Here is a 44,315-nt window from a genome sequence, read left to right on the forward strand (position 1 = left end):
TAGATAGATGGGTATAGAGGCGGTTCTCGGGATACTTCTCGGTAAACCGTTTAACCCCGGAACGCACATCGTCACGATCACAGTTCATTGGGTTCCATTTCTCCGGGGTATCGGATTGGGAAGCCGTCACGTAGAACCCTCCATCTTTCCATACAACTGCCGAATATCCGAACAATGGGAGCTTGTATTCTTTGTCTGTCTTCACGTAACCGGGCAAGCACAGACGTGTAAAGCCTTGCGGAAGCAGTGCGCCTACGGCCTGTGTGTCACTTGGCAGTGGCAGCATCTCGCCTGTATCCGGGTCCATACCAATCGGCCGGGTACTTGGAAGCCCGACTAATGTTGCGCCTTCTGGCAGAGGAATGAGTTCATCCTCCATAATTTCCACGATCATATCTCCACTGCGGGCGAGTCCGTACAGGGAAGGATGATCAAATACATTACCTTTTTCATCTGCGTATACTAAATACATGATGTTCTCCTCACATCTATTAGGTTAAACCTGACGACAAGTGTACTGAAATGCAGCGTATTTAAACCTGCAGCAAATTATTATATTACTAAACAGTTACGGTCAGCCTGCATAAAATATAAAATCAGACTCGGGAATCTAATGTTAATTCGATGTTCCCGAGGTAGCTGTCTGTCTGGGCGAACGGCGAGTCGTTGTCGTTCCTGAATTGCTGGAAGGACTGTTGCCAGCTGCATCAAACGCAGCCAGGAACTCAGCATTGGTTTTGCTGTTACGCAGTTTTTTCAGGAAGCCTTCCACAAAGTCATGAGAATCATTCATATTTTTGCGAATTGCCCAGATTGTATCCAGCTCTTCCTTACTGAGCAGCACCTCTTCCCGGCGAGTACCGGAACGGCGAATATCAATGGCAGGGAAAATACGGCGTTCAGCCAATTTACGATCCAGATGAAGCTCCATATTTCCTGTACCTTTAAATTCTTCATATATAATGTCATCCATACGTGAACCGGTGTCAATCAGCGCTGTTGCAAGAATGGTCAAGCTACCGCCTTCCTCCACATTACGAGCAGAACCGAAGAAACGCTTTGGACGATGGAACGCCGCCGGATCAATACCACCACTCAGCGTACGTCCTGATGGTGGAATGACCAAGTTATATGCACGAGCAAGTCGTGTAATGCTGTCCAGCAGAATAACAACATCTTTTTTGGCTTCAACAAGCCGCAGCGCACGTTCCAACACCAGTTCCGCTACCTTGATATGATTCTCTGGCAGCTCATCAAACGTAGAAGCCACAACTTCCCCTTTTACCGAACGAGACATATCCGTAACTTCCTCTGGACGTTCATCAATCAACAAGACAAATAGTTCAATTTCAGGATTGTTAGTTGAGATGCTGTTGGCAATTTCTTTGAGGAGAAGCGTTTTACCGGCTTTGGGAGGTGCTACGATCAATCCACGCTGTCCCAACCCTACCGGGGCAAGCACATCCATGATACGTGTGGACAAATGGCTCGGGGATGTTTCAAGAACCAGTTTTTTCTGCGGATACAATGGGGTTAATGCCGGGAAGTGAAGTCTTTCCGCAGCCGCCGATGGATTCTCACCATTCACAGCGTTGACTTGCAATAAACCGAAATATCTTTCATTTTCCTTTGGCGTTCGGCATTTACCTGATACAAGGTCACCCGTTCTCAGATCAAACTTCCGAATCTGTGAAGCAGAGATATAGATGTCTTCTGTACTCGGCAGGTAGTTAATCGGCCTCAAGAAACCGTACCCTTCAGGTAAAATTTCAAGCACGCCCTGCATAAACATCAAACCGCTCTGTTCCGCTTGTGCACGAAGTATAGCAAAGATTAATTCTTTCTTTTTGAGGGTCCCATAATAAGGAATCTGGTATTTTTTCGCCAGCTTATAAAGGTCCGTTAGTTTCATTTCTTCCAAATCGGAAATTTGTAGATCCATATAATAACCACCTATTCAATTAATGAGTCCGTCAAATGGATAGCTTCGTCAGCTCTTTAAGCTGCAGAGGGCGATTCTAACCACATTCTCTTCTGTCCATTGTACGGAATGTAACCGTTATAATGCAAATACTTGTCTTTGTGTGTAAGTTTCCGGGTGGAGTGGCCATATCATGGCATGATCCGCTAATGAGTGAACTCCTAACATGGGGCGATCGATCCGGGAAGACCGGCTATGGAGCGCAGGTTCAAACAAATCCGGGGATTGGGGAAAAGAATGATTTTCAAAAAATCTATAAGGAATGATGTTCATAAAGCCTTATGTTGTTTATTTCAAGAAAAGACCCTCCGGCACAAGAACTGGTCATGTTCATCATATCCGGAAGAGAATTCAAAATCTATTAGAATAGTATACCCCATTCTACTATAGGTTATGCAGCACCGCTATAAACACGCATTAAGCGAAATTCATGCGATGCTGCAGCCTTATTCTGCTATTCGGTTTCTCGCCATACGTCTGCACCGAGCAGCCGCAGATTAGTTACCAAATGATCGTAGCCGCGATCAATAAACTCAACACCCGTCACCTCAGTAACACCCTCACTCACAGTAAGTCCCGCAATGACGAGTGCTGCACCAGCACGAAGATCAGATGCTTTTACTTTAGCTGCATTCAGTGCACTGCCTTCAATAATTGCAGATCGACCTTCAACACGAATTTTGGCACCCATGCGAACAAGCTCAGGCACATGTTTGAACCGATTGCTGTATACAAAGTCACTCAGTACACTTACACCGTTCGCCTGTGTTAAGACACTGGTCATCGGGGACTGCAGATCGGTTGGAAAGCCGGGATATACCAGTGCCTTCACATCGACATGGCTATATTGCGGCTGTCCAATGACACGAATGCTTTCGTCTAGTTCCTCGATACCTACTCCCATCTCCAGCAATTTGGCTGTTAAAGCCTCCAGATGTTTGGGAATGACATTATCAATGAGTACATCTCCGCGCGTTGCCGCTGCGGCAATCATATACGTACCCGCCTGAATCCGGTCCGGAATGATAGAGTGGCGGCAGCCCTTAAGCTCCGAAACTCCTTCGATCCGGATTGTTTCAGTACCCGCACCTTTGATGCTGGCACCCATGGAATTCAGAAGTGTTGCTACATCTATAATCTCAGGCTCTTTAGCCGCATTTTCAATAATTGTAGAGCCTTTGGCACGAGTGGCCGCCAGCATAATGTTAATGGTTGCACCTACACTGCTTACATCAAGATATATTTTAGCTCCGCGCAGCTCTTTGGCATGCAGATGGATGGAGCCATGTTCATTCGTTACAGTTGCGCCAAGCGCTTCAAACCCTTTAATATGCTGATCAATTGGACGAGGCTCAAAATTACAGCCCCCTGGCAAACCTATAGTTGCTTCTTTAAAACGTCCCAGCAGCGCTCCCATCATGTAATACGAAGCACGAAGCTTCTTCACGGGACCGTTTGGCATAGGAATGGATTTAATATCGGAAGGATCAATCCTCATCTGGCTGCCTTCCCAAGTTACACGTGCTCCAAGTTCCTCCAAAATTTCCGCATAAACTGCCACGTCACTTAGCAGCGGCAAGTTATCCAACACGACCTCTGACTCGGCAAGCAATGCTGCAGGAATAAGCGCAATGGCGCTGTTTTTGGCGCCGCTTATAGTCACAGTTCCCTGTAACGGACGTCCGCCGCTGATCATCAATTTTTCCATAAAGCTTAATGTCCCCCTACGTGTTTTGCAGCCGATGAACGGCAATACGTGCTGATGGCTAACGGTATAGAAATAAGGTGTGAAAATGGAAAGACACCGGCTAGGCGGTGTTCTTCCATTTCACAGTATGGAACTTGCAAAGATAAATTACGCTTTGTTGTTGGAACCAAACTCACGGATTTTACCTTTAACGGTTTCTTTGATTGCTTCGCGGCCTGGTACGATGAACGTACGTGGATCGTAAGCGTTTGGTTTTGCTGCAAGCACTTCGCGAACTGCTTTTGTGAAGGAGATTTGGTTCTCTGTGTTCACGTTAATTTTGGAAGTACCCAGGGAGATTGCTTTATCGATATCGTGTTTAGGAATACCTGTACCACCGTGCAATACGAGTGGAACTTGTACTGCGTCACGAACTTCTTCCATTTCTTTGAAGCCCAGGTTTGGCTCGCCTTGGTAAGGACCATGTACGGAACCCAGAGCTGGTGCCAAAGTATCGATACCTGTTTCTTTAACAATGCGGATACATTCGTTCAGGTCAGCGTATTGAATACCACCAATAACGTCGTCTTCTTGTCCGCCTACAGTACCAACTTCAGCTTCTACAGAAACACCTTTAGCGTGTGCATATTCAACGACTTTTTTAGTCATTTCGATGTTCTCATCGATCGGGTGATGGGAACCGTCGATCATAACGGATGTAAAGCCAGCATCGATTGCTTCTTTACATTTGTCGAAGCTTGAACCGTGGTCCAGGTGAATTGCAACTGGTACGGAAATTTTCATGTCAATCAAGAGTCCTTCTACCATTTTAACAACAGTAGTAAAGCCGCCCATGTGACGTGCTGCACCTTCGGATACGCCCAGGATTACTGGGGATTTCTCTTCTTCAGCGGCTGCAAGAATCGCTTGAGTCCACTCAAGGTTGTTGATGTTGTATTGACCAACTGCGTATTTTCCTTCAAGTGCTTTGTTCAACATGTCTGTCATAGATACTAATGGCATGGTTTCAATCCTCCTAGGGGTTTGGGTTGTGTCTATGGTTTTTAGCCGAAATCACATACGGGCCTATTATACCACATCCCATGTCAAATACTAAACAAGCATTTGCAAAAATGCTGTGCTTTGCAGCACAGTTTTCAGAGACACCGCAGGACAGCGCCCCTATTTCCAATATTCCCCGCACAAACAGGTGAAATACCCCATTTTCTCATGATTCGACATGGAGATCATTACACAGAACAGTAAGTGACGCAAAAAAATCCTGTATCTACAGGATTTAGCTGCACTTGTTCGCAGCATTATTGCGAAGCTGCATATTGACGGCCACACGCATCTCATCGATATCAAACGGTTTCGTAAAATGCATGAGCGCTCCCAAATCAGTGGCTTCCTTAATCATGTCCAGTTCTCCGTACGCGGTCATCATGATAACCTTGATATCCGGGTCAATCTCCTTAATATGCTTCAGGATTTCAAGCCCGTCCATACCCGGAATTTTCATATCGAGCAAAACCAGGTCCGGCTTATCATTATTGACAATCTCCAGTGCAATTTTGCCGTTTGGCGCCTGAAATGTGTTGTATCCTTCACTACTGAACACTTCCATTAGTAGAATTCGAATACCGTTTTGGTCATCGACAATCAGAACTTTTTTATCTTCCACGCTGTAACCTCCTAGAATTAGGAAAGCATATACATTATACATCTGGATAACTATCCCATAGTCGTCATGATAAGTATTCTACCTCTGTGGTAAAAATCCTTCTATAATCTCAAACATCTTCCATTTAAATCCTTCTATAAATCCCAGGCTTCTGGCATAAGGATTTTTCCTCTTCTTTCCGATTATACAGCAGGTGTTCCGATCCTTTTTCGCCAAAAAAAAGGATGCCCCAGCTGCCGTCATGGGAGCTGAAACATCCTTGTATACTTAACTTTTTAGTTTAATGGTCCTTTATTTCTCTGCATTCTCCAGGGAAGCTTTCACAAACTCACGGAACAATGGCTGCGGACGGTTCGGACGGGAAGTGAATTCCGGGTGGAACTGTACTGCCAGGAACCATGGGTGTCCTGGAAGCTCGACGATCTCAACCAGACGTCCATCCGGTGAAGTACCGGAAATAACAAGACCCGCTTTTTCAATCGCTTCACGGTATTCATTGTTGAACTCGTACCGGTGACGGTGTCTTTCATATACCAGCTCATCATCATAACAAGACATCGCCAAAGAACCTTCCTGAAGCTTACAAGGGTATAGACCCAGACGCATCGTGCCGCCCAGATTTTCGATATCTTTCTGCTCAGGAAGCAGATCGATCACCGGGAATTCCGTAGCCGGGTTGATCTCGGAACTGTTCGCGCCGTTCAATCCAACGATGGAACGTGCGTATTCAATAACGGAAACCTGCATGCCCAGGCAGATACCGAAGAATGGAATGTTTTTCTCACGAGCATAACGAATTGCCGAAACTTTACCTTCAATACCTCGGTCACCGAAACCGCCAGGAACAAGAATCCCGCCAACGCCGTGCAGCAGGTCACCTACATTCTCATCGGTAATATCTTCGGAATGAATCCAGCGAATTTTCACATCCGCATTGGAGGCAAACCCTGCATGTGACAACGATTCTACCACACTCAGATACGCATCATGCAGTGCCACGTATTTACCAACGATCGCAATTTCAACTGTCCGCTCCAGCTTGCTGATCCGGTTTACCAAACCTTCCCACTCGCTCATATCCGGTGCCGGAGTAGTCAGTTTCAGGTGATTTACCACGATCTCATCCAGACCTTCCTCACGAAGGTTAAGCGGCACTTCGTACAACGTACTTGCATCGCGGCATTCTACTACCGCATTTTCGTCGATATCGCAGAAGAGTGCGATTTTGGCTTTCATATCCTTCGACAACTCATATTCTGTACGGCAAACGATAACGTTCGGCTGAATACCAATGCTGCGCAGTTCCTTCACACTGTGTTGTGTCGGTTTTGTTTTTACTTCACCAGCAGCTTTGATGTATGGAATCAATGTAACGTGAATGTACATCACGTTGTCACGACCTACATCACTCTTGATCTGACGGATGGCTTCCAGGAATGGCAGGCTCTCGATGTCGCCTACTGTACCACCAATCTCGGTAATAACAACATCCGAACCTGCTTCACGTCCAGCGCGGAATACACGCTCTTTGATTTCATTTGTAATATGTGGAATAACTTGAACCGTACCGCCCAAATACTCTCCGCGACGCTCTTTGCTGATAACGGAAGAGTACACTTTACCTGTCGTGACATTGCTGTTTTTGGAGAGGTTGATGTCGATAAAACGCTCATAGTGGCCAAGGTCCAGATCCGTCTCTGCGCCATCATCGGTTACGAATACCTCACCATGCTGATAAGGACTCATGGTTCCCGGGTCAATGTTAATGTATGGATCGAATTTTTGAATCGTTACCTTGAGTCCTCTGTTCTTCAGCAATCTGCCCAGCGAGGCTGCCGTAATCCCTTTGCCCAGGGAGGACACAACTCCGCCCGTCACGAAAATATACTTTGTCACTGTTATTACCCTCCTAATATAAGTACAGAAATTCAGGCGATATATGGTGTTATCGTAACCCGTTTCCCAGGTAATCATCGTTAAAAAGAGCAATGGCAGAAATTAACTGCATCTGCGAACTGCTCTTTCTAGCGAAGACGGCTTAAACTACACATCATTCCTGGCAAATAATAATGCAAACTTTCCGGGAGCCTTCATCCTCGCTTGTCCCCAAACCAAGCACCACCTGCAGATTCCATTTCCTTGTTTGAACATGCAAAAAAACAGGCCGAAAAGATTGGCCGGGAGCAGTCGGAAAAGTAATCGTTTGACATCATTCTGCCTCTAAAAATACAAAAAGAAAGCACTCCCGCAGGACGGGGCACTTTCTCTAAAAAACATAAATATATTGTCGCTCATTCATAAGCCCATGCAATAGTTTACCCGTTACCCCGTCTGCTGTCAAGGCTGACTATCGGGGAAAAAACGGGTAATGGTCAGACACCAAAAAGGACTACCGATTATCGGAATCGTCGTCAAATTCACCCTCGTCTTCGGACTCTTCATCGTCTTCATCGAGGTCTTCATCTTCCAGATCATCATCTTCAACAAGTACTTCTTCTTCGCTGTCGTCTTCATCAAAGATGTCATCTTCATCATCGTCATCTTCATCTTCGTCTTGATCATCATCTGTGCTGTCGAAGTCTTCGTCACTGTTGTAGCTGTCGTCCTCTTCACCGAAGTCTTCGTCTTCCAGATCATCATCTTCATCGTTGATGATACGTGGACGCTTCGCACCTGTCATGGAATCTTCCGATCCAGCAACCGGATACCAGCGTTTCAACCCCCACAGACTCGTACCGACGCAAGCAAAACGGCCATCGATATTAATTTCGGTATACAGCTGCGCAATATACTCGTTGATCTCTTCATCCGTCATTCCGCGCTGCTTCGCTACCTCATTCATCAAATCCCGGTAGTAATACGGCGTATTGGCCGCTTTCAGCACCATAAAGGCAAGGTCCACCAAAGGGATCTCTCTTACCTTTTCTTTATCAATTTTCAAATTGAGCGAGGTACTCACTGAAGACACTTCCTCTCACACATAATTCGCTTTATATCCCCTGCAAACTGGAACGTTACGTATAACATATCCATTAACAAACCTAAGTAAAACCTATTTAGCGTTAAAAAGCAAGTTTTTATGTAAGCATGTACCATATTTACACAATCAACCTTCAGCTATAGATTGCTCTACCCGTTTAAACCGGCAGGAAGAGCAAATTTTATCGCAGCTGCTGTCTTCCGAAAGGAACAAATCAGAACACATATGTAAAAGACGGAGTCCCCTCCGCCTTCTGACTGTATACCCTCGTAGGATTGCTCCTCACCAGGTTCCCCGCAAGAGCCCTCTAGCCCTCCATCCATCATATGTCCCTGCGCCCGTTTTGACACGGAGAGAACGTGTTTTTGCAAAAAAAGGGCAAGTTCCCCATGCGGCGGGGTCAACGCATTCATAGAATACCTCAGCATGTTCATCCCGAAGGGGGCTGCCCATAATGGACTATATCGGTTTACTGCATCAGTTGATTGACGGAATGAGGTGCCCTGAGTCCGAACAAACGGGACGTTATCTGATTCGGTTCGCCAAACCCCAGCAGTACGAGGCCTGTCTCGTTGAATTATCCCGAATGCGAAGTGCATTCATTGTTCCGGGAGGCATTAAGGCTTCCCGATTGGCAAGAACTCTCATAGCCCCTGTACAAAGTCCGGACGTGTTATATCGGTACGCGGACGACATTACCGTTGAGGAAGATATCCCTGTCTCCCTGCATTCTACAGCTCTCCACAACAAACCAAGCACACCTCAAGGTGTACCTTGGGGCGTGAAACAGATCCGAGCCCCCAAGGTATGGTCTGTTTCGACAGGACACCGAATCAAAATCGGGGTTATTGATACCGGGGCAGATTACCACCACCCTGATCTGCGATACTCCCTAGCCCGAGGCATTAATCTATTGAACCGAAGTTTACTTCCCCATGATGACAACGGACACGGTACTCATATTGCAGGCACGATTGCTGCGGCAAATAGCACTGCAGGCATGATCGGGGTTGCTCCACGTGCTTTGATCTACCCGGTCAAAGCCTTTGATCACAATGGCTCTGCTTATGTCTCCGACATCGTACTCGGCATCGACTGGTGTGTACGCAACCAGGTTGATATCATCAATATGAGTTTTGGTATGAAAACACGCAGTAAATCTCTGCTTGACGTCGTGAACCGCGCATATCACGCAGGCATTGTCATCGTAGCTTCGTCAGGCAATGACAGCAAGCGCCGAAGTATCGATTATCCTGCTCGATATCCGCAGACCATCTCCGTCGGAGCAACCGACAAAAACAGACGAATTGCATCATTCAGCAATCGCGGGGCTTATGTGGATGTCTATGCCCCGGGCGACAAAATTGTATCCTCCTGGGTTCAGGGCAAGCACCATGAGATGAGCGGCACATCCATGGCCACCTCCCATGTGAGCGGCGCAATTGCGCTGCTGCTCGCCAAACATCCCGGCTTGTCTCCAGCCGAGATCAAGGCACTTGTCAAGCGCGCGACAGTTCCGCTGCGCGCCCGCAAGAGTACCACCGCGAAGAGTAAAATCCGCGGTGGCGAGATTGACGCCCTCAAGCTGATGCAGGAGGGCGGAGGGTAAGCCGGCGGGCACTGCAGGCCGCTGGCATCTACGCGCTGCGCAGCAATGGATGCCGGCATCTGCCGGGCACGCCTTGCGCAGCAGGCAAGAACAAGAGCAGGCACATATGAGCCTGCTCTTGAAGCATTGCCCTGCGGCTGTGCCGGATGCAGGGCAATGCGCCTGTGCCCGCGGCAGGCGGCAAGCCTGACCTTGCGGTACCTGGGCATCCGCCTTCAGGTACCGCAAGGTCAGGCCGCCCGGCTGGGTCCACCGCCAGCCGCGGGCACAAAAAAGTCTCCATACCCCGCGCGGAGGCCACTGCTCGCACGGGGTATGGAGACGATATGCCTTCGGCCGAGCGGCATAATGCTGCCCGCCGCACGGCCGAAGGGATTACATTTTGTCTGGTGCGGATACGCCCACCAGACGGAGCGCTGTTGCGATGACGGTGCGAACGGCACCGATCAGCGCCAGACGCGCCTGGGTCTGCTGCGCGTCTTCGGTAATGACGCGCTCAGCCCGGTAGTAACTGTGGAACAGGGATGCCAGTTCGTAGACATAACGAATAATGCGGTGCGGTGCATAACCTGCAGCCGCTGCCGCAATCTCTTCAGGCAGCTCGCCCATTTTGCGAAGAAGGTCATACTCATGTTCCGTTGTAAGCTTGGACAGATCAATCTGTGCCAGCGGCAGCAGCTCTATGCCCTGCTCTTCGGCTTGACGATACACGCTGCATACACGTGCATGTGCATACTGCACATAGAACACCGGGTTTTCATTCGATGTCGAAATCGCCAGATCCATGTCAAAGTCCAGATGGGAATCCATGCTGCGCATCGTGAAGAAATAACGAATGGCGTCGATGCCGACTTCATCCATCAGGTCTTCCATCGTTACAGCTTTCCCTGTACGTTTGGACATTTTAACTTTCTCGCCATTCTGGAACAGGCTGACCATCTGTGCAATCAGGACAACCAGCTTGTCCGGGTCATTGCCCAGTGCCTGCATAGCTGCTTTCATCCGAGGAATATATCCATGGTGATCGGCTCCCCAAATGTTGATCATCGTGTCATAGCCACGGGAATACTTATCACGGTGATATGCAATATCCGGTGTCAGATAAGTATACGTACCGTCATTTTTGATCAGTACGCGTTCCTTGTCGTCCCCATACTGCATCGTTTTCAGCCAGGTTGCGCCGTCTTTTTCATAAATCTCGTTGCGGTCACGCAGCTCGTCCAGTACGCGAAGCACTTCGCCATTATCATACAATGATGTTTCGCTGAACCAGATATCGAAATTCACACGGAAGCGGTTCAGGTCTCGTTTGATTTTGTCGAGTTCCTTCTCCAGTCCATAATCACGGAAATATGCTGCGCGATCTCCTGGGTGCATGGACAGCAGGCTGTCCCCTTTTTCAGCAACCAGTTCCTTCGCAAAACCTTTGATATCTTCTCCATGGTAGCCATCTTCCGGCATTTCAGCCTCTTGACCGAGCTCTTGCAAGTAACGCGCTTCAATGGAACGCGCCAGATTAAACACCTGGTTACCCGCATCATTAATATAATATTCACGAGTGACATCGTAACCTGCGTAATCCAGAATATTGCACAGTGCATCCCCTACAGCAGCACCGCGGGCATGACCCAGATGAAGACTTCCTGTCGGATTGGCGCTGACAAATTCCATCTCGACCTTTTTCCCTGCTCCAACGTCGATTCTTCCGAAGTCCTCGCCCTGCTCATGTACCAAGTTAAGAACCGGATAGAGATAACTCTTGTCCAATTTGAAGTTAATAAACCCCGGCCCTGCAATCTCTGCCTTCTCAATGCCTGCATCGGCAAGATCCAGGTTGGCAATAATCTCCTCGGCAATCTGGCGAGGGTTGCGCTTGGCAATTTTGGTCAACTGCATTGCCGCGTTGGTAGCCAGATCCCCATGGGACTTCTCGCGCGGCACTTCAAGCGTAATTGCAGGAAGTTCTTCCTGTGTTACAATACCGGCTGCCACGATGGCACTGCCGATTGCAGAACTTACCCGTTCATTAATGGTATCTAGTGGATTACGTGTCATGAATTTGGTTCCTCCTGTATATGCAAACTAATCGCAAAATGTCCGGCTTCTTCATCAAAGCGGTAAAAGTCGTAGCTCCACGCTGCGCGTGCGCTCAATCCCTGAATGGAAAGTTCCAGCTTCTGTGTATTCGTGGACAGGGCAAACGACATATATGGTGAACGGTAGAAACCCGGAAGCTTTCTGTTCAATTCGAACGTCTGCTCCGATTCCACCTCACCATGACGTATAATCTTGATGGATTGTTCGCCCAGCTTCAATGTTGTACGGGTCATGCCTCCCTCGGGTCCAGCCTGTGGCTCTTCATAGCGAACATACAGATACGCTCCCTTGACCACAGCTTCTCCCTGCATCTCCTGCAGTACATCTTCCCCTTCATAACGGCTGTGCAGCCGGATCTGAACCGGTCGCATCTTCGACATGAATGTTAACCTCCATTATATTCGAGGCGGCGCAAAATCAGGACAGCCGGTGAGAACAGCCCTTCCTGTATCGTTGTGCCGCTATACACGCTCATATTCCGAAAACATACTCTCCTACACTCTACTGTATAACTATATCCAGTTCACTCGCTCAATTCAAATCCAAATTCAGAGTTTTTTTCTGACGGCACCAAAAAGAAGAGCCGCACCCGCTTCGTGCAGCTCTCCTTTACTTCGCATATTTCTCGTGATCCTGCTTTATTAATTTGATATCGCTTGATTAAGCCTGCTCTTTTATCTCATTATAATGAAACATGTTTATCTCAGTTTACATAAACATGATAAATCCGATCATACCCACTGCGATGCATGCGGATAAGGACAGGTAGAGTCCGCTATTTTGGCACGAACCTGCACAAGGCATCCGCAATGCCGGCACGTTGTTCCGTACTGCAGATCAGGACAGGCAGAGCAGATGGCAAGCCTCCGTTCATACTCATCGTTTTCTACCGTGGCACGTGAGCGGGAAGCGATTTCGACCAGACGAGCCATTTTGGCATCACTAATATGAACATCATACTGACTGTCACAGCCCTTACAGGGTGCATTTCTACCCTCGCTTGGACGCTGCTGTTCGTAACCGGAGGACTTCATATCTTAAGCCTTAACAGCGATCACACCAACAGACGCCGGAGGCAGCATAAAACGCAGTGTGTTATTCTCCAATACAAGCCCGTCCCAAGCCGCAGGCTTCACCTGATCAGGCTGTTCAAACGTATTGTATGCTCCAAAGTCAGTGTTATGGAGAAGCTGTCCCGATACGCCTGCCGCTTGACCTGCCTCCAGCTGCACTACTACTTCAAGCTCATCGGTATGACTGAGATTACTTGCTGTCACATGAATGACCCCGTCTTTGTTACGTGATGCCGATAAGCTGAGCTGCGGGATCGTCTCGTCTCCGAACGTATATCCCGGACTCTCATAGCTGAGATCCAGACGCTGCGCATCCATATGAACCTGATACATATCGAATACGTGGTACGTCGGCGTCAAGAGCATTTTATCTCCCTCGGTAAGCACGAGTGATTGCAGTACATTAACGATCTGAGCCAGATTCGCCATATGCACCCGTTTGTTATGCTGATTGAAAATATTCAGGTTCACAGCTGCGAGGACAGCATCACGCATCGTATTCTGCTGGTAAAGGAAACCCGGATTTGTCCCCGGCTCAACGTTGTACCACGTTCCCCACTCGTCTACAATGATACCAACGCGGCCTTCCGGATCATATTTGTCCATGATTTCGGAATGCTTCACGAGCAGTTCATCCATGAACAATGTTTTCTTCAATGTGGTAAACCACTCTGCCTCGCCAAAACCGGTGGCGTTCCCCTTATCTTCCCACACGCCTGTTGGAATCGTATAGTAATGGAGACTGATTCCGTCCATGAAACGCGCCGCTTCCCGCATCAGAACTTCCATCCACTCATAGTTGCTGTCGTTCGGGCCGCATGCAATTTTATAAATTTGATTTCCTGAATAATTACGTACATATGTAGCATAGCGACGATATTCATCGGCATAATACTCTGGGCGCATGTTGCCTCCGCATCCCCAGTTCTCGTTGCCCACACCAAAATACTTCAGCTTCCACGGCTCTTCGCGGCCGTTCTGCTTCCGCCAGTTCGCCATAGGAGACTCACCGTCAAACGTAATGTACTCTACCCATTCCTGCATTTCCTGTACTGTTCCACTGCCGAGGTTGCCGCTGATATACGGCTCAGCACCAAGCAGCTCACACAATCTCATGAATTCATGTGTTCCAAAGTGGTTATTCTCTTCCACGCCGCCCCAGTGCGTATTGATCATGCGTGCACGTTCACTTTTCGGTCCCACTCCATCTTTCCAGTGATACTCATCGGCAAAGCATCCGCCAGGCCAGCGAAGTACAGGAATGTTCAGCTTCTGGAGCGCGCCAAGCACATCGTTACGGATACCTTCTGTATTCGGAATAGAAGAGTCCTCGCCTACCCACAACCCTTCATAAATGCATCGTCCCAAATGCTCGGAAAAGTGACCATATATATTGCGATTTATTAATCCTTGGTCTGAATCAGCCTTTAAAGTAACATTAACCATTACTTCAACCTCCTTGAATACTATTGTTATCGCTTACAATAACGTGTTTCAATACAGGTTTCAACCCTTTTATTTCCGAATTAAAAAGCTCTTTTCCACATAAAAATTCAGGAAAAAGGCTTTTTAATTCTTTGATCGCTTCCATTCATACTAAAACTTATACAGACCAATTTTCTATTAGATTCACAAAAATGTTATTTCATAAATTTGATTGTTAATCCATTTCTGATTAAATGAAACTTTTTTGACCATGTTATGCCCTCCATTTATAAATCTATAGAGACGCAGGTGTATTCCTGCTGGTCACCACAAGCCAGCCCCTTCTATATTTAAGGACAGACATGAAGCCGATGTTAAAATGCTCCTCATCGAAAGAGCTGCATGATAGATTGACAGGAACGTATGTGCTATAATTAAAGGTACGGACTTATGATTGAGTGTGGATGTTTTCGGATCACGGCGCTGCTTTCCGAGAGGGGGTGACGTCGATGGTCAAACTTGTGGCGTGGCTTGATGTAATCCGATGGATTGCTGCAATCCTCAGTATTGTGCTGAGCGGACGAAAGCTGTATCGTTGGTTACGCAAAAAGCTTCGGAACAAGCGAAAACCCACCTCATAAGGTTAGCCGCCTACGGTGGGTTTTGCTTGAATAGCAGTATTTAATTCTTGCACGCCGTGGCAATCCACAGCCTTTCGGGTCCTAAGAGTCATTACCGTTGGCGCGGTAATGGCTCTTTATTTAGTATATGGTCGAACCCGCATACCCTATACTTTCCGACTGTAATATATTGATTAATATATTACTAAACTCTTATGTGTCCAGTATAACATAGCCCGAAACAGAAGTTAAGATCGCCTACTTTACAAACCCAAGCAGCATTTCACGAATCAACTTGGCAGCTACGATCTGTGTCTGCTGTGTCGGATCATAGATTGGCGCTACTTCAACCAAGTCACAGCCTACAACGTTCACATCTGATCCAGCGATCATGTGAACTGCTTCGAGCAGTTCTTTGGATGTAATTCCGCCAGCTTCTGCTGTTCCGGTTCCTGGTGCAGCAGAAGGATCAAGCACATCGATATCGATGGTTACATAGACTGGACGGCTGCCCATTTTTGGCAGAGCTTCTTTCATTGGAGCCGCTACTTCAAACGGGTAGAAGTTAATATTTTCGCGGCCGTACTGGAACTCCTCACGGGAGCCGGAACGGATACCGAATTGATAAATATTTTGACCACCCATCAGTTCAGCGGCTTTACGCACAGGTGTCGAGTGAGACAGGGGCTCTCCTTCATAGTGTTCACGAAGGTCTGCGTGTGCATCAATGTGGATCAAAATGAGATCCGGATATTTCTTGTACATCTGTTGAATCACCGGCCAAGTCACCAGATGCTCGCCACCAAGACCAATCGGGAACTTGTTATCTGCCAGCAGGCTGCCGATGTATTCATGGATAACCTCAAGGCTGCGTCCCGCGTTGCCGAACGGCAGAAGCAGATCTCCAGCATCAAAATAGGTCATATCCACAATGCTTTTATCGAGATACGGGCTGTACTCTTCAAGTCCAACCGATGCCTGACGGATATGAGCCGGGCCGAAACGGGAACCCGGACGGAAGCTGACGGTGTAGTCCATCGGCATGCCGTAGATGACCGCTTTGGAATTTTCATAATCTTCAGAGCTGCAAATAAATACGTTTCCTGAATAAGCTTGATCCAGTTTCATTTTCATTTCCCCTTTATTTCGTTAAATCTTCCACGAATTTTGGAAGTACAAATGCCGCTTTGTGCAGACGCGGAGAGTAATACTTCGTATCCATCTCCGGGATTTGAGTCTCATCCACCGCCAGCGGATCGTGTTTTTTGCTGCCCATGGTGAATGTCCACAGACCGCTTGGGTAGGTTGGAATATTACAGCCGTACACATGTACGATCGGGAAGATTTCTTTGACATCTTTGTTCACCTTTTGGATCAGGTCTGCCTTAAACCAAGGGTTGTCCGTCTGCGCAACGAAGATACCATCTTCTTTGAGTGATTCATAAATCCCCTGATAGAAACCGCGTTCAAAGAGTGGCGCTGCCGGGCCTACAGGTTCTGTCGAGTCGACGATGATGACGTCGTACTCATCTTTATGTTCAATAATATGCATGTAACCATCGTTAACGAGCACTTCAACGTTCGGCTCATCGAGTTTGCCGGCAATTTCAGGTAAGTATGTTTTTGAATATTCAATCACTTTACCGTCAATTTCGACGAGAACTGCCTTTTCCACAGCATCATGTTTGATGACTTCACGGATTACACCGCCGTCACCACCGCCAACCACCAGCACTTTTTTCGGATTAGGGTGAGTGTTCATGGCCGGATGTGCCGCCATCTCATGATATACAAACTCGTCCTTTACCGTTGTCATCACCATGCCATCCAGTACAAGCATATTGCCGAATTCTTCGGTTTCAATTATTGCGAGATCCTGGAAATCCGTTTGCTCCGTGACGTAAGTCTGCTTGATCTTTGCGGTAATCCCGAATACAGGGGTCTGCTTCTCCGTAAACCACAATTCCATGATCGCTACCTTCTTTCCGTAAAAGTAATGAGTGATCACTTTAAAATGCATAATCACTGGTCTGTTCGTCCACACACGCTTTAGTATGTTGTACCGAACCCTACCTTTTCATTACCCTTTTGCATTATACGCGATAGATGTTTCAACTGTAAAACGGTTTTCAGGTCGAAATTAACTATAATTTGCTCACTTCACAGCAAGACTGAATATCCCGGTTGTTCCCGTCCCATACTGGAAAGAAAAGAGAGGAGCCCGTCCCATGAACAAGCCTAATTCCAAGACCCGCAAACGCGGGTTCCGCGTACTCCAATTCTTTAAACATCTATCCATCCTTATGGCACTCGGCCTAATTGCCACGGCTGCTATTTTGGTATATCTATACGCAACCAGTCTGCCCCTCGCTGACTCGGATCGCAATTCCAGACTACTGGATAGTCAGGGTGAAGTCATCGCTACCTTCTCTGCTGGCGGCAAAGATTCGATTCCCGTTCAACTGCAGGATATTACTCCAGATCTGGTGAATGCAACGCTGGCTGTAGAGGATCGCAAATTTAGGCAGCATTTCGGCTTTGACATCCAGGGTATGGGGCGGGCAGTTCTTGTCAATATTCAGCACATGCGAATGTCTCAGGGAGCAAGTACATTAACGCAGCAGCTGGCACGAAACCTCTACCTATCCCATGAGAAAACCTGGACACGTAAAGCCAAGGAAGCAATGTACACCGCGCAGCTTGAGATGAAATACAGCAAAGATGAGATTTTGCAGATGTACCTGAATGAGATTTATTACGGTCACGGTGCTTACGGCATCGAAGCGGCGGCCCAGATGTATTTTGGCAAATCGGCCAAACAGTTGGATCTGGCAGAAAGCGCCATGCTGGCAGGCATACCGAAGGGTCCAACTTATTATTCACCCTACAATCATATGAAGAATGCCAAGGACCGGCAGAAGATTGTACTGAAAGCCATGATCGAAACGGGTAAGATTACCCAAAAACAAGCTGACAATGCCTATGAGGAGATGCTGAAGTTCAAACCGGAGAGTGAGCGCAAGACGGTGGAAAATGCCCCTTATTTCCGCGATTATATCCGCAACCTTGCAGTGAGGGAGCTGGGCATCAGTGAAGCGATGCTGGACCACGGAGGACTGAACATTTACACCACACTGGATTTACGTGTGCAGCAGGCGGCTGAACAGGCTGTCGCCAAGGGGATGGATGCAAAAAGCGAGCTGGAGACGGCTCTCGTATCCATCGACCCTCGCACCGGATACATTAAAGCGATGGTTGGCGGCAAGAATTACCGTACCAATCAGATTAACCACGTGCTGGCAACGACACGTCAACCAGGATCTGCATTTAAACCGATTATGTATCTCGCTGCCCTGGAGTCGAAGCAGCTCACCAGTGCATCTATTTTCAATAGTCAGCCTACTCTGTTTCATTATGATAATGACCGCAAAACCTACAAACCCGGTAATTTTGGTGATAAGTATCTGGGCGAGATTGATCTGCGGCAGGCCATTGCGGCATCGGATAACATCTACGCCGTAAATACCATTATGAAAGTCGGTCCTGAGAAGGTTGTGAGTATGGCTCAAAGTCTTGGTATCACAAGCAAGCTGAGCCCTGTCCCTTCTCTTGCGCTGGGCACTTCACCTGTCAGTCCCTTGGAGATGGCTTCCGCTTTCTCCGTTATTGCAGCCGGGGGCAGCGAACGCCGCCGATTGCCATCCTGCAGATCACGGATGCTGCAGGGCGTGTACTGTATGAGTCACCTCAGACCAAAGCAGAAACCGTGGTTGAACCGGCAGCAGCTTATGTATTAACCCGTCTAATGGAAAGTGTCTTTGAGCACGGGGGAACAGGCAATCGGGTATCTGCTGCGATTAAACGCCCGGTAGCAGGCAAAACAGGAACAACAAACACGGATGCCTGGCTTGTCGGATTTACCCCGGAGCTTTCCACCGCCGTGTGGGTTGGTTATGATCAAGGAAAAGCAATCTCCACGTCGGATGGCCGTCGTGCGGCCCCAATCTTCGCCCAATTTACGGAACAGGCTTTGGCAAGCGTACCGCCCAAAATTTTCAACGTTCCTGATCAGGTCGTCAGTGTCTATATCAACCCGGAAACCGGCAAGCTTGCAGGTAACGGCTGTGAGGAAAAGCGGCTGGAAGTGTTTATTGAGGGTACGGAACCTACAGAGGTATGTCGGGGTAAAATGGAACTACCAGATTCCACACAGGACGAAAAGGCACGTAAGGTTGAAAATCAGAAAGGAATACAGGAACAAAAACATTCCTGGTGGAGTGACTTCAAACGCTGGTGGGTAGAGTGACGCAATTCCGCAATGACTTGATTGCGTCATGGACTTCTCAGCCTGCAGTTTCCAATCGCGGTAATAGAACATTTCATAAATATACAGCCAGATGAATAGGACTGGACTGAATAACAGCAAGCATAGTTACAGCAAGCAAAACAAGCCCCGAGATCAGAAGTTCTGATCCGGGGCCTGTTCTTTTTTTGCACCTTAAGCGAGTGCTTCTTTCAACTCATCCGGTGAAGCATTCCACCACTCTTCATTATGAGAGATCAGAAGTGTCTTCAGCGCTGCTTTCTCTTCCGCTCCCAGTTCATCCAGCATAAACCGACGTTTCAATGCATAATCCATCCGGTTCACGTGATCCGCGAGAAGCTTCCAGCCGCGTTTGGCCTCTGTATCGATCCACATCTCACACGCCGTCGCTCCACCGTACAGCTGCCCTTGCTCCGTACGATCCACAGCTACCCACACCAGCCACACTTGACGTCCGTTGGGAACATCTTCTCGATTCGTCGAAAATTTGATGCCGCGCTCCACCTTACTCTTTGCGTGCATTGCACCGACGTCAATCTTGGCTTCACCCTGGTCAATGATGACCGGAGAAAGGTTGTTCAGATCAATAGAACCTGCGCCGAAGCCTTTGTGTTTACTTTTGGCACTCACGATATTCAAGGCAATCTGTTTCTTGCCGTTTTGCTCATTTTGGTCCATGTTTATAGCCTCCAAGAGTTGATACAAATATTTTAACTAATAATCGGCCCATTGCAAACATATACATGCTGTAGATGCTTGTCAACGGGAGGTATTTATCGATGATTCCACGACGCGCCAAGAGCTGGCTCACCGCATCCCTGGCCCTGTGTTTGCTTGCCGGAGGGATATGGATCATGCTCGGTTACAATCGTTCCACTTCATCTGAACTGCCCATACTCGCTCCGGAATCGGGCAAGCCCCACCTTAAAGCTCCAACCCCTGCCCCCCCGGAGAGCGTGCAGTCTCCTACAGCCGAGGTGTACAGCAATCGGGTAGTGGAATACCACATGGATGTAAAGCTGACCGAGGGGAACACACTGCAGGGCACACAGGCGATCACCTGGATCCATCCGGGGAAGAAAACAGTGAACGAGCTTTATTTTCATATGTACCCTAATGCATTCTCCTCTGCAGATAGCACATTTATGAAGGAATCCGGCGGTAAGCTTCGGGGCGATGTCATGCCGGTAGATGGCTATGGCTCCATGAAGTTTGTTGATATGCAGACAGAGGACGGGCTTTCTCTGCTGCACCGGATGCAGTATGTACAGCCGGATGACGGGAACATCAAAGATAAAACACTGATTAAAGTGCGGCTGCCGAAACCCGTAAAAGGCGGGGAAAGCATTACAATCCGCACAATGTTCGAAGTGGAGCTGCCGAAAATTTTCGCCCGGATGGGCAAAACCAATGATTTTGTTATGGCAGGTCAGTGGTTCCCTAAACTCAGCGCCTACGAACCTGCAGGAAGAAGAGGCCGTACAGCAGAAGGCTGGAACCTGCATCAGTATCATGGCAATTCCGAGTTCTATTCCGACTTTGGCATCTATAGTGTTCGTATTCGGGTACCCGAAACATACAAAGTAGCCGCAACCGGATTCCCAACCCAACAGGCTGTTCTGAAAAATGGGGAGAAGGTGTACCAGTTCTATGCCGATGATGTACATGATTTCGCTTGGGCAGCCTCACCTGATTTTGTATATGCAGAGGAGCCCTTCTCAGCTCCTAACGTGCCGGGTGTGCGCATCAAGCTTTATCTCGACCCGGCACACCAGGATCTGAAGGAACGTTATCTCTTTGCCGCCAAAGCCGCATTATCCAATTACAGCAAGTGGTTCGGACCTTATCCATATGCCACCTTATCTATTGTAGTCCCGCCTAAAGCGGCAAATGGCGCTGGGGGAATGGAGTATCCAACCTTAATTACGGCCTTCGGAGCCGATGATACAACCCCAGGTTACGATCTGGAGCGAACGGTGGTGCATGAAATCGGGCATCAATACTTCTACGGCATGGTTGCGAGCAATGAATTTGAGGAGGCCTGGCTGGATGAGGGATTCACCTCATACGCAGAAGACAAACTGATGGAACAGGAATACGGGCTAATCCCGAACCTGCCTGTACAATCCGGGCTGATCACATCTCCCGCTCCATTAACACAGCCCTCCTGGAAGTTTGACTCACAGCAGCAGTATGCATCCAACGTATATACCCGGGGGAAGCTCGTACTGCTTGGCATCGAGCAGCAGGTCGGAGCCAAACAAATGGAACGCATCCTTTCAACCTATGTTAAGAAATATCGCTTCAAACATCCGGCAACGGCCGATTTTCAAAAGGTAGTCGAACAAGTTACCCGGGCCTCTTGGGCTGATTACTTTGACCAATACGTTTACAACGACGGCATGGCTGACTTTGCCGTGGAGAGGATCAAGGTTATTCCTGCGGAAAAGGATGGGGAAACCTTGTACGAATCCTCAATTACAGTTGTCAAAAAAGGAAGTGACTTTCCGAAGGTTCCTGTTCGGATCGCTTTTGAGGATGGACATACCGTAACCAAGCAATGGGACGGCAAGGAGGATCGCATTACCTATAAACTCACGTATACCTCTCCCGTCTCCTGGGCGATGACCGATCCCTTATATGACATCGTGCTGGAGAACCGCCATATGAACAATTTCCTGAGAACTAAACTGGACGAGCAAGTCCAGTCCCGCTGGAATATGAGTGCTGCGAAACTAATTGAAGCTGTATTCGGAGGTCTGTCATGGTGAGGTGGAGACGGTGAAAGCAAAAATTCGCGAAGGCTGGTTTCTCGTCCGTCAGCATATGTTCATTGCTGCAATTTTATTTCTCTATCAGCTTGTATGGGGCTATTTTATCTACCGGTTGGTTCAGTCGGCAGTTGTTCCTCTCCTGCTTCGTTATCCGACCGAGGATGCTGGAGAGCTGAGCACGCTTTTGTTCAAAATGGAGAGCCAGCTGCGTCTGTCCGGCCCTGAGGTCCAGCGCTATCTCTGGATTCTGGGAGGGATGCTGCTGCTTCGCCTGCTGGTCAGCCCTCTTATTCAGGCAGGCCTGCTCTATTCCCTGCAGCATTTCAATGCCGCAGAAGAACGTATTCCGTTCATTCGCGGCATCCAGAAATTGTGGAAATCGATGTTGCTGCTGCACCTCATTCGCACAATACTTATGCTGCTTCCCGCTTACTGGCTCATACCTAAACTGTATTCAATCTTCATGGACAGTTTCCATTCTATTCATCTACTGCTGCCCGGCATCCCATATGCTGCAGGATGGATCATCTACGGATGGATTGTGCACCATATGATGCTCTATATGCAGTTCGGTATCTCTGCTCCGGGAGAAGAAGGAAGTCTTCACGGAATGCTCAAAGGGCTCTGGATTGCTTTAACCCGCATCTTCACAGTCATTGGCATCATCCTGATACTCGGAATGGTGCACTTATTCATCTTTGGTGTATTCACATCTGCCTCATGGTTCTTGACCGGACTTACCGGACTGATTCTACAGCAGACATATCCGCTTGCCAGAAGCCTGCTCAGCATGTGGAAAGTATGTGCCCATTTCCGCTTATGGCAGTCCACATCGTCCCCTAATACTGACTAGATCATTTAAAAATTGTTACCATCTCATGTTAAACAATTCATCCATTGTGATGTGTAAATACGCAAACCTCGACCTTCCCCCGTCAAAGGTCGAGGTTTTTTTTGCTAATTTTACTGCTAAACGTTGCCAAAGCACCACTCCTCTGGTACAATAATCGCAGTGAGTTTTTAGTAACAACTTTGTAATCTTTAAATCCTTATTTGTAACAACTTTAAATCTAAACTTTAAAATTAAATTTTCTTTTCGTTTTTTTACAGGTGCACAACTAGCAGAGCCAAATTCCTTGCACCTGGGAAGCGGGGGAACCAGTTATGGGTGAATTGATCTTGATACAGAGGGATCATAGGGGACCTTCAACCGAATCCTTAAGCTAACCTCGCAGGCATTGGAAGGGGTATATCACTTGTTTAAGAAGAAATTGACCGCAGCAGTACTTAGCCTCACATTTGCATTATCACTTGGTGCAGGCAGCGCATTTGCAGATTCTAAGATGGATAAAGTCATCGATTCAGCAATGGGAACTACATACAAAAGCGGAGGCACAACGCTTGACGGTTTTGACTGCTCCGGTTTCACACGGTATGTATTCGACAAACTAGGTATTGATTTGGCTCGCCAATCCAGCTCTCAATATGACATGGGTGATTCCGTATCCCGCATGGAGATGAGACCTGGCGATCTGGTATTCTTCAACACAACAGGTAAGGGCGTATCTCATGTAGGTATTTTCGTAGGAGATGGCAAGTTTGCGCACTCTTCTTCTTCCAAAGGTGTAACCATCAGCTCTCTTAGCGAGAACTACTGGGCTAACCGCTACATTGGCGCTAAACGGATTATGAGCACGGACACTTATGAGTCACTGGCCCTTGAGTAGGGACAAGCTGTAATCAACATGATGTTGGAACCATTAACTATACTGTAACGAAGTAGAAGCATAAACAGAACCGCCCGGTACATTCTCCGCAGGAATGTATCCGGCGGTTTTTTTGTACTTCTATCCCCCTGCAGCTGCTGCTCACATCCATCATTACATGTATGCGAACCATCAGGGTTCATTTTACTTCGTTTGTCCGTGCCCTTATGATGTTTTTACCCATCCCGTTATAATATAAACGGAATGAGCCGGACTTTTGTTTCATTTTTTTTCTGAAAATTGAAAACTTGCCAAATGAACAGCTCTTTTGTAGAGTGAACAAAGAACGGGTAACGGAAGAGAGGAGCACACACTGTTATATGAAGAATGAAGCCCCTTTGACGTTTCGTGTTGTACCGATGCAGGAAGAACACGCAGCACTTATATGCAGCTGGCAGTATGATCCGCCATACAATATTTACAGCTGGCTGCCTTGGGATCAGATGAAAGCACTGGAAGTCGAATTTGGAGATGCACGGCTGCGTCATGAGCAGTATGCGATTATCCTGGATCAACAGGATCAGGTCTATGGGTTTGCTCAATATTTTCCGCTTCAGGGTGTGACACGGATTGGCCTCGGAATGCGTCCGGAGAAGTGCGGTCAAGGACAGGGAAAAGCCTTTGTTACAGCTATCGTTCAAGAAGCCATTCGCCGTAATCCTTCTAACGAGATCGATCTTGAAGTACTTACCTGGAACAATCGCGCCATTCAGGTATATCTGAAATGCGGATTTGTCATCCAGGATACATATGAACGTCAAACCCCGACCGGCCTGATGCCCTTCCACTGCATGGTCTACGAGGGTCCGAGAGAGTAAATTGCAGATAAAATGGTCTCATTTTGTCTCTCTTTTGTGATTAGTTCAAAAAATTACCACAAAATGCTATGATGTAACGACAGCTTCCGTTATAATGATAGGGATAGTTTGGGTTAGATGATCTTTCATTCTGGAGGGGACACAAGGGATGCACAAATGGATCATGAGCGGGGTATTTTTTGCAGCATGTGCTTTAGCTATTGTTTTAATGTTTACGCTTCCAGGTAAAGAGGAAGCGGCTCAAGAAGCCAAACCGTCCATGCCTGAAGTAGCTATGGATGCCGGACAGGCTGAGACGCTGGTGAAAGCGAACTGCATCTCTTGTCACGGTGATCAGCTTCAAGGTGGGGTAGGTCCTGCACTTGCCAACATCGGTAGCAAGGATGATGTGGAGAAAATCTACTCTACCATTGTCAAAGGTAAAGGCGGCATGCCTTCTTTCAAAGGCAGACTGCAGGATGAGGAAATTGCTCACATCGCTATGTGGTTGGCAGAGAAAAAGTAAGCATTGCCGTTAAGACACGAAGACATCAAAGAGGCTCTCGTTCTCCCGGCCGGGAGGCAAGAGCCTCTTTTGCTGTTCGTTACCAGTATATCCTGAGATTATTCTGTTCTCATTTTTTCAAAGGCTTCGTTGTACTGCTCTGCTTCTTTAATGTCTACTGACGTAATGCCGCCCTCATCCCAAGATGTAAGACGCAGCGTAACCGTTGTATAATCAATAGTAATAAAAGGGTGATGATTGAATGCCTCCGAAATCGCTGCGACTTCGTCTACAAAGGCAATCCCTTTCATATAGTTAGAAAACACAAATTTGCGGACAATCCACCGTCCCTCTTCCAGTTCCCAGCCCTCAAGCCTTCCCAGATGAGCTTCGACTTCCTCTTGCGTAAAAACCATGCGTTATCTTCCTCCCCATATGATGAGACATCGCGGATCTTCATCCACATGACCATCGACACCTTTGCATGCTGCCCACACAGCCTTAAAGGCAGGCCACCGCCCTGCGGAAGCCTTTTTTCATGAGTATCATCTTACCACGTCAAAGCGCCAAAATCCATAGAATAGACAGCCAAAGCATTGAAGCATAAGGTATTGTCAACGATTCATATTTTTTAAATTAAGGGTACAAACGTCAACTCTTCTTCTCCAATTAAAATATGAATTCGGTGCTGTTCCTTATCATGGATAACAACCCCACTGCCAACCGGAATTACGGATTCCTCCCCAAGCGCATAGAACAAGTCTTCTGCAAGCGCCTCGTCTACCTCAAGCTGTTCCGGTTCTCCCAATCTGCTCCACTCTTCCTCATCCATTTCGAAGAAAACATAGCGATCCGGGATACGTCCGATCGCCGCTGTTAAATCTGTCAATATTCCTTCATAATCACGTCCATGCTTTACGCCCATTGACTTTTCACTCCTACTCACCCCATAAAGGGCGGATTTGATCTTATTATACCTGAAAATAACCCTTAAAAAAAAAGGCCCTCTGGTCGATAAATACTATACATGACCGTTTCAGTCGTTCCGGTGCCCTTGAGGGCTGCCGAACATGCAGCGGATTGCGGCGAAGCGTTCGTCCGGAAGCCCGAATTCAGCCGCTTGAAAGGATTCAATTTTATCTCATGGATGAGGTGTATGATGGAAATTTCAACGATTATTGGACTAGTTTTGGGATTGGTCTCCCTTGTACTCGGTATGTTCCTGAAGGGTGCGCCCCTAATCAACCTGGTTAATAACCCGGCAGCATACGTTATTATCTTTGTTGGTACAGCAGGGACGATTTTTATGGCGTTTCCGATGTCTGAAGTTAAAAAGATTCCGAAACTATTCGGTATCCTTTTCAAAAAGCAGCAGCTGATTGACCGCGTTTCTCTGATTGGCACATTTATGGACTGGGCTTCCACTACCCGTCGTGAAGGTTTGCTCGCACTGGAATCCAAAGTAGAAGAGATCGATGATCAATTTCTTCGTGGTGGCATGCGTATGATTATTGACGGTAATGACCAAGAGTTCGTCAGTGATGTACTGATGGAAGATATTCATGCAACCGAAGAACGACATCGAGGCGGCGCGTTGATCTTCGCTCAGGCGGGGATGTATGCACCAACACTCGGAGTTCTCGGGGCCGTAGTTGGTCTCATCGCGGCACTAGCCGACCTCAGTGACATGGAGAAGCTCTCTCATGCCATTGCGGCTGCATTTATCGCTACACTTCTCGGTATCTTTAGTGGTTACGTGTTATGGCACCCGATGTCTAACAAGCTGAAGCGGATGTCCAAGAAAGAGATGGAGATCAAGCTGATGATGGTTGAAGGATTGTTGTCGATCCAATCAGGTGTATCCACCATTGCCATCAACCAAAAGTTATCTGTATTCCTGACACCTTCCGAACGCAAACAACTGGAAGAGAAGGAGGGATCATCAGGTGAAAAAGGGTAAAAAACATGAACCGCATGAAGAACATATAGACGAAAGCTGGCTGCTTCCGTATTCTGATTTAATGACCTTGCTGCTCGCTTTGTTTATCACCCTGTTCTCCATGAGCTCACTCGATGCAGCCAAATTTGAGCAGATGGCTTCAGCACTAAGCAGCGCACTTAACGGAGGTACCGGTATTCTGGATCATACATCAATGAACCCGACGGACTCCAGCACTGATCTTGGCAAGAACAAGGAAATTCCGAAGGAAATTACGAAGAAAACACCAGCACAGATTACAGATGCCCAGATGGCTCAGAAGGAACAGGAGAATCTGGAGAAACTGAAGAAACAGCTCGACAAGTATATTGCTCAAAATGGACTTTCAGACCAACTGAATACGAAGCTCAATCAGTCTGAACTCAAAATCACTATTAGTGATAAAGCCCTGTTCTCCTCCGGACGAGCAGATGTGAAGCCTGAGTCGCGTTCACTCGCTAAAGCGATCTCCAGCATGCTGCAGGAGTTTCCTGAATACGAAGTTGTGGTATCAGGTCATACAGATAATGTGCCCATTTCCAATAACCAATATAAGGATAACTGGGATTTGAGTGCAGATCGAGCACTGAATTTCCTGAAGATTCTGCTGCTGAACACCCAACTGGACCCTTCGAAATTCACACCAAGTGGATATGGAGAGTACCACCCTGTCGCCAGTAATAATACCGGCTCTGGAAGAGCACAGAATCGACGTGTAGAAGTATCCATTATCCGGAAGTATCAAAGTAACAATACCAATGTAAAGTCTGTTGGCAGCGGCACCTAGCAGCCCTCAGCAGCATGTACGTCAAGACCGTTCTCTTTGAAGTTAAGGAGAACGGTCTTTTTCACTTTTTTTAAGAACACGATACGTCACGTACCCACAACAAAAAGCACTGTCTTCCTTATGGAGACAGTGCTCGATTCATCAAACTTACATGGAAAAGATCATCTCAATTTAACTCGTTTTACTAGAGGGCCACTTCAATTACTCTGGATTCTTTATTCAAGTGTATAATCCAGCAAGCTGCCGAGCTCTGCCTTTTCTGCGGCTGTTAGTTCTCTCCAGGATCCTGTCGCCTGTTCTCCAAGGTGAATGTTCATAATACGAACCCGCTTTAACTTGCGAACTTCGTATCCAAATGCACTGCACATCCGACGAATTTGACGATTTTTTCCCTCAGTCAAAATAATTCGAAAGACACGATCTGTCATTCTGGTAACTGTGCAGGGCAGTGTCATTTCGCCCAGAATCTTGACACCCGTACTCATCCCTCTGAGGAAGCTCGGTGTAATCGTCCGATCTACCGTAACGATATATTCCTTTTCATGGCGGCCTTCTGATCTCAAAATGCGATTAACGATGTCACCATCATTCGTCATCAAAATCAAACCTTCCGAATCCTTATCCAGACGTCCAATCGGGAAGATTCGCTCATGGTGACCTACAAAATCAACGATGTTTCCCTGAATATGCTGCTCAGTTGTACTGGTGATACCAACGGGTTTGTTCAGCGCAATATACACATGTTTTTTCTTCTCGCTGATCGGCTTGCCATTAATCCGTACATCATCGCCATCTTCTGCCTGACTGCCAAGCTCTGCCTTGATACCATTAATGGTTACCTGACCGCTTTCAATCAGCTTGTCGGCCGCTCGACGGGAGCAGTAACCTGTCTCACTAATAAATTTATTAATACGCAAAAGGTCATCTCACCTCATCTAGTTCTCTTCATCTGGTTGTTGTTCCTGCGCTGGTTGATCTGCCTCCTGTAACTGTCTCTGCAGTTCAGAAGCCGGCAGTTCAATAATAACCGTCGTTCCCCTGTTCATCACGCTCTTAATATCCATCATGCCCTTATGAGATTGAATAATTCGCTGACTTACCATGAGACCCAGTCCTGTGCCGGACTCTTTATTGGTGAAGAACGGCTCCCCAAGCTTCGACATCATTTCTTCAGGAATACCGATACCTTCATCCCTAATTTCAATTCTAACCCGTTTGGCTGATTCATCAACCTTCAGTTTGATATGGATGCTTCCTCCGTTTGGCATAGCTTCCATACCATTCTTCAGCACATTGATAAACACCTGCTTCAACTGATTCTCTTCACAGTGTACCATAGCCGACTCTGATGAGGCTTGCAGCACAAACTCCACCCCGTGCAGATGGGCCTGACTATCCAGGAGTGAGATGACATCTCCAAGAATGAACCGGATGTCCCGCTCCTGGAAATGAACCGCCTGAGGCTTTGCCAGAATCAAAAACTCACCGACAATCAGGTTAATCCGATCAAGCTCGGATAACATCAGATCCAGATGACGGTGGTTCAGCTTATTGCTCTGCTGCTGAAGCTGCAGGAAACCACGCAGTGTCGTAAGCGGATTGCGTATTTCATGAGCTACGCCAGCAGCAAGCTGGCCTACTGTCGTCAGCTTCTCTGACCGTCTTAACAGCTCTTCCATCCGATTCCGGCTTGTAATGTCCCTGGATACACTGATCAGCGCTGTAATCTCACCAGCCTCGTCCCGCACAGGCGCCGTGCTTACACTGACTTCTACCCGGGTCCCATCTTTTTTCATCCAGATCGTTTCATTGGACGTAATCGACATCCCTTCAATGAGCTGTGCATGCTGCCGTTTCATTTCTTCTTCTGCCTCAGGCGGAATAATCTTCAGTAAACGCCCTTCCACCTCTCGACTGCGAAACCCATACAGCTGCTCAAATGCGCGGTTAACCCGCAGCACTTTTCCTTCAAGATCTGTTATATGAATCGCATCTGCAGTTTGATTAATGATGGACTCCAAATGCTCCTTAACCGCCCGATTTTCTTCATACATCTGTTTCAGCCGGCTTGTATAGTGCCCCAGATTGCGGATCATTGCATTAATCCGGTTAGCGAGCTGCCCCAGTTCATCCTTGCGTTTAATTTTCAAACGGAAATCAAAATGCCCATCTGCCACATCATTCACTTTGCCCAAAATAGACTGGATTGGCCGTGTAATGTAACCAGCGAGCAGGTAACTTCCGAAGATCACTATCTCCAGCAGCACTAGGGATATTGAAGCATGGCTGACTAACTGCTCGGATACCATTGAGGATATTTGTTTGTAGTCCATGACAATACTGATCACGTAAGAAGACTCATTAGGTGTGAAAATCGGAATGAAGCTCTTCAAAACTTTCTGATCATGTGTTTCGCTCACAAAAGACACATTCTGCCCTGTGCGGACTGCACGCACTACAGCACGATGATCTTCATCCACCGAACCGTACTGATACGTACCGAATCGGATCGGTCTGTTGTTCAGCTTACTAAAATTTATATCTCTTCCGTCGTCACGCATATCCGGGTTACCAAAAGTTAACGGATTGATGCCTGTAATCTCCAGTATGGAAGGATTGACTTCACGGATTTTCGTTAATATTTCATCCGGGCTCGAGATTTTCACATAGTCATCAACTTCAGTATTATTATAGAAGGGATTGATTATGTAGTTTCTCTTTCCATCATGATAATACCCCCAGATATCAATATCTGTAGGACTGGACGTTGAATATTCAAATCCGTCAGACCAGAAGTGATCCAGTTTCTGTCCTTGGGGAATTGTCACCTGCTGCTTCTCAAATAACTGCTTGAATGCCTGATACCAATATGTCATTGATTTCGTAGACAGACCAATCTCTCTTGGATCAGATGAACGGCTGACAACGATATCATCATCGGTCTGCTCCATGAGTGAAATATGAGATACACCTACTTTTTTACTTAAACGCACAAGCTCTTCATTGGTAATATTGCGGATGTCTGGATCCAATTCCTCAGCCGCCATAATGGAAGCAAGCCATAGATTGCTTCCAATCTGCCTTTTGACATAATCTGAACTATATTGATTTTGTTCGACAGAGATAGCAATTTGCTTCGCCGTAAGCACCATCTTGTTCTCGCTATCCTGCCTGAGATTCTCTTCTGTAGTATAATAACTCAGTGCGATATTTAATACCAAAATAACGAGCACCGAGCACGACATAATCATGGATAATTTCGTTTTAATAGACAAATTTTTTGTTCACCTCTCGGCTTATACCCTCTGGCGATATATGGCAAAACCTATACCCATCATAACGCTTGTATCACTATTTGAAAAGGATTATCGCCCTTTGTCCAAAAGTTACCGCCCAAGCTGAAATGAATCGAATTTTGTTGTATTTTTGATTTTCAACATATGCTATAAAATTAATCACTCTGTTTGTGCACATATCCACAGGCTTGTGGATATTATGTTTATAACTATGTGTGCAAATGCCTTTTTATCCACAGTTCTATACACAACATGTTAACAACCCGAATATCTGTTCGCTGAACAAACACGAATGGAAGGAGTTTCACACCCATGAATGATTATATTTCCCAGCCAGAAGATCTCAATGAAATGAACGAGGAGGCTCTGCATGAACATTGGATGAGGCAGGCTATTGCAGAAGCACAGAAGGCAGAGGCACTTGGTGAGGTGCCCATTGGCGCTGTCATTGTGCGTAACAACGAAATTATCGGCCGTGGGTATAACCTGCGGGAAACCACACTGGATTCTACTGCTCACGCTGAAATGGTGGCCATTCGTGAAGCCAGCGGAGTCATTGGAGCTTGGCGTTTGCTGGACTGTTCTCTGTACGTTACGCTCGAACCTTGTCCGATGTGTGCTGGCGCCATAGTGCAATCGAGGGTCCCACGTGTCATCTTTGGCACGGCTGACCCTAAGGCTGGCTGTGCAGGCACATTAATGAATCTGCTTCAGGAACCGCGTTTCAACCATCGCACCGAAGTCATTCCGGATATTCTTCAACCCGAGTGTTCTACGATGCTCACCCAATTTTTTAGACGATTGCGAAAAAAGTAATTCACTCAACACGTAATTAAAAAGCAATGGAAGAAAGGATGTTTGCTGCAATGCCACTAACACTATATGATACTGCACATGGTATAAGTCTTCGTCTGCTTACTGTCCAGGATGCGCAAGCCTATCTTGAACTCATTCAGCTTACCCGTATCCCATATCAGCCTGTTGAACCCGTCCGGGAAGATGATTTTTATACCTTCGAGGCACAGACTCAGCGAATCAAAGATCGAGTTAGAGCCGCTGATGAAGGCACAGGTTATCAATTTGGTATTTTCACGATTAAAGATGACCTGCTCATTGGGCAAGTCAGTCTGAACAATGTTGTACTCGGCGTCGCCAACTACGCAGATATGGGTTATTTTATCCATCCTGACTATCAAGGAGGCGGGCGTATGACGGCCGCAGTTAAACTGGCTGTGGCATACGGCTTTCGTGCCCTGAGGTTGAATCGGGTACAGGCAGCTGTTCTTCCTTCGAATAAAGGCTCTCGTCGGGTACTTGAGAAAAATGGATTCCGGCCGGAGGGTATCGCTCGTAAATACCTGAAAATTAACGGCATCTATCAAGATCATCAAATCTACGCTGTGCTTGCGGAGGATTTGGAGAATGAACTGCAGCGCTAGCTGGTATAGGCTTTGGCTGTTAGTTTTCTACATACCCGTAACCGCACTGTCTTGTAAAAAGGACTGTGCGGTTTTTTAATAGAAAAAACCGCCTGTATCCAGACGGGAGAAGTTCCTCCTCCGCTTGAATAACAGACGGTTTCACTGGGTTTCAGATCTTAATATCCACCGTAGGAAGAATTCATCATTTTCTCGAACTCTTCCATTGTAATTACATCATCGCCAGTTGGGATATTGATCTTGAATGCTGGCTTTTCATTAATTTTGGTATACGTGTTAGAACCGGTAAATGCCAATTTCACTTCATCTTTTGTATCTTCCGGTTTGATCAGCATGTCAGCGACCATTTTTTGATATACCGGGAAGTCATTTTTGTCCAAAGCAAAGTCGATGTTAAACGTGTTAATTGTCAGTACATTTTTCAACTTATCCAGATCTTTAGCCATTTCAGCCTGATCTGCTTCAGTGATTTTCAAATCTTCTTTAGCTTTATCGATGTCTGCTTGGCTCAGCTGCAGCATATCCCGATATTCTTCTTTGGAGACAATATCCATTACTTTAGGCAGCGCTTTGGTTACCAGAACAGTAACAGCTTCTTTCACATTGTCATTGTTTACTGAGAATTGTACTACCTGCTTAGCATCTACACCTTCAGGCAGCTTTGCATCTTTGGTATCCAGGTTTTTGAAAAACTTCTGTTGATCGTACTCACCCAGCACAGCATCCATAATTTCGTTGCTCAGCTTTTGTGTTTTGGCAGCATCCATTGCATCAGGATTGAACTCGGTACCTTCCTGCTCTGCCAGCTTTTTCAGATCAAATTCAATAAATTTATTAACGATATTCTCTGGAATCGGCAGGAATGGAATATTCGGTACTTTGACATACAACTTCTCTTTGGTCATCACCATAGGAATATTGAACGTCATGCCCATATCGCCTTTAAGCTCGATACCAACGGTCATCTCTGTCTGCATTGGCTCACTTTGATATACACCCGTAACATTCAGCTGTGCATCCTTCAGCATGCTCATAAACTGCGTCATGCTTGGATCAGTCTGAGAAGCATCACCAGGTTTATAGCTCAATTCATTAATAGTAAAGTTGGAATTCAGTTCATACGACGTTAATTTGGAAGCATTGGCTGCAGACCGTCTTCAATGCCTCTTTTGGTTCCTGCTTGCTTCCACATGCTGTTAAAGCCAAAGATACGGTTAACAACAACGTAAGAAGAAGCGCCCCCATGCGTTTAGTCATTTGTTTCTCTCCTCTCGTGATAACCCCAAAAAAATAATTCAATACCAATGATATACCATATCGGAAAATACTGAAACCTCATTTGGGAAAATTGTGATTTTTTCTCTTTAAAATGGCTAGAAAGACCTATGTCAGAGCTCCGGATCATCTGACTGCTAGTCTTTCATATGTATGAATACGCAAAAGCCCCCTGTTAGGTAACAAGGGACTTTCAAAAAGATTTCGTTCGGTATGGTTTGCTGCTTGTATTAGGCAGTAATATGGGCTGGTTATCCTTCTGGATTCAAATGATCCACATGGTTTTGATTTTTCACCTTTTTGGAACCGGACAGTGGCTCCTGCATGGATGAATGCTTGGAAGATTGACGATGCTGACGATTATCCTGAGCTTCCGGTACAGGAATGGATTTCGGTTTACTCATAAATGCACCTCCTCATCTTAGGTTAGGAATGGGATGGGTTTCTATCTTCTGTTTTATCATGATTTAATGCATCCTGATGGCGTCGATCATTGGAATCTTGCTGTATTTGCTGCGCATGATGACTGTTAACTCCAGTCTGTTCAAGATCTTCAATAACATTTTGCAGGTTTTTATCAACACCTGATTTAGTTTTAGTCATTCCAGTCCACTCCTTCAGCTTGATTCAAGGTTTCGTAATCGATTGCAGGGACTGGGCACATTCGTGAATGTGCCTGGTGTAGTCATGCGCCAGTTCCTGAATCGGTTCTGTACGCTCATCTGTCGTCCGCCCGTCCCGTTCTACGTCTACCAGTTCAACACTCACCTCACGGGAGTCCACATATTGGCATTTAAAATCAAAGGAGTACATATCGTGCCCTGCCGTCGCAATGTGTATCCGAAGGGCCTGTTCATCAGCCTCATCAGCCATGACCTGTGCCTGATCACCCACATTCAAGACTTGGGGTAAACGATCCTGCCATGCGCCTACAAGTTCGTTCTGATTGATGTTTAACTCGCGGTTCATTTTAACCACCTCCACTTCTATAACCTGCGGAGATGAAGCCGTTTTTATGCAGCCGAGTCTTCACTCTTTTGCTGTAAAAGAAATCAAAAAAGGACCCGAGCTAAGTCGCTCGAATCCTTATTATAAGTGTAGTATGGCGGAGAGGGTGGGATTCGAACCCACGTGGGCTTGCACCCTAACGGTTTTCAAGACCGCCCCGTTATGACCGCTTCGGTACCTCTCCAAATATTCATTTTATAAACTTGCCACGAAAATTATCATACCATAGATTCATAAACGTATGCAAGCTTTTTTACTTTATTTTTTTATGAGGGATGATTCCTCTTTCTACCATCACCTTAATACATCATTTGTTCCGCCTATCTCCTGACAATGACAGACGGATTCAAATGATGATCTCAGCATACTATACGATCACTGCTGTTATCCCCGACGAGCGATGAGTTCAATCCCGCCCATGTAAGGACGCAGCGCTTCCGGAATAATTACCGTGCCATCTTCCTGCTGATAGTTCTCCAGAATAGCTGCTACCGTACGTCCTACAGCCAGTCCTGAACCGTTCAGCGTGTGCACGAATTCAGGTTTTGCCTTAGGCTCTCTGCGGAAACGAATATTGGCGCGACGTGCCTGGAAGTCTTCACAGTTGGAGCAGGATGAAATCTCGCGATATGTGCTGCTTTCTGGGAGCCATACCTCGATATCGTACGTTTTGGCAGAAGTGAAGCCCATATCTGCTGTACAGAGCGTCAACACGCGGTAAGGCAGTCCCAGCAGCTGTAGTACGCGCTCTGCATTCTGTGTCATTTTCTCCAGCTCATCATATGATGTCTCCGGTGTAGACAATTTAAGCAGCTCTACCTTGTTGAACTGATGCTGACGAATCAAGCCGCGAGTATCCCGTCCAGCCGAGCCAGCTTCAGAACGGAAACATGAGCTGTAAGCCACAAAATGTTTTGGCAGATCATCTACATTCAAAATCTCTTCACGGTGATAGTTCGTTACCGGAACTTCTGCTGTTGGAATCAGATAGTACTCGGTATCTCTAAGTTTGAACAAATCCTCTTCAAACTTCGGCAGCTGTCCTGTTCCAAACAAGCTGTCCCGATTCACAATATATGGAGGCAAAATCTCTTCATATCCGTGCTGATCACTATGCAGGTCCATCATGAAGTTGATCAGTGCACGCTCCAGACGCGCTCCAAGCCCTTTGTAAAAGGTAAAACGGGAACCGGTTACTTTGGCTGCCGCTTCGAAATCCAGGATATCCAGCTCCTGTGCAATCTCCCAGTGTGCTTTTGGCGTGAAGGAGAATGATTTGGGTTCTTCCCAGCGACGAATCTCAACGTTGTCCTCTTCGGATGTACCTACAGGTACACTCTCATTAGGGATGTTAGGAATCGCCATCGTTAGATCATTAATTTTAACCTCAAGCTCACGTACTTCTTCATCCATCGCTTTGATGCGATCTGATACCTCACGCATTTCAACAATAAGATCATCTGCGTTCTCGCGATTCTTCTTCAACCGGGCTACCTCTGCGGACACCGTGTTGCGGCGGCTCTTCAGATTTTCACTCTCCTGAAGCAGCTCCCGGCGCTTGGCATCCAACTCGGTAAATCCAGCAATCAGATCGAGCGATTTGCCGCGGTTATTCAATGCTTCTTCTACTCGTGCATATTCATTCCGCAATATTTTAACATCAAGCACTTCGTACCCCTCCTAATAAACCTGCAATATAGAATATCGGGCTTCTTGTCAGTCCCGAACTCGAAACTTTTACTAAAATGAACGATTCACCTATTATAACCTACTCCATACCGATAACCGAAAAAACAACCTATGTCCCCAGGTCTGCCCTCTGCCGCAATTCCCGCTATGCAGCAGTTACAAGCAACATGAGGCATCCGTTCAGATGCAGCTGCCACAGCAGCCTAGAACAGACAGCTGGGGAGTGATCCGATGACCGGGAGATCATAGGTTGTACATCATACTTTATTTACTACTTACGATTGCTTATATGCTTTGGCCATATCTACAAAGTAAGCATGCAGACGATAGTCATCCGTTAACTCTGGATGGTAAGAGCAAGCCAGTAAATGTCCCTGACGTGCTGTAACAATCTCATCTTTGTAAGTTGACAGAACCTCGACCTGGTCGCCAACACTCTCAATCAATGGAGCTCGTATGAATACAGCTCGTACGGTTTCATCAATGCCTTTGACAGGCAGGTCTGTCTCAAAACTTTCTCTCTGTCTTCCAAATGCATTACGGGATACGGTCATATCCATAAGCTCCAGATGAGCTTCTTCCTGACCCTGAATGCACTTCGCCATAACAATCAGACCTGCACAGGTACCGAACACGGGCTTCCCTTCAGCCGCAAATGCACGAATGGCTTCCAAAAATCCATACTTGCGCATCAGCTTGCCAATCGTTGTACTCTCTCCACCCGGCAGGATCAGACCATCCAGATGCTCTAACTGCTCAACCTGCTTGATGGCTATACCTTCAGCTCCAGCACGCTCCACGCTCTTTATATGCTCTGTAACAGCACCCTGCAGTGCCAGAACGCCAATCTTCATCTATTATTCCCCTTCTCTTACCAGCCGCGATCCTGCATACGCTCGGAAGGTGCAAGTTTGGAAATTTCGATACCTTTCATTGGTGCTCCCAGATTTTTGGAGACCTCGGCAATCAATTTATAATCTGTGTAGTGAGTTGTTGCTTCCACAATCGCACGAGCAAACTTCTCCGGGCTGTCTGACTTGAAAATACCGGAACCTACGAACACGCCATCTGCCCCAAGGTGCATCATAAGCGCTGCATCTGCCGGAGTTGCTACGCCGCCCGCTGCAAAGTTAACTACTGGCAGTTTTCCGTTCTCATGTACATCAAGCAAAAGCTCGTATGCAACACCAAGGTTCTTTGCTTCTGCATACAGCTCGTCCTTCGACATATTGGTTACTTTACGAATCTGGCTGTTGATGAAACGCATATGGCGTACTGCTTCAACAATGTTGCCTGTTCCCGGCTCGCCTTTTGTACGAATCATAGATGCACCTTCACCGATCCGGCGAAGAGCTTCACCCAGGTCTTTTGCTCCACATACAAACGGTACAGTGAACTCATGTTTATCAATATGGAATACTTCATCCGCAGGAGTCAGTACTTCACTCTCATCCAGGTAATCGACACCCAGTGACTCAAGCACTTTAGCCTCTACATAGTGACCAATACGCGCTTTTGCCATAACAGGAATTGTTACAACCTTCATTACTTCCTCAACAATAGTTGGATCAGCCATACGTGCGACCCCACCTGCTGCACGAATATCGGAAGGAACACGCTCAAGTGCCATTACTGCTGTTGCACCTGCTGCTTCCGCAATTTTAGCCTGCTCAGCGTTCATGACGTCCATGATTACGCCGCCTTTTTGCATTTCAGCCATACCTCTTTTAACGCGTGATGTTCCCGTTTCCATATTCCAAGCCCCCCGTAGTGTATGTGTTTTCTCTCATTTTCAACAAGCGTAATAACAAACGTAATACTGCTTTTATTCAGATGAAAGAATGGTATACTTTTATGCTCTAATACGTAGAATTCTAACTTGATATTTTACCGGAAAAATTGTAAATATACAATCCACTCATGCAGTATTAGTTTGTATTTTATGAACAATTAACTGCCCAAGCCCCTGCAGAAGGGGCACTTTTTGTTTCAATATGACCATTTTCGGTTAAAACAAGTTTTTAATTCCGTCGAACAGATCAATGAAGAAATCTTTAATTGCACGGAAGAAGAGACGGAACCAGCCACCCTTTTCGGCCTCTTCAGCTGTAATCAGATTTACCGTTTTTTCCTGGGGCTCCATTCCCTCTGCCTTGTAAGTGTACGTTACCGTGCCTACCTTAGTACCCGCCTTGATTGGGGCAACCAGCTTGTCTGCTTCGGTTACACTTGCTTTGAATGTTACATCCAGGTTTTGAGTGCCTTTGGGTACAACAAAGCTCACTGCATTATCGGTTACGACAGGAACTGTCGTCTCTTTCCCTTTTTTCAACGGTACCGTTTCCCAGCCTGTGACTTTGGTTTTGCCTGCAACAGCCTGTTTTACTTCGAAATGATCAAAGCCGTAGTCCAACACCTTTTTGGTCTCTCTAAAACGTGCAGATTCGGAGTCTGTACCCATAACTACACTGATCAAACGCATGCCGTTACGCTCAGCTGTACCCGTAAAGTTATTGCCCGCATTGCTTGTGTGGCCTGTTTTCATCCCATCCAGACCTTCATATGCGTAGCTTTTGAAGTTGGTTATATTTTTATTCGCTTCCAGCATCCAGTTATAGTTGATGATTGGTGCCTTGTCATTAGGACGGAACTTGTAAGATTGAATCGTCGTAAAATCTTTGTAGTCCGGATGATCCTTGACAATGTATCTGCACAGAATAGCAGCATCCAAAGCGGACATCACCGTTTCCTTGTCTTCTGCCGGACGGAACTCCGCTGGCATATCTGCACGATCCAGACCTGTAGAGTTAATGAAGTGGGTATCCTTCATGCCCATCCGTTTCGCTTCTTCATTCATCATTTTCACGAATTCTGCTTCCGAACCCGCAACATACTCAGCCAATGCCACCGTAGCATCGTTTGCTGATCCAACAGCCATAGCGATATACAGATCCTTCACCGTGTGTTTGTCACCTTCAGCGAGGAAAATACGTGAGCCGATACTCTTAGCTGCGTTCTTACTAACCTCAACTACAGTATCCCAGCCAAACTTCCCTTGTTTAACCTGCTCAGCAACGATGTACTCTGTCATCATCTTGGTCATGCTTGCTGGAGGCATTGCCTTATCTGCATCAACTGATAACAAGATTTGACCTGTGGAGGCTTCCATCAGCACTGCTGATCTTACATCAAGCCCAAGCGAGTCAGCCGCTGGAATTTTCACCGCTTTTGCTGTGGATTTTGCTGCTGCGGCTGCTGTCAAAACCTGACTGGAGTTGTCCGCCGCCGCCATTACGGGCATTACTGCAGACATGCAAAGCATGTTAAGGAGCATAACCGAGGCTGCGCTCTTTTTGAGGATATGACGTTTCTTCTTATTCATGTGTTTGGCTTTCAATGATGAATACTCCCTTCGATCCGAAGCTTCTGGATGAGATGCCCCGGTGCAGCTTATACTGCGTTTTCTTAAACCCTGTCATTGTGATATTAGATGTGTATATGTCTCTGCTATATGCACTGTATTAGAATAAGCAAATTGTTTGCTTAAACGTTCAGTTCGATTGTCAGTTCGTTCGCATCTTGCCGCATGCTTATGTAATTGAACATCGGCTTTTACTGCAGCGGGATCAGCCATATCTGGCTTTCTTCGTTCATCCAACAAACCTTCTAGGGATCACGTCAAAAAATCGCCGCAACGCCCAGATCCGTCGTTGGACCGCAACCGCTTGTTCTATTCTATCACAGGGGTATCCGCAAAAAAAGACAAGCTCGGCGAAAATCGCCGAGCTTGTCCTGGAAATCATTAACTCTCTTCGGATTACAACGAGTAGTTAGGTGCTTCTTTGGTAATCTGCACATCATGCGGGTGGCTCTCACGAAGGCCAGCACCTGTAATACGGATAAAGCTTGTATCATTTCGCAACTGATCCAAATTGCTCGTTCCGCAGTATCCCATACCCGAACGCAGACCACCGATCAACTGATGAATGGTATCAGACAACGGACCTTTGTAAGCTACACGGCCCTCGATACCTTCAGGCACCAGTTTTTTGTCGTCGTCTTGGAAGTAACGATCTTTACTACCTTGTTTCATTGCACTCATGGAACCCATACCACGATACACTTTGAAGCGACGTCCTTGATAGATCTCTGATTCACCTGGGCTTTCCTCCGTACCTGCGAACAAACTTCCCAGCATAACTGCGTGAGCACCAGCAGCGATAGCCTTAGTGATCTCACCAGAGTATTTGATACCACCGTCAGCGATAATCGGCACACCGTATTCACGTGCTACGGTAGCACAGTCATATACCGCTGTAACTTGCGGAACACCAATTCCTGCAATAACACGAGTTGTACAGATCGAACCCGGACCGATTCCGACCTTCACGACCGAGGCTCCAGCTTCAATTAAATCACGAGTTGCTTCACCAGTAGCAACGTTACCAGCAACAATGGTTAACTCAGGGAAACGTTCGCGAAGCTGACGTACCGCATCGATGATATTAATATGGTGTCCGTGGGCAGAGTCTACAGTGATTAAGTCAACCCCAGCTTGTACCAGAGCGTCAGCACGCTCAAATGTATCTTTGGAGATACCTATCGCAGCACCAACCAAAAGACGACCGTGCGCATCCTTAGCAGCTTTAGGGAATTGAATTGCTTTTTCAATATCTTTAATGGTAATAAGACCTTTTAATGTGTTGGACTCATCTACCAATGGAAGTTTCTCAATTTTATGCTTCTGCAAAATACCCTCTGCCTCTTGCAGTGTTGTGCCAACAGGGGCTGTAACAAGGTTCTCACGAGTCATAACCTCACTGATCTTAATGCTGTAATCATGAATGAAACGCAAGTCACGGTTTGTAAGGATTCCTACGAGCTTTTGGTCCCCTTCAACAATGGGCACACCAGAGATCCGGTATTTTGCCATAACCTCTTCAGCATCAGATACCAGATGTTCAGCCGTCAATGAGAAAGGATTCGTAATAACACCACTCTCCGAGCGCTTAACTCGATCTACTTCTTCGGCTTGTTGTTCAACCGACATATTTTTATGAATAATACCAATACCGCCTTCACGTGCAATGGCAATCGCCAGTGTCGCCTCAGTAACAGTATCCATCCCTGCGCTGATCAAAGGAATGTTCAATTTGACATTATCGCTCAAACGAACAGATACATCTACTTCTTTTGGCAGTGTCTCGGATTTCCGCGGCACTAGCAATACATCATCAAAGGTGAAGCCTTCTTTACCAAATTTATCTTCCCACACGCAAGTGTTCCTCCTTATGTTTGCTCAGCTTTACGGACCAAAACCCGAAGATTCCAGGCTGTATTTTATGCCGAAAATTCGTTTTCTGAAAATATATTATTGTCCATCTTAGCAAAGCGATATTTGAAATGTCAAGGGAAACTCCTTGAAACAATCAGGTGTATTCCCTCTTGTATACAACTGTATGCGTTGTGTGGACACAATCCGGGTATATAACAAAAAAGCGCCCTTTCATCTGATCGGTACGCATGCTTTCAATGTGTTTGTAATTAAGTTTTCCTAAAATGCCTTCTTTTATGTTCATCAATTATAGTACACAAATAAAAACCACCACCGAACATCATCGGCAGTGGTTCTTTGCTTGGCGGCGTCCTACTCTCCCAGGACCCTGCGGTCCAAGTACCATCGGCGCTAGAGGGCTTAACGGTCGTGTTCGGGATGGGTACGTGTGGAACCCCTCCGCCATCGCCACCAAACGCGATTGGATCGAAGCTGTGCTTCTTCCATTCAGTCGGAACTGAAAATCAACCACACCTTAAGGGATGTACCGATTTTCATGTCATTCAGAGTGTTGTTCTCTGAAAACTAGATTCGAAACGAAACTCACGCGACTCAAAACTTGCTATTGGATAAGCCCTCGACCGATTAGTACTGGTCAGCTCCATGCATTGCTGCACTTCCACCCCCAGCCTATCTACCTCGTCGTCTTCAAGGGGTCTTACATACTGGGAAATCTCATCTTGAGGGGGGCTTCACGCTTAGATGCTTTCAGCGCTTATCCCGTCCGTACATAGCTACCCAGCGGTGCTCCTGGCGGAACAACTGGTACACCAGCGGTACGTCCATCCCGGTCCTCTCGTACTAAGGACAGCTCCTCTCAAATTTCCTACGCCCACGACAGATAGGGACCGAACTGTCTCACGACGTTCTGAACCCAGCTCGCGTACCGCTTTAATGGGCGAACAGCCCAACCCTTGGGACCTACTTCAGCCCCAGGATGCGATGAGCCGACATCGAGGTGCCAAACCTCCCCGTCGATGTGGACTCTTGGGGGAGATAAGCCTGTTATCCCCAGGGTAGCTTTTATCCGTTGAGCGATGGCCCTTCCATGCGGTACCACCGGATCACTAAGCCCGACTTTCGTCCCTGCTCGACTTGTAGGTCTCGCAGTCAAGCTCCCTTATGCCTTTGCACTCTTCGAATGATTTCCAACCATTCTGAGGGAACCTTTGGGCGCCTCCGTTACTCTTTAGGAGGCGACCGCCCCAGTCAAACTGCCCACCTGACACTGTCCCCGTACCCGCTAAGGGCACCAGGTTAGAACCTAGATACGATCAGGGTGGTATCCCAACGGTGCCTCCACACAAGCTGGCGCTCATGCTTCAAAGGCTCCCACCTATCCTGTACAGATCGTACCCAAATTCAATATCAAGCTGCAGTAAAGCTCCATGGGGTCTTTCCGTCTTGTCGCGGGTAACCTGCATCTTCACAGGTATTAAAATTTCACCGGATCTCTCGTTGAGACAGCGCCCAAGTCGTTACGCCATTCGTGCGGGTCAGAATTTACCTGACAAGGAATTTCGCTACCTTAGGACCGTTATAGTTACGGCCGCCGTTTACTGGGGCTTCGGTTCACAGCTTCGGATTGCTCCTAACCACTCCCCTTAACCTTCCAGCACCGGGCAGGCGTCAGCCCGTATACTTCGCCTTACGGCTTCGCACAGACCTGTGTTTTTGCTAAACAGTCGCTTGGGCCTTTTCACTGCGGCCCCCTCGTGCTATTCACACTACCGGGGCACCCCTTCTCCCGAAGTTACGGGGTCATTTTGCCGAGTTCCTTAACGAGAGTTCTTCCGCGCGCCTTAGAATTCTCTTCTCGCCTACCTGTGTCGGTTTGCGGTACGGGCACCTTCATCTGGCTAGAGGCTTTTCTTGGCAGTGTGAGATCATGACCTTCGCTACTGTAATTTTCACTCCCCATCACAGCTCAGCCTTCCGATGTGCGGATTTGCCTACACATCAGCCTTACTGCTTGGACAGGCATCCATCAGCCTGCGTCACTACCCTACTGCGTCCCCCCATCGCTCGTAACGATTTACGGTGGTACAGGAATTTCGACCTGTTGTCCTTCGACTACGCCTTTCGGCCTCGCCTTAGGTCCCGACTTACCCTGAGCGGACGAGCCTTCCTCAGGAACCCTTAGGCTTTCGGCGGATCAGATTCTCACTGATCTTTTCGTTACTCAT

Annotated in this window: 39 protein-coding genes, 1 tRNA gene, 2 rRNA genes, 1 pseudogene and 1 riboswitch (2 of these 44 cut by a window edge); of the genes and pseudogenes, 12 read left to right on the forward strand and 31 right to left on the reverse strand. The window is 47.0% G+C overall.

All coding sequences use genetic code 11. The features are described 5' to 3' along the window. The 7 genes from ABXS70_RS25540 to rpoE all read right to left on the reverse strand — a co-directional run. On the reverse strand, window positions 1-472 hold the 5' end (the start) of the coding sequence (locus ABXS70_RS25540) for a radical SAM protein (protein ID WP_342553664.1). 803 nt of this gene lie to the left of the window's left edge; only the first 472 of its 1,275 coding nucleotides appear in the window; it begins with the start codon at window positions 470-472; the stop codon falls past the left edge of the window. 144 nt (window positions 473-616) lie between these two features. Further along, complete coding sequence (gene rho / locus ABXS70_RS25545) at window positions 617-1,942, reverse strand: transcription termination factor Rho (RefSeq protein WP_111273529.1); 1,326 nt, start codon at window positions 1,940-1,942, stop codon at window positions 617-619. 493 nt (window positions 1,943-2,435) lie between these two features. Continuing rightward, on the reverse strand, window positions 2,436-3,689 hold the full coding sequence (locus ABXS70_RS25550; RefSeq protein ID WP_342553663.1) for a UDP-N-acetylglucosamine 1-carboxyvinyltransferase: 1,254 nt from the start codon (window positions 3,687-3,689) through the stop codon (window positions 2,436-2,438). A 147-nt stretch (window positions 3,690-3,836) separates the two neighbouring features. Next, on the reverse strand, window positions 3,837-4,691 hold the full coding sequence (gene fba / locus ABXS70_RS25555; RefSeq protein ID WP_123067144.1) for a class II fructose-1,6-bisphosphate aldolase: 855 nt from the start codon (window positions 4,689-4,691) through the stop codon (window positions 3,837-3,839). Window positions 4,692-4,965: 274 nt separating this feature from the next. Further along, complete coding sequence (locus tag ABXS70_RS25560) at window positions 4,966-5,352, reverse strand: response regulator (RefSeq protein ID WP_342553662.1); 387 nt, start codon at window positions 5,350-5,352, stop codon at window positions 4,966-4,968. Window positions 5,353-5,643: 291 nt separating this feature from the next. After that, window positions 5,644-7,248, reverse strand: coding sequence for a CTP synthase (locus ABXS70_RS25565; protein WP_342553661.1), 1,605 nt, complete (start codon window positions 7,246-7,248; stop codon window positions 5,644-5,646). 493 nt (window positions 7,249-7,741) lie between these two features. Beyond that, window positions 7,742-8,311 carry a DNA-directed RNA polymerase subunit delta gene (rpoE, locus tag ABXS70_RS25570; RefSeq protein WP_342553660.1) on the reverse strand — a complete coding sequence of 190 codons (570 nt, stop codon included), beginning with the start codon at window positions 8,309-8,311 and terminating at the stop codon, window positions 7,742-7,744. 475 nt (window positions 8,312-8,786) lie between these two features. Between rpoE and ABXS70_RS25575 the strand changes: the two genes are divergently transcribed. Then, complete coding sequence (locus ABXS70_RS25575) at window positions 8,787-9,941, forward strand: S8 family peptidase (RefSeq protein WP_342553659.1); 1,155 nt, start codon at window positions 8,787-8,789, stop codon at window positions 9,939-9,941. Between the two features lie 375 nt (window positions 9,942-10,316). Here the strand turns inward: ABXS70_RS25575 and argS are convergent, their stop codons facing one another. The 4 genes from argS to ABXS70_RS25595 all read right to left on the reverse strand — a co-directional run bounded on the left by argS (window position 10,317) and on the right by ABXS70_RS25595 (window position 14,557). Continuing rightward, window positions 10,317-11,996, reverse strand: coding sequence for an arginine--tRNA ligase (gene argS / locus ABXS70_RS25580; RefSeq protein WP_342553658.1), 1,680 nt, complete (start codon window positions 11,994-11,996; stop codon window positions 10,317-10,319). Further along, a complete protein-coding gene (locus ABXS70_RS25585; protein WP_366291923.1) occupies window positions 11,993-12,418 on the reverse strand; it encodes a DUF1934 domain-containing protein in 426 nt (141 codons plus the stop codon). The genes argS and ABXS70_RS25585 overlap by 4 nt, the downstream gene beginning before the upstream one ends. Window positions 12,419-12,769: 351 nt before the next feature. Further along, entirely contained in the window at window positions 12,770-13,072 is a 303-nt protein-coding gene (locus tag ABXS70_RS25590) for a DUF6171 family protein (protein WP_366291926.1), read from the reverse strand. A gap of 3 nt (window positions 13,073-13,075) precedes the next feature. Then, window positions 13,076-14,557: an alpha-N-arabinofuranosidase gene (locus tag ABXS70_RS25595; RefSeq protein ID WP_342553655.1), complete on the reverse strand. Its 1,482-nt coding sequence runs from the start codon at window positions 14,555-14,557 to the stop codon at window positions 13,076-13,078. A 488-nt stretch (window positions 14,558-15,045) separates the two neighbouring features. Here ABXS70_RS25595 and ABXS70_RS25600 point away from each other — a divergent pair, with 488 nt between their 5' ends. Then, entirely contained in the window at window positions 15,046-15,177 is a 132-nt protein-coding gene (locus tag ABXS70_RS25600) for a hypothetical protein (protein WP_275670057.1), read from the forward strand. 237 nt (window positions 15,178-15,414) lie between these two features. Here the strand turns inward: ABXS70_RS25600 and speB are convergent, their stop codons facing one another. Together speB and speE are read right to left on the reverse strand one after the other, a co-directional pair. After that, window positions 15,415-16,284: an agmatinase gene (gene speB / locus ABXS70_RS25605; protein WP_342553654.1), complete on the reverse strand. Its 870-nt coding sequence runs from the start codon at window positions 16,282-16,284 to the stop codon at window positions 15,415-15,417. Window positions 16,285-16,297: 13 nt separating this feature from the next. Continuing rightward, window positions 16,298-17,125, reverse strand: coding sequence for a polyamine aminopropyltransferase (gene speE / locus ABXS70_RS25610; RefSeq protein WP_366291930.1), 828 nt, complete (start codon window positions 17,123-17,125; stop codon window positions 16,298-16,300). A gap of 259 nt (window positions 17,126-17,384) precedes the next feature. On the opposite strand from speE, the pseudogene ABXS70_RS25615 reads away from it, so the two are divergent. Beyond that, a pseudogene (locus tag ABXS70_RS25615) lies at window positions 17,385-19,462 on the forward strand (PBP1A family penicillin-binding protein). 192 nt (window positions 19,463-19,654) lie between these two features. On the opposite strand, the gene ABXS70_RS25620 reads toward ABXS70_RS25615, so the two are convergent. Continuing rightward, the gene (locus tag ABXS70_RS25620) at window positions 19,655-20,158 is read right to left on the reverse strand and encodes a YwhD family protein (RefSeq protein ID WP_342553651.1); all 504 of its coding nucleotides are present in this window, start codon (window positions 20,156-20,158) and stop codon (window positions 19,655-19,657) included. A gap of 101 nt (window positions 20,159-20,259) precedes the next feature. On the opposite strand from ABXS70_RS25620, the gene ABXS70_RS25625 reads away from it, so the two are divergent. The 5 genes from ABXS70_RS25625 (at window position 20,260) to ABXS70_RS25645 (ending at window position 25,343) form a co-directional block, all read left to right on the forward strand. Then, a complete protein-coding gene (locus ABXS70_RS25625) occupies window positions 20,260-22,251 on the forward strand; it encodes a M1 family metallopeptidase (RefSeq protein WP_366291933.1) in 1,992 nt (663 codons plus the stop codon). Window positions 22,252-22,261: 10 nt separating this feature from the next. Then, a complete protein-coding gene (locus ABXS70_RS25630) occupies window positions 22,262-23,107 on the forward strand; it encodes a hypothetical protein (protein ID WP_366291936.1) in 846 nt (281 codons plus the stop codon). Between the two features lie 262 nt (window positions 23,108-23,369). Beyond that, window positions 23,370-23,507: riboswitch (cyclic di-AMP (ydaO/yuaA leader) on the forward strand. A gap of 18 nt (window positions 23,508-23,525) precedes the next feature. Further along, the gene (locus tag ABXS70_RS25635; protein ID WP_342556190.1) at window positions 23,526-23,981 is read left to right on the forward strand and encodes a C40 family peptidase; all 456 of its coding nucleotides are present in this window, start codon (window positions 23,526-23,528) and stop codon (window positions 23,979-23,981) included. A 359-nt stretch (window positions 23,982-24,340) separates the two neighbouring features. Further along, window positions 24,341-24,838: a GNAT family protein gene (locus ABXS70_RS25640; RefSeq protein WP_342553648.1), complete on the forward strand. Its 498-nt coding sequence runs from the start codon at window positions 24,341-24,343 to the stop codon at window positions 24,836-24,838. Window positions 24,839-24,986: 148 nt separating this feature from the next. Then, window positions 24,987-25,343 (forward strand): cytochrome c, encoded by a 357-nt coding sequence (locus ABXS70_RS25645; RefSeq protein ID WP_342553647.1) that lies wholly within the window; start codon window positions 24,987-24,989, stop codon window positions 25,341-25,343. Window positions 25,344-25,441: 98 nt separating this feature from the next. Here the strand turns inward: ABXS70_RS25645 and ABXS70_RS25650 are convergent, their stop codons facing one another. Beyond that, entirely contained in the window at window positions 25,442-25,738 is a 297-nt protein-coding gene (locus ABXS70_RS25650; protein WP_272040500.1) for a 4a-hydroxytetrahydrobiopterin dehydratase, read from the reverse strand. Between the two features lie 215 nt (window positions 25,739-25,953). Continuing rightward, window positions 25,954-26,247 (reverse strand): hypothetical protein, encoded by a 294-nt coding sequence (locus tag ABXS70_RS25655; RefSeq protein ID WP_342553646.1) that lies wholly within the window; start codon window positions 26,245-26,247, stop codon window positions 25,954-25,956. 234 nt (window positions 26,248-26,481) lie between these two features. Between ABXS70_RS25655 and motA the strand changes: the two genes are divergently transcribed. Together motA and motB are read left to right on the forward strand one after the other, a co-directional pair. Beyond that, window positions 26,482-27,282 (forward strand): flagellar motor stator protein MotA, encoded by an 801-nt coding sequence (gene motA / locus ABXS70_RS25660; RefSeq protein WP_342556189.1) that lies wholly within the window; start codon window positions 26,482-26,484, stop codon window positions 27,280-27,282. Further along, window positions 27,269-28,087, forward strand: coding sequence for a flagellar motor protein MotB (gene motB / locus ABXS70_RS25665; protein ID WP_342553645.1), 819 nt, complete (start codon window positions 27,269-27,271; stop codon window positions 28,085-28,087). Before motA ends, motB begins: the two co-directional genes overlap by 14 nt. 215 nt (window positions 28,088-28,302) lie before the next feature. On the opposite strand, the gene ABXS70_RS25670 is transcribed toward motB, so the two are convergent. Both ABXS70_RS25670 and ABXS70_RS25675 read right to left on the reverse strand, forming a co-directional pair. Then, the gene (locus ABXS70_RS25670) at window positions 28,303-29,004 is read right to left on the reverse strand and encodes a pseudouridine synthase (RefSeq protein WP_366291943.1); all 702 of its coding nucleotides are present in this window, start codon (window positions 29,002-29,004) and stop codon (window positions 28,303-28,305) included. Between the two features lie 18 nt (window positions 29,005-29,022). Further along, the gene (locus ABXS70_RS25675; protein WP_366291946.1) at window positions 29,023-31,362 is read right to left on the reverse strand and encodes an ATP-binding protein; all 2,340 of its coding nucleotides are present in this window, start codon (window positions 31,360-31,362) and stop codon (window positions 29,023-29,025) included. Between the two features lie 372 nt (window positions 31,363-31,734). Here ABXS70_RS25675 and tadA point away from each other — a divergent pair, with 372 nt between their 5' ends. Both tadA and ABXS70_RS25685 read left to right on the forward strand, forming a co-directional pair. Further along, window positions 31,735-32,199: a tRNA adenosine(34) deaminase TadA gene (gene tadA, locus ABXS70_RS25680; RefSeq protein ID WP_342556188.1), complete on the forward strand. Its 465-nt coding sequence runs from the start codon at window positions 31,735-31,737 to the stop codon at window positions 32,197-32,199. 50 nt (window positions 32,200-32,249) lie between these two features. Continuing rightward, window positions 32,250-32,822 (forward strand): GNAT family protein, encoded by a 573-nt coding sequence (locus ABXS70_RS25685; RefSeq protein WP_342553642.1) that lies wholly within the window; start codon window positions 32,250-32,252, stop codon window positions 32,820-32,822. A gap of 158 nt (window positions 32,823-32,980) precedes the next feature. On the opposite strand, the gene ABXS70_RS25690 is transcribed toward ABXS70_RS25685, so the two are convergent. From ABXS70_RS25690 to ABXS70_RS25750, 13 genes are all read right to left on the reverse strand, one after another. Further along, on the reverse strand, window positions 32,981-33,856 hold the full coding sequence (locus tag ABXS70_RS25690; protein WP_366291949.1) for a hypothetical protein: 876 nt from the start codon (window positions 33,854-33,856) through the stop codon (window positions 32,981-32,983). Window positions 33,857-33,938: 82 nt separating this feature from the next. After that, window positions 33,939-34,079, reverse strand: coding sequence for a hypothetical protein (locus ABXS70_RS25695; RefSeq protein ID WP_366291952.1), 141 nt, complete (start codon window positions 34,077-34,079; stop codon window positions 33,939-33,941). A gap of 269 nt (window positions 34,080-34,348) precedes the next feature. Next, window positions 34,349-34,501 (reverse strand): small acid-soluble spore protein P, encoded by a 153-nt coding sequence (locus ABXS70_RS25700; protein WP_342553640.1) that lies wholly within the window; start codon window positions 34,499-34,501, stop codon window positions 34,349-34,351. Window positions 34,502-34,523: 22 nt separating this feature from the next. Continuing rightward, window positions 34,524-34,700 (reverse strand): hypothetical protein, encoded by a 177-nt coding sequence (locus ABXS70_RS25705; RefSeq protein WP_342553639.1) that lies wholly within the window; start codon window positions 34,698-34,700, stop codon window positions 34,524-34,526. 24 nt (window positions 34,701-34,724) lie between these two features. Beyond that, the gene (locus tag ABXS70_RS25710; protein ID WP_342553638.1) at window positions 34,725-35,066 is read right to left on the reverse strand and encodes a hypothetical protein; all 342 of its coding nucleotides are present in this window, start codon (window positions 35,064-35,066) and stop codon (window positions 34,725-34,727) included. A 134-nt stretch (window positions 35,067-35,200) separates the two neighbouring features. Next, window positions 35,201-35,289, reverse strand: a tRNA-Ser gene (locus ABXS70_RS25715). Window positions 35,290-35,489: 200 nt separating this feature from the next. Continuing rightward, window positions 35,490-36,773 carry a serine--tRNA ligase gene (serS, locus tag ABXS70_RS25720; RefSeq protein ID WP_342553637.1) on the reverse strand — a complete coding sequence of 428 codons (1,284 nt, stop codon included), beginning with the start codon at window positions 36,771-36,773 and terminating at the stop codon, window positions 35,490-35,492. A gap of 296 nt (window positions 36,774-37,069) precedes the next feature. Continuing rightward, the gene (pdxT, locus tag ABXS70_RS25725; protein ID WP_342553636.1) at window positions 37,070-37,648 is read right to left on the reverse strand and encodes a pyridoxal 5'-phosphate synthase glutaminase subunit PdxT; all 579 of its coding nucleotides are present in this window, start codon (window positions 37,646-37,648) and stop codon (window positions 37,070-37,072) included. 17 nt (window positions 37,649-37,665) lie between these two features. Continuing rightward, window positions 37,666-38,547, reverse strand: a complete 882-nt coding sequence (pdxS, locus tag ABXS70_RS25730) for a pyridoxal 5'-phosphate synthase lyase subunit PdxS (RefSeq protein WP_062329598.1) — start codon at window positions 38,545-38,547, stop codon at window positions 37,666-37,668. 255 nt (window positions 38,548-38,802) lie between these two features. Next, window positions 38,803-40,191, reverse strand: a complete 1,389-nt coding sequence (locus ABXS70_RS25735; protein ID WP_366291958.1) for a D-alanyl-D-alanine carboxypeptidase family protein — start codon at window positions 40,189-40,191, stop codon at window positions 38,803-38,805. A 420-nt stretch (window positions 40,192-40,611) separates the two neighbouring features. Next, window positions 40,612-42,069, reverse strand: a complete 1,458-nt coding sequence (gene guaB, locus ABXS70_RS25740) for an IMP dehydrogenase (protein ID WP_342553634.1) — start codon at window positions 42,067-42,069, stop codon at window positions 40,612-40,614. 359 nt (window positions 42,070-42,428) lie between these two features. Then, window positions 42,429-42,545, reverse strand: a 5S ribosomal RNA gene (rrf, locus tag ABXS70_RS25745). Window positions 42,546-42,694: 149 nt separating this feature from the next. Continuing rightward, a 23S ribosomal RNA gene (locus ABXS70_RS25750) occupies window positions 42,695-44,315 on the reverse strand (it continues 1,323 nt past the right edge of the window).

This window comes from Paenibacillus sp. AN1007 (genome assembly GCF_040702995.1).
In the GTDB taxonomy this organism is placed as follows: Bacteria; Bacillota; Bacilli; order Paenibacillales; family Paenibacillaceae; genus Paenibacillus.

Coding starts and splice junctions, on each gene's coding strand:
- rho (WP_111273529.1), bottom strand. CDS start 1,942: ATGGATCTACAAATTTCCGATTTGGAAGAAATGAAACTAACGGACCTT.
- ABXS70_RS25550 (WP_342553663.1), bottom strand. CDS start 3,689: ATGGAAAAATTGATGATCAGCGGCGGACGTCCGTTACAGGGAACTGTG.
- fba (WP_123067144.1), bottom strand. CDS start 4,691: ATGCCATTAGTATCTATGACAGACATGTTGAACAAAGCACTTGAAGGA.
- ABXS70_RS25575 (WP_342553659.1), top strand. CDS start 8,787: ATGGACTATATCGGTTTACTGCATCAGTTGATTGACGGAATGAGGTGC.
- argS (WP_342553658.1), bottom strand. CDS start 11,996: ATGACACGTAATCCACTAGATACCATTAATGAACGGGTAAGTTCTGCA.
- ABXS70_RS25585 (WP_366291923.1), bottom strand. CDS start 12,418: ATGTCGAAGATGCGACCGGTTCAGATCCGGCTGCACAGCCGTTATGAA.
- ABXS70_RS25590 (WP_366291926.1), bottom strand. CDS start 13,072: ATGAAGTCCTCCGGTTACGAACAGCAGCGTCCAAGCGAGGGTAGAAAT.
- ABXS70_RS25595 (WP_342553655.1), bottom strand. CDS start 14,557: ATGGTTAATGTTACTTTAAAGGCTGATTCAGACCAAGGATTAATAAAT.
- ABXS70_RS25600 (WP_275670057.1), top strand. CDS start 15,046: ATGGTCAAACTTGTGGCGTGGCTTGATGTAATCCGATGGATTGCTGCA.
- speB (WP_342553654.1), bottom strand. CDS start 16,284: ATGAAACTGGATCAAGCTTATTCAGGAAACGTATTTATTTGCAGCTCT.
- speE (WP_366291930.1), bottom strand. CDS start 17,125: ATGGAATTGTGGTTTACGGAGAAGCAGACCCCTGTATTCGGGATTACC.
- ABXS70_RS25620 (WP_342553651.1), bottom strand. CDS start 20,158: ATGGACCAAAATGAGCAAAACGGCAAGAAACAGATTGCCTTGAATATC.
- ABXS70_RS25625 (WP_366291933.1), top strand. CDS start 20,260: ATGATTCCACGACGCGCCAAGAGCTGGCTCACCGCATCCCTGGCCCTG.
- ABXS70_RS25640 (WP_342553648.1), top strand. CDS start 24,341: ATGAAGAATGAAGCCCCTTTGACGTTTCGTGTTGTACCGATGCAGGAA.
- ABXS70_RS25645 (WP_342553647.1), top strand. CDS start 24,987: ATGCACAAATGGATCATGAGCGGGGTATTTTTTGCAGCATGTGCTTTA.
- ABXS70_RS25650 (WP_272040500.1), bottom strand. CDS start 25,738: ATGGTTTTTACGCAAGAGGAAGTCGAAGCTCATCTGGGAAGGCTTGAG.
- ABXS70_RS25655 (WP_342553646.1), bottom strand. CDS start 26,247: ATGGGCGTAAAGCATGGACGTGATTATGAAGGAATATTGACAGATTTA.
- motA (WP_342556189.1), top strand. CDS start 26,482: ATGGAAATTTCAACGATTATTGGACTAGTTTTGGGATTGGTCTCCCTT.
- tadA (WP_342556188.1), top strand. CDS start 31,735: ATGAACGAGGAGGCTCTGCATGAACATTGGATGAGGCAGGCTATTGCA.
- ABXS70_RS25685 (WP_342553642.1), top strand. CDS start 32,250: ATGCCACTAACACTATATGATACTGCACATGGTATAAGTCTTCGTCTG.
- ABXS70_RS25690 (WP_366291949.1), bottom strand. CDS start 33,856: ATGAGCATGCTGAAGGATGCACAGCTGAATGTTACGGGTGTATATCAA.
- ABXS70_RS25695 (WP_366291952.1), bottom strand. CDS start 34,079: ATGACTAAACGCATGGGGGCGCTTCTTCTTACGTTGTTGTTAACCGTA.
- ABXS70_RS25700 (WP_342553640.1), bottom strand. CDS start 34,501: ATGAGTAAACCGAAATCCATTCCTGTACCGGAAGCTCAGGATAATCGT.
- ABXS70_RS25705 (WP_342553639.1), bottom strand. CDS start 34,700: ATGACTAAAACTAAATCAGGTGTTGATAAAAACCTGCAAAATGTTATT.
- ABXS70_RS25710 (WP_342553638.1), bottom strand. CDS start 35,066: ATGAACCGCGAGTTAAACATCAATCAGAACGAACTTGTAGGCGCATGG.
- pdxT (WP_342553636.1), bottom strand. CDS start 37,648: ATGAAGATTGGCGTTCTGGCACTGCAGGGTGCTGTTACAGAGCATATA.
- pdxS (WP_062329598.1), bottom strand. CDS start 38,547: ATGGAAACGGGAACATCACGCGTTAAAAGAGGTATGGCTGAAATGCAA.